The sequence below is a fragment of the Bdellovibrio sp. MYbb2 genome (assembly GCF_056175685.1).
The window spans coordinates 56,837-113,965 of record NZ_JBJKJI010000005.1 but is presented as its reverse complement, the minus strand read 5'-3'; the positions used below and the strand labels follow the sequence as shown (position 1 = coordinate 113,965).

Here is a 57,129-nt window from a genome sequence, read left to right as displayed (position 1 = left end):
TACCCGCCCCATTGCTGCCGACAAAGCCGGAAGTTTGGCCTTCGGGCAAAGAGAAGGTCACGTCACGCAACACATGACGGTCCTTTTCAAAAAGACCGCCTTTAAATGTCTTATTCAGCTTTTCAATTGATAATACAGCCATGAAAAACTATGGCTTCAGCTCGATATTCAAAGCTTTCACCATCTCCCTGACAGGATCATACTGTTTGGAGGTGGCTGGCATCAAGTCGCGAGAACCCAAAATTTCAGAGTATGTGTCTTTATTGCGGTTCTGTTCCAGAGCATCAATCAACGCGAACATCAAAGTGTGGGTTGTCTTGGGATAAGCATCATAGAAATCCTGACGAACGCAGAATGGATCATTCGGGATCGGAGCGCTTTTCCACAAAATACGGTATTTCGCTTTTTTATCGGTGCCGAACTTTTCCCAAGCCCCTTGCGTGCCTTTTTCATCGTCACTGAAGACGGCGGCAGCATCGACTTTCTTGGCTTCCAGGAACTGAATGGATGCCTGGTGATTGCCGGTGAATACAACTTCTTTGAAGTCCGTATCACTCAAACCCTCTTTGCGCAGGGCCACCTGAGGATACAAATACCCAGAAGAGGACTTGTCATCAACGAAGGCCACTTTTTTGCCTTTCAAAGCTTTCAGACTTTTGATCCCGGATCTTTGCGGCGTGATGATCATGGAATAGTAGTACGGCTCGTGCCATACCTTCTTTAGAAGGACCTTGGCTTGAGCCTGCTGTTCAGCAAAAACATATGTTGAAGAACTGAAGAAGGCGAAATCCACCTTCTTGGTCTTCATGGCCTCGATCAAGCCAACATAGTTCTTGGAAACGTAGATATTGACCGGAATGTTGAGTTTGGCCTGAAGCTCTTTTGCCAGAGCCAGGCCCTGTTCACGCAGATTCTCGGGATTGCCTCCAGGGATCACGCCAATCGTGATACTGGGAGGGACTGCTTCAGAGGTGCCCTCCGCCGCAAAAGCTGTGGAGATCGAAAGAAGTGTCAGCAGTCCGAGAATAAGTCGTTTCAAAATTCCTCCATGGCCCCCAGGGCCTCGACTGATGATGACTCATTTCTTTCGTTTTTCAAAGCAAGAATGAAGGCTTCAGCAGCGTCACTTTCGGTGAGGCATGGAATATTATAGTCAGTACAAGCTCGACGAATGTCGAAGCTGGCCTCGATCGCACGGCGGCCCGAGGTGGTGTTGATCACAAAGGCCACATCGCCGGACCGGATCTTGTCCACACAGTGAGGGCGGCCTTCATCGACTTTTCTAAGCGAAAGGCAGTTCACACCTTTTTCGTTGAAGAAATTCGCGGTTCCCGTTGTCGCCGACACCCCGTAACCCATGCGCTGAAGTTCACGCGCCAAAGGAAGCATGACTTCTTTGTCTTTATCACGCAAAGAGAAGAACACCTGACCGATTTTTGGAAGTCTTATGTTACTTGAAAGGAAGGCCTTCGCCAGAGCTTCGGAATAACTCTTTCCGCGGCCCATGCTTTCACCGGTGGATTTCATTTCCGGCCCCAGAATGGAGTCAGATTCCGGGAATTTCTTGAATGGGAATACCACACCCTTTACGGACACGGATTCGGTTTTTCTCCAGTTGAGGTTTTCAAGCTTCAGGTCTTTCTTCTTTTTACCCAGCATCGCCGCCACACCCAAATCGATCAGCGGAATGCCCGTAGCCTTGGCAACGAACGGCACCGAGCGGGAACTGCGCGGATTGGCTTCAAGCATGTACACCACATCATTCTTCACGGCCAATTGCAGATTCAAGTGGCCGATCACACCGATACGGTTGGCCAGTTGTTTACTGAGGTCTTCGATGCGCTCGCAAGTTTCCGGTTTCAAACGGTGCGGAGGCAACACCCCCATGGAATCCCCCGAGTGAACCCCGGCGGCCTCGATATGCTCGACAATTCCGCCGACCACAACCCAGTCCTCCCCGCGCACCAGATCGACGTCGACTTCCAAAGCACCGGCAAGGAACTGATCCATCAGGCACGGCTTTTCAGGAGAGATGTAGTCTTTGTGGCGCTGGAAATAAGACAGAAGCTCCTCAGTGTTTTCGATCACTTCCATGCGGCGGCCGCCCAGAACATAACTTGGACGGCAGATCATCGGGTAACCGACATTTTTTTCAATGCGAAGGGCTTCTTCCAAAGAACCGGCCATGCCGGAGTTTGGAATTGCAAAATTCAGTTCACGACAAATTTTAGAGAACAATCCGCGGTCTTCCGCCAAATCGATGGTTTCAAGCGAAGAACCCAGCAAACGGTAACCGGCTTTCACCAGATCCGGAGCCACCCCAATCGGAGTCTGCCCACCCAGCTGAGCCACAAAACCATAGGGCTTCATAAAGCGCATGATTTCCGAGAGACTTTCCACCGTCAAAGGTTCAAAGAACAACACGTCTGAAGTGTCATAGTCAGTGGAAACGGTTTCGGGATTGGAATTCACCATAATCACCTTGCGACCGTTTTTCTGGAAACCCTTCACCCCGCGCACACAGCTGTAATCAAATTCGATCCCCTGCCCGATGCGATTCGGACCGCTGCCGATCACCACGACAGCATCCGGCGCGTCAACTTTGGCCGAAGCCATTGGCCAGTAAGACGAATAGAAATACGGCGTGGAGGATTCAAATTCACCGGCACAAGTGTCCACCTGCTGATAGCGCGGGAACATCTGATGCTTTTCGCGCAAAGCGCGGATGTCAGCTTCCTTCTTGCCAATCAAAGCTGCCAAACGGGCATCCGTGAAACCCTTGCGTTTGGCCTTCAAAAGAAGATCGACATTGTTTTCAGTGAAATCCGCCTTGAACATTCTTTCGAATTTGATCAGGGCCTCAATGTGCTCCAGGAAATAAGGATTGATGCGCGTCAGTTCCTCGATTTCCGCCACGGTTTTGCCATCACGGAAGGCCTGGAACAGATGATAGATGCGACGGCTGTTTGGATAAGATATCTTGCCTGTCTCTAGTTCCACCTCTGGAATGGCCTGAGGGTCTTTTTCAAGACTGGCCAAAGCCTTCATCAAGGATTCCTGCAGCGTGCGCCCGATTCCCATGACTTCGCCGACGCTTTTCATCTGGGTGGTCAGGGAGTCCTTTGAGCCCGCGAACTTTTCAAACGCGAAACGCGGGATCTTGGTAACGATGTAGTCCAAAGCCGGTTCGTAGCAAGAAGGTGTTACTTTGGTGATGTCATTTTGAAGTTCATCCAGAGAATAACCAATCGCCAGCAAAGCCGCGATCTTGGCAATCGGGAACCCCGTCGCCTTACTTGCCAGCGCCGAAGAGCGGCTGACCCGTGGATTCATCTCAATCACCACACGTTCTTTTGTCGTTGGGTGAACGGCAAACTGAATGTTGGCCCCGCCTGTTTCAATACCCACTTCATTGATGATCTTGCAGGCCTCATCACGCATGGACTGATATTCACGATCACTTAAAGTCTGCTGAGGCGCCACCGTGATGCTGTCACCAGTGTGCACGCCGCAAGGATCCAGGTTTTCGATACTGCACACGACTACGAACGTGCCCTTGTGGTCACGCATGACCTCAAGTTCATATTCTTTCCAGCCCAGGATGCTTTCTTCCACCAGAACTTCGGATGTCGGGCTTTCATGCAGAGCTGTCACCAGCATTTTTTTGTATTCTTCCGGAGAGTAAGCGATACCACCGCCGCCCCCGCCCAGAGTGTAGTTCGGGCGCAGGATCATCGGGTAACCCAGTTCATCGGCGATCTGCAGACCGTGTTCGTAGGTACGGATGAGGTGGCTTTTGGGGTATTTCGCGCCGATCTTATCCAGCAAACCGCGGAAGATTTCGCGGTCTTCACCGGCTTTGATCACCTGAGGTGTCGCGCCCAGCAGCTGAACTTTATATTTTTGCAGGATGCCCTTGGCATGCAGATCCAAAGCCAGGTTCAGAGCCGTCTGGCCGCCCAAAGTGGGAATCACTGCGTCGGGCATTTCTTTGGCGATGATTTTTTCCAGATAGTCGACCTTCAAAGGTTCAACATAAACGCGGGTGGCGATCTCTGGATCAGTCATGATCGTGGCGGGATTTGAATTCACCAGGATGACTTCGAGGCCCTCTTTCATCAGGGCCTTACAGGCTTGAGTGCCGGAGTAATCAAACTCACAGGCTTGTCCAATAACGATGGGTCCAGATCCGATAATAAGAACTCTCTTAATACTGGACTTGCGCGGCACTCTTTCCTCCTCGAACTAGATCCCGAGCTTCCCCTCATTGGAGTAAATGAGCTCAGGCTTCACATGTTTATACTGTTCAAATTTATAACGCATTTTAATCAGGCGAAGCATCAGCAGATCCGGATCCAGATCCGGATCTTTACGATGGCGCTTGGCCTCGCTCAGAATGAACTTCTTCGCACTTTCAGGATGGAAGCAGAAGCCGCGGGTGAAGACATAGGAATCACCCTGAGGGATCAAACGCACTTCAAACAACTCATCCTGGTCAAAGCCGAAAACAAACGGAGACGCCTTCACCACCATCACATTGGAAGAGAAGAAGCCTTTTTTGTTCTGCAGAATATCCTTGATATAGACGTCGCCGTCCTTGATTTTCACAAACTCGAAAATGGAATGGCGGTGCTGCTTCAGCACTTCCAGAGTTTTCAGCTCTTCCTCAGAGAAACGAAGTTCACGCACCAGAAGGCAGGCCTCCAGCGGCGTCTGACCGAAACCCTTCAGTTCACGGGTGAAAAAATACCAGTCGTAGAACTGCGCCATGCGAGACTCATAGTGCTCGGAGTTTTCATCCAGAGTACCGGCGTTTTCAAAGAACTCTTTTTTGGCCATGGCCAATTCGTCCTTGAATGCGTCGCTGACAAAGTGGTTAAGAATTTTTTCGATCAGTTTTTCGTATTCGTTCATATCATCCGCTCTACAAAGTAGCTAAACAGCCCTGAAGCCTCATGCGGCCCAGGACAACTTTCCGGGTGATATTGTATTCCTAAACACTTGCGTTTTTCACTATAAAAACCTGCCACAGTGCCGTCATTGAGGTTCACATGGGTGACCTTCACGTCAGAAGGCAAAGAAGCCTCTTCCACGGCGTATCCGTGGTTCTGGCTAGTCATATAAATCTGATTAAGCAGGGTGTCGCGAATCGGATGATTGGACCCACGATGGCCGAATTTTAACTTGTAGGTCTTTGCACCCAGGGCCAGCCCCAGAATCTGGTGACCCATGCAGATACCAAAGATCGGTTTTACACGCAAAAGTTCGCGAACTGTGCCGATGGCCACTTTTACATCCGCAGGATCCCCGGGGCCGTTGGTCAGCATGATCCCGTCCGGATTGTAAGCCAGAATCTCCTGAACCGAGGAGCGGCTGTTGAAAATCTTGATTTCAGAACAGCGGTTTTGCAGTTCACGCAGGATGTTTTCCTTGCTGCCGAAATCCAGCACTGCCACCTTTGGGCCCACCATATTTTCACCACGGCGGGTTTCTGCTTCCTTGCGAGAAGCGATGTAAACCCAGTCCTTTTCCACGGTTTTTTTGGCAGCGATCAAGCTTTCAGCCTTTTTCAGGGCTTCGGCTTCAGAGTTGGCCTGAACCAATGCTCCCCACGGAGTCCCCCCCTGGCGCAAACGCAAAGCCAAAGCCCGCGTGTCCAATTCCGTAAGCATTGGAATCTTATTGTCAGTCAGACGCTTTTTCCAGGCTTGATCACGTTCGCTGTCCTGAACTTCAAGACAGATGAAACCCTCGATCCAAAGCTTTCGCGATTCCCAGACTTCGTCTTCAATCCCATAATTTCCCTGCATGGGCGCCGTCATCATCACAATCTGAGAGAAATAAGAAGGGTCCGTGGCGATTTCTTCGTAACCGGAGTGCGAGGTATTGAAAACAACTTCGCCGGCGCGATCCTCACCACCTTGCCATTGACCGGTGTAAACTTCCCCACCTTCAAGCACTAGATAGCCGCGCATCATTCCCCCTCTTTCAATGTCATTTGAATCAGACTTTGACGAATCAACACACCATTGGAAACTTGATCCAGAACTTTGCAGCGTGGATCTTTCAGAACCTCAGAATCAAGCTCGGTTCCCTGATTGATCGGGCCCGGATGCAGAATCAGGGCTTTGTCCGACAGGGCCTGCAGGTTTTTGACCGTGAAGCCGTACTGATCACGATAGTCCGCCAAGGAATACTTGTTTTCATGGCGCTCTAACTGCACTCGCAAAGCCATCGCGGCTGTGGACCACTGAAGTCCTTCCATCAAAGAAGCAAACACACGGCAGGGCGGTTGCGCAGGCAGGAACTCTTTCGGACCGCACAGCGCCACTTCGTAACCCAGCTTTTCTGCCAGTTCGAAGTGCGAGGCGGCCACCCGGCTGTGGCGAACATCGCCGACAATCAGAAGCTTTTGGCCCGCACAGGTGCCCAGATGTTTGCGAATGGTGTAAGCATCCAGCAACGCTTGCGTCGGATGCCCTTTCTTTCCCCAGCCGGCATTCAAAATTGGAGTGCTGATTTTTTCGGAAAGATCTTTCAGATCCAGATCATCCCCGCAGCGGATCACCAAAAAAGAAGGCTTCATGGCCTCGACATTCAAAACCGTATCTTCAAGGGTTTCGCCTTTTTCAAGACTGCTGCCCGCGCCTCCATCCAGGCGCAACGGATGGATTCCCAAACGTGCGCAGGCTGTTTCAAAGCTCATGCGGGTGCGGGTGCTGGCTTCAAAAAACAAAAGGGCTCCGGTTTTTCCGAAGCCCTGAATAGGAGCCGATTTTGCCGCCGCAACAGAGTCGGCAATAGAGAATAGGAAATCGATTTTTGTTTTTTCAAGCGAACGAAGATCAAGAATGGAGAAATTTTTCCTAGACGACATCTAGAACCCAAGACTAGGTACTTGGGCAGACCTTGTCAATGAACCGTAGAAAAAACTCGGTCCCAACGCACTGAAGGATAGCGATCGCCACCCCATTTCTGCTGCCAATCCAGCGAAAGCCAAATTAAAGCCACGCGGCCCACCACCTGGGTCATAGGAACCGTGCCCCAATAGCGCGAGTCGTCACTGGCATCACGATTATCCCCCAACAGGAAAACCTCTCCTGGAGGCACAACCAGCGGGCCGAAATCTTTATCGTCCGGAGTTTTCTGGAAAATCACACGCCAGGAGTCAGCACCGGAAGTCTCTTTGAAGATATCAAAGAGTTCCGCATTAGGGTTATCAGAAGCCGCATCCAGTTTTTCATAAGACACGGGCTCGTCATTCAAAACGAGGCGGCCTTTTACGATCTGCACCCGATCCCCAGGCAAACCCACCACGCGTTTGACGTAAGTGACAGAGGGCTGATTGGGATAACTGAAAACCACGATATCCCCGCGAGCTGGCAAAGTCAGATTCCAGCGCTTGGAAGCAAACGGAATCTGCACACCATAAGACACACGTGAGGCAAAGATGAAATCACCGGGCTTCAGCGCCGGCTGCATGGAACCTGTCGGGACTTTATAAGCGGTCACCAGAAAGTGACGCACAAAAAGTGCGCACACCACTGCCAAAACCAAAGTTGTTAGATATTCCCGCCAACGATTCATCCTTAAATCCTAAACGGACTTAAGCAAGACCTTCAAAAGAATTCTTAGGGCTTTTTATTATTTCTCAGTCCAGGACCTTGAACAGGCGGTTGAAACGAATTTGTGAGGGGTCGCACACAAATGTCATCGTCGGTAAAGTGCTGTTACAGGAAAGCCAGATGACCGAGGCTTTTCCGACCAAATAATCGTTTTTCACAAAACCCCAGTAACGAGAGTCGCTGGATTGATCGCGATTGTCCCCCATAAAGAAGAACTGCCCCGGCGGCACCTGGTACACCTGCACATCGGCCGAGCTTTCTTCACTCAAGAAACGCACGACATAGGATTTTTGCGTGTTGTTTTCGGTGAAATAATAAAACTCGTTATTGTTCACCAAAGGGCCTTCATAAGGGGCCATGTCGAAAGCCTTGTCGTTCACGGTGATACGACCGGCGCGAACTTCGATGCGATCCCCTGGCAGGCCAATCAGTCGCTTGATATAATAGACATCCGGATTTTCCGGATATTTGAAGACAACAACATCCCCACGCTGGGGCGTTGACCATTGCACCAGCCACTTGTCACTGAAAGGAATGTGCAGACCGTAAGCGAATTTTTTTACCAGAATATGGTCATGGATCAGCAGATTCGGAATCATGCTCCCGGATGGGATCACGAAGGGCTCAAACAAGGCCCAGCGCACTCCCATCACCAGCAGAATCGGAAACAGAAAAGTCAGGATCGCCTGATTCCATGTTCCTTTCAGATTGGGAGTGGCCTTGGGTTCAGACATCTAGTTCACAGGGTGGAAGAAACGTCCCCAGCGGATGGTCAGCGGGTTGCACAGGAACGGAAGCATCGGCACCGTTTCTTCGCAACTTAGCCATACGAACATCGCACGACCCAGGATGTTTTGTTTTGGCAGGAAACCCCAAACACGGCTGTCGGAAGAATTCATGCGGTTGTCACCCATAACAAACAAATGGTCATCCGGAATGGTCACGGGGCCAAAGGTTTCATAGATATCACCCTTGCGCAGAAGGATGGCATGCTCTTTACCCTCTTTGGCGACCTTGCCCGCAGGCAGGACTTCAGTGAATTCAACATAGTTTTCTTTGCTGTCGTTGATGTTGCCATCACGCTGGAAGTCCGCATCGCGAAGCCATGCAAAGTCATCCATGTTGGCCGGAACCTTTTTTTCAACCGGTTTGTCGTTGATATAAAGAGTCCCATTTTCGTAGTAAACCTTGTCGCCCGGCTCGCCCACGATGCGTTTGATAAAGAAGGTGCTCATGTCTTTAGGGTATTTAAAGACGATCACTTCCCCACGCTCTGGTTCGTTGAATTTTACCAGCCATTTTTCGCTGAAAGGAACGCGCAGACCGTAAGTCAGCTTGTTCACGAAGATATGGTCATGAATCAAAAGCGACGGCAACATGGAGCCCGATGGAATCACGTAAGCTTCGATAAAGCCCCAGCGAATGAACAAAGCGATGAACACCGCCAGGAACAAAGAGCCCCAACCCTCTGTCCAGAAGTGTTTCGTTCTAAAGTCCCAGCTTTTTGGTTGTTTGTCGCTCATGTTGATTCTCCTAGTCTTCGACTTTCAGGATCGCGAGGAAGGCTTCTTGAGGGACTTCGACATGGCCGATGGCCTTCATGCGCTTCTTACCCTCTTTTTGCTTTTCCAGAAGCTTACGCTTACGGGAAATATCACCACCATAACACTTGGCGGTCACGTCTTTTCTGATTGCCCCCAGAGTCTCACGCGCGATGATCTTGGCACCGATAGCTGCCTGGATCGCCACCTGATACATCTGACGAGGAATCAGTTCTTTCATCTTTTCAGCCAGCAAACGGCCGCGGTTTTGCGCCTTGGAACGGTGAACGATCAAAGACAGGGCATCGATAGCCTCACCGTTAATCAGAATATCCAGTTTCACCAGGTCTGATTCCTCAAAACCGACGAATTCATATTCCAAAGAAGCATAACCTTTAGAGATGGATTTCAAACGATCGTAGAAGTCCATCACCATTTCATTCATCGGCAGTTTGTATTCGATGATGACTTTTTTGTCGGTGACGTATTCCATCTTCTGCTGGATACCACGCTTGTCCTCGCACAGCTTCAGGATGCCGCCGATATAATCGGTTGGCGTGTGCAGGGTCACTTTTACGTAAGGCTCTTCAAACTTGGCAATCTGGGTTTCCACCGGCATACCGGATGGATTTTCCAGCATCATCTCGGTGCCGTCGGTTTTAGTGATACGGTAAACAACTGTCGGAGCCGTGGTGATCAGATCCAGATTGAATTCACGCTCAAGACGCTCTTGAACGATTTCCATGTGCAACAGGCCCAGGAAACCACAACGGTAACCGAAACCAAGTGCCGCGGATTTTTCAACTTCGAATGTCAAAGACGAGTCATTCAGACAAAGTTTGTCCAAAGCGTCCTTCAGATTTTCGTATTCAGAAGCCACGACCGGGAAGATACCGGCAAAAACCATCGGCTTGATACGCTGGAAACCTGCCAAAGGCTGGGTCGCCGGGTTTTTAGCCGCCGTAACGGTATCACCCACCTGAACGTCACGGATATCTTTGATACCGCAGACGATGAAGCCCACTTCACCCGCCTCAAGAACATCCTGCATCAGCGGGAACGGCTTGTATTTACCCATGCGCAGAACTTCATAGTCACGATCCGTGGCCATGAACTTGATCTTGTCGCCTTTTTTGATCACGCCGTCGACCATACGAACCAGGACAACAACGCCCTGGTAAGCATCAAACCAAGAATCGAAAATCAAAGCTCTTGGTGTCAGGCTGCGGTCCGCTTTTGGTGGCGGAACTTTTTCAACGATCGCTTCCAGAATGTCGGTGATACCGATTTTTTCTTTCGCCGACGCGTGAATGATACCTGTGCAGTCCAAGCCCACCGTGTCTTCGATCTGCTTTGCCACGCCTTCGGGATCCGCTGAAGGAAGATCGATCTTGTTCAGAACAGGAATGATCTCAAGATTATTTTCCATTGCCAGATAAACGTTGGCCAGAGTCTGGGCTTCAACACCTTGAGCGGCGTCGACAACCAGAATCGCGCCTTCGCACGCTGCCAATGAACGGGACACTTCGTAAGAGAAGTCCACGTGCCCCGGTGTATCGATCAGGTTGATCTGATACATGTTGCCGTCTTTGGATTTGAAATCCAGACAGACTGTTTGAGCTTTGATGGTGATGCCGCGTTCGCGCTCAAGTTCCATGTTGTCGAGGAACTGATCCTTTTTCTCACGATCCGACAATGAGCCGGTTGCAGAAAGAAGACCGTCAGCCAAAGTAGATTTGCCGTGGTCGATGTGAGCGATGATAGAGAAATTGCGTATGTATTTAGGATCCATGGGCGGTAGTATAAATAAGAAGCGCCGAGTTGCTAGTGACAACTCGGCGCAATGATTAAGGTTTTATAAAAATTTAAGCCAAAGTCTTTACAGCGTCTTTCAGCTGGTCGACCTTGTTCAGGCGCTCCCAAGTGAAGGACTCTTCGTTACGACCAAAGTGGCCGTAAGCCGCTGTCGGGCTGTAAATCGGTCTTAGCAGGTCCAAATCCTTCGTAATGCGAGCTGGACGCAAATCGAAGACCTGGCGAACCGCTTTTTCAAGAACTTCAGGGCCTACTTTGCTTGTGCCGTAGTCATTTACAGTGATGCTGACCGGTTCAGCCACACCAATCGCGTAAGCCACCTGAACCAGGCAACGTTCCGCAAGGCCCGCACCCACGATGTTCTTAGCAATATGGCGCGACGCATAAGCAGCCGAGCGGTCCACTTTAGAAGGATCTTTACCAGAGAACGCGCCACCACCGTGAGCACCGTGACCACCGTAAGTGTCCACGATGATTTTACGACCGGTCAAACCAGCGTCACCCATTGGACCACCCGTTACGAAACGGCCCGTTGGATTGATGAAGAATTTGGTTTTCGCATCGATCCAGTTGCCCGGGATGGATTTTTTGATCAGTTCTTCAGTGATGAATTCTTTGATCGTTGCATTGGAAACGCTGTCTGCGTGCTGAGTGGAGATAACCACCGCATCGATACGTTTTGCAATGCCGTTTTCGTACTGAACTGTCACCTGGGATTTAGCATCCGGGCGCAACCAGTCCACACGACCCGCTTTACGAAGAGCCGCCAGGTCTTTCACCAGTTTGTGAGACATCGCGATGCTTAAAGGCATCAGTTCTGGAGTTTCATTCACAGCGTAACCGAACATCAGACCCTGGTCGCCCGCGCCCTGATCGTCGGAAAGAGTTTCTTTAACGCCCACGGCGATATCCGGGGACTGCTGACCTACGGCGATCATCACGCCGCAAGTTTTGTAGTCGAAGCCCTTGTCAGAGTGATCGTAACCAATGCGTTTTACAACTTCACGGGCCACTTCAGAGAAATTCACTTTTGCAGAAGTTGTGATTTCACCACCAACAACAACCAAACCAGTCGTCAGCAGGGTTTCACAGGCAACACGGCCCTTCGGATCCTGAGCCAGGATGGCATCCAGAATACCGTCAGAGATTTGATCGGCCATTTTATCGGGGTGACCTTCGGATACAGATTCACTCGTAAACAGGTAGTTTTTCACTGCGTTCGTTCCTCATTAGGGAATGGGTGTTAATGAGCTCGGCCCCCACTGGAACCATCCTAAAAAACAGTCAAAATTGAGCTGGAATTTAGCGAACGGCCAAGCTACCAAAACGAGTTCTGGGGGTCAAGAGTCCTTGGGTTTGTGATGGTAAAAATAGGCAAGCTCAAGGAAAAACACTGTAAAGCCTCCAACCAGGCCGATCAGCCCCAAGCCAATCATAAACTGAGCAAGGGTGCGCCCCAGCTCGCTGATAGAGGATTCCGGCACCAGCCCCTTGCTTTGAAGCAGGAACATCAGCATATAAGCCCCCACCGACAGGAACGTCCAAAAAACCGCATGCACCCGGCTGGTCAACAGCCCCACGATTAGCGGCAATACCGCAAACCAGATGAGAGTCGGAGAAAAGAAGCCCCCCGTAAAATAAGAGAATGAAAACTGAAAGATCATGCCCGAAGTCACCATGGAATAAGCGGCCAGGGACATGGAACGGCTCCAGCGGTAAATCAACGGGGAAAAGGCATGCACAATCGAACAGCTAAAGCCGATTTGAGCCAAGGTCGGATTATCCACGAAAAATAAAGAGATAAAGCTGTAGGTCCACATCAGCAGACCGGTCAGAAGGGTGATCAGAACCAAAAGGCGCCATTTATAATGACGGACATACTGATCTTCTTTTACATCCAGGGAAAAAAGGGTGGTCCCCCAAAGAATCTGTTCTTCCTGTTCCAAGCAACGTTCCAAAAATACAAGAGGTGGATAATTCCACCTCCTTAGTATAATCGCTGGTCAGGAAATTTGCACCAAAATCACGCCGCCTTTTTCCAACGTGAGAACGTCTCCTGACGTGCTCCCTTGGTAAGTTCAGGCTTCTTGTGATCTTTATATTGTTTGTTTGTCTTAAGGAATTGTTTCTCCATTTTTTCGGCACATGCGTCCACTGCGCCGTAAATATCCGGGCCGTAGGCTGTGGCTTTGAAATATTTCTCGCGAGTGTTCACAGAAATTTCAACGCAGAATTCACTTTTAACCTTACTGAAATACACGTTGCCGTAACCTTCTTTAAGCAGGAAACGCCCCACCTCGGACATTCTTTCTTCGGTGTACTTTTCCAGGGAATCGGAGTGATCCAGATGCTTAAAGGTATAGTTGAGTTTCATGTTTTCTCCTTCTCGGCCCCTTTCAAGGCCTTTGATTTCTTACCTGGACTTCTTATCGGTCCAGCCGGACTAAAGATGAGCCCTATTTTGAGACTCATTTGGTTTTTCTTTGGGTTAATAGACAGGCCTTAAAAATTTCATCGTCCTGCTTGTTTTTTAGATATTTCGCAACCGGGCTCATGGCGGCAAAAGCCTCCTGGCACTGACCACGGCTGAATTCGAGCTTTGCGTCGAAATAAGAATCACGCAACGCCGCTGGCAGGCGGTCCACCGTTCGGGGCTCAGCCTCCCCGCTTTCGATTTTGCGTTTATATTCGCGCAGCGCATTTTCTGATTTGCGGCGCAGTTCCCGGATGTCGGAATACTTCGGCACATGCGACGGGATCTTGCGGGACATATCCAGCGCCCCTTCATAGTTGCCGGCTTCGAAATAGACCTGCGCTTTTTCATGCAGGGCCTCGATTTCAGCAGGATCCATTTTGTGTTTTTTGGAGCCAAAGGGATTGGCAATCAGCCCGAGGGTCAGACCCGTCAGGGCCACGGCGTACATGGCGATGTTAGCTGGCTTGATCATGGGAAACTTATCGGCAATCCCCGACTAAAGATGAGGATTTTCCATGTTCCAAAAAGAGACGGGCCCCTTTCGGAGCCCGCTAAATTCTAACCAGGGATGGTCACCATTTTTTTGTAAAATTCCAGAAGCTTTTTAGCCCCGTGAACCAGATTGGCCTCCCAATCATTGTGGGCATTGTGATCCGCCCCGTCGGTAATGTACTTCAGTGAAATCAACTGCACGTTCATTTTGCGACAAACCTTGGCCAGGGCGTAACCTTCCATGTCCACAAGTTCGCAAGGCACTTTCGGAGTGCCCGTTTCAAAACTGTCCCCGGTGCCACACACCCCGTGAGACAGCTCCGGGAAAAACGGAATCAGATCAATCGCGCCCGGAAGCGGGTCAAACGGAGTTTCCCCAACCTTGAACCCCAATGGCGAGATGTCCATGTCTCTTTGTACGAAGCTTGAAACCTCGACAAGGTCATGGGTTTTAAAACGAGAGCTGCCCGCAGTTCCCAGATTGATCATGACTTTGCACTTGGTTTTATGAATCACATCCATGGCCACCAGCGCGGCATTCACTTTGCCAATGCCAGTGTAAACCACAGGGATATTTTCTTTTTCAAAGAAGCCCTGGGATTCGCCCGGAAGCGCCATCACCAAAGCCACGTCATTAATATTGAACAAGCGAAGCCACCTTTTGATCGTTGTAGGTCATCTTGTTAAGGAACGTCAGATTGACCAGAACCGCCACAGACTCCACGGAGTATCCGGCCACCAGGCACAGGTCAATAGCCGCCTGCAAAGTGCCACCCGTAGCCAAAACGTCATCGACGATCACCACACGGCCCTTGCCCGGAGGCAGTTCGATTTCTGCCGTGCCGTATTCCAAGGCATAGGAAACCTTGCGCGTTGGTGGAGGCAGCTTGCCGGCTTTACGAATCGGCAAAAAACCTTTTTTATGGGTGGCCGCCATGTGGGCCGCCAGGATGAATCCACGGGATTCAATGCCCGCAAAATAGTCCACGTAAGTCAGATCAACATGTTTCAAAAGATTATGGGAAACAAAAGTAAGGGCTTCTGCATTTTGCAGCAGCGGCGACATGTCGCGGAAAATGATCCCCGGCTTTGGAAAATCAGGAACGTCACGAATCAGGCTTTTTAAATCCATGGGGCTCTCCTCCCCTTATTTTTAAGGGAAAGGCCGCTGCGAGTAAAGAAAATCTATTCCGGCAGCAAGTCCGGAAAATAAAGCGGCTCGCGCAAATGAGCCGGGTGATACACCACCGAGGTCACATTCACACTGCGCTGCCCGTCGGGTCCCACCCAGTTTTCCAGAATGCTTTTATACCCTGCGGAAGCTTTCAGCATTGAAAGTCCCATTTCAAATTTCTTCATCAGATTTTTTGTCTCGGGATGTTTTTTTGAAAAGTGCACATAGATGGGCTCTTCGCTCATCTCCACCATGATTTTAAAACGATCCCGGAACTCAGGTTTGTTTTTCAGGTAATAATAAAACACGTATTCATCGATGGCGACAAAATCAACCCGGCGTGAATTCAGCATCATCAGACTGGTCAGATCATTGGCAGTGAACACCTTGTTGATTTTGGAATTTTCATCAAACTCGACACCAAAAGGAAACCCATTCGGCAGGGCCACGGTGCGACCTTCCAGATCCTTCACCTTCTGCACCTTGAGCGGAGTTCCCGTGCGCAAAGAAACAATCAAACCCTTGCTTTTAAAAAGCGGTTCTTTGGGAAAAAGAAAATCCGCATCCATGTCCTTGCTGCGCGCAGAATTAAAACAAGCCGGAAATTTCCCACTCTGTGTCTGCGCCAGACAGCGCGGATAAGGAACCTGAACCAGCTCAATTTCTTCCCCCACATTCTTGAATGCCGCCCGCACAATATCCACGGACATGCCCACAGCACGCCCTTTCTCACGAAAAGCAAACGGCGGCCAGGAATCCTCCACCATCAACTTCACGGGAGCAGACCAAGCATCAAAACAAACAAGAATTACCAGCAAGAAACCAAATCGACCCATGCCTGCTACTTAACAAGCCAAGAACCCTGAATACACCTTACACTTGAGTAATAACTAAACAAACTCACCGATACTTCTGGAACGAAGTGCAGAAAAGCTGAAATAAGGCCCGGGATTCAACATCCCAAGCCGTCTTCGCCTAATAGATTAGAAATACTTCTTGCGCTGAGAAGAAGGCAGAATCTTAAGAACATCACGGTATTTGGCTACCGTACGACGTGCGATCTGAATTCCTTCGACCTTCAGCAAATCCACGATCTTTTGATCGGACAATGGATTCTTCGGATCTTCCTTGGCCACCAGATCCTTGATTTTGATTTTAACTGACTCAGAAGCCAGTGAATCACCATCAGAAGAGCTGATACCCGAGTTGAAAAAGTATTTCAGTTCATAGATACCCTGTGGTGTGTGCACATATTTCGCCGTGGTCACACGACTGACCGTGGATTCGTGCATGCCGATATCGTTGGCGATATCGCGCAGAACCATCGGTTTTAAATGCTCAGAGCCCTTTTCAAAGAACTCGCGCTGATGCTTCACAATGGACTCGGTCACCTTGTAGATCGTGCGCTGTCTTTGATGGATGGACTTGATCAACCAAACGGCAGAACGAAGTTTTTCCTGGATATAATCCTGGGTCTTGTCGCCGGTGGTTTTGCCACCTTTAAGCATGTTTTTATAGAAGTTCGAGATTTTCAAACGCGGCAGACCGTCTTCGTTCAAAGACACCACGTAATCATCACCGACTTTGTACACGTAAACATCCGGAGTCACATAGTGCGTGTCACTGCTGACGAAGGCACGACCCGGTTTCGGATCCATCGCATAGATGATTTTGCAGATTTCCACGATGTCTTCAACGTCGCGGTTCAAAGCTTTTGCGATGGCTTCATAGTTTTTCTTTTCCAGATCCTTCACGTGATTTTTGATCAGCGTGACCAGATCGTGGGTGTCCTCTTCCATGTGTTTGGCCTGGATCAGCAGACATTCCTGCAGATCGCGGGCACCCACACCCGGAGGATCGAATTCATGAATCAGGGTCAGAGTGTCTTCCAGCAGCGCCAGATCCACTTTTTCCTCTTCAGCAATTTGTTCCAAAGGAACTTTGATGTAACCATCATCATCAATGGCGCCGATCAGGGCGTCCGCGGCTCTTTCCTCTTCTTCAGAGAAGCCGTTCATTTTAACTTGCCAGTAAAGGTGATCGTGCAGGGTTTGAGACGCCGTGATGACGTTCTCATAGTTCATGATCTCTTCAGAACCCGCCATACCGGACTGTGGAGGCTTTTGGTTGGCTTCGATGTAGGATTCCCACTCGAACTCATCCTGCTTTTGCGGATCCTGAATGTTCTGCTGATCTGGAGTTTCGGAATGCTCAACTTCGTTGGCAGCCTCTTTGGTTCTTTGAAGGTCGTCCTCTTTCAGAGCCGATTCGGATTCTTCAAGGATCGGGTTTTCCTCCAGCTCGGAGCGCACAGCCGACTCCAACTCCATACGCGACATCTGCAAAAGCTTGATCGCCTGTTGCAGCTGTGGAGTGATTACCAGAGACTGGCTCAGGTTCATCGTCTGTCGAAGAGCCATTAAAATTTCCCTTTCCCAAGAACCGTAACAGCCGGGATGGCTTTACAGCTTAAAGTTTTCGCCGAGATAGAACTTACGTGCCAATTCGGAATTTGCGATTTCATCAGAACTTCCGCTGACCTGAATCTTCCCGTCCTTCAATATATAAGCATAGTCGCAAATGCCCAAAGTCTCACGCACGTTATGATCCGTGATCAGAACTCCTATACCTTTGGCCTTAAGTTCGCGGATGATATTCTGGATGTCAGCGACCGCAATGGGATCGATACCCGCAAACGGCTCATCCAGCAGAATGAACTTCGGTGACCCCGCCAGCGCGCGGGCGATCTCAACCCGGCGACGCTCCCCCCCGGACAGGGCATAGCCATAACTGTCGCGGATGTGACCGACGTGGAAGTCCCCGATCAGCTGCTCCAGCTTTTCAGAACGGGACGCACCGGAATAACCATGAGCTTCCAAAGCCACAGTGATGTTTTCAGCCACCGTCAGTTTGCGGAAGATGCTTGGCTCCTGCGCCAGATAGCTCAGACCCACGCGGGCGCGTTTATACATGGGCTCCTGGGTGATATTGGCTTCATCCAGATTGATCGTGCCTGAATCCGGCTGAACCAGACCCACCACCATATAGAACGAAGTGGTCTTACCGGCGCCGTTGGGACCCAGCAGGCCTACAACCTGACCGGACTCCACAGAAAAAGATGCGCCATCAACGACCTTGCGCTTTTTAAAGGACTTGGAAATGTCTTTGATGGTGAGCATGCTCATTGATCTTTATTCTCCACCTTCGCACGTACTCGTTCAACTTTAACCTTTTTTCCGCCTTCAAGGAAGACGATTTCCTCGCCGGTCAGTTCATCGTTATTCTGAATCACCTTAGGACGCCCCTTGAACGTGTACTGATTTGCCAGCAGGTCCAGATTCACACTTTCGGACGTGGCGAATTTGTCCACGTCGCTGACGCGCACGCCGCCCTTCACCGCCACAGAACTCAGAATATCCGCACCCTTTCCATACAGGAAAGAGGCTTCAGGACCTTCCAGCTTCATGTTGTCGTAATTCATGCGAACGGCCCCCAGGAAGCGGGCCTCGCGATTTTTACCGCTGAATTCGGCGCCGTCGGCGGAAATTTCAAACTTTTTCCCGTCCTTCATTGGTTTTTGCGCCGTCACCTTGTTCTGAATCAGCATCTTGGACTGTTCTACCAGAACTTTCATGCTGGCGCCTTTTAAGAACAGGCCAGCACCGGAAGAATCCCGCGGACCTTCCATCAGCACCTGTTCCGGGCTGACGATTTGACGGGTCTTGGACGAATAGAAGATAGATGGTGTTTTGAAAACGTAGCCATTCTCGGACTTGGTCACAACGTTGCCAATGACGCTCAAATCCTTGGATTTGTCGTCGATAGTGCCTTCATCGCCCGTGACGGTGAATTCGAGCTTTTCCTTGTTGTAAAAAAGCACCCGCACCTGTTGCAGAGCCCACTTGCCACCCGCCTGACTGCCCTCGGCAGACACCGCGAACAGCTCCCAGTCACGATTACCGGACTGGCTTTCCACCAGATGCACGCCGCCCATTTTTTGATCGGCCAGACTGGATGGGCCCGGATCTTCCTTGATGCCCTTTTTCTTGCGTTCTTTGGCTTCTTTGTCGCGCTTTTCAACTCGCTGGCGCAGAGCGACCTCGTCCTCATGCTCCAAATGCGATGGGAAAATAATAAGAATCTCGACGAACAAAGCGACGAGAAGAGCCATAAAAATATAATTCTTATATTTACCCATAGATGACAAGAATCTTAAACCATCAGGGCCTCGCGGTCAAAACTTCCGCGTCGGATGCTGTACCGGGGTGAAAAACAAAAAGCCCGGTTTTCACCGGGCTTTCATGTATTTTTATTCTTAGTTCGAATTTGTTTCCTGCGGCAGCTTGGTGACCGCGAAGTTGATCTCGCCAGCCCCCGCCTCTGTCACAGTGAACAGAACCTTTTTGACAGTCAGGAAGTCCACACCTTTATCGGCCTGAATCGTGACTTTGCTCCAGGCGTTCGGGTCTTCTTCAGTCTCTCCACGGGTGGTTTCAACCACGTCACGGATCTTGTTCTGAAGCTTGCCTTCCTGCTCAGTGCGGGATTTCACCAAAGCCTCAGCCAAAGTGTCCTTCAGCTTTGGAATCAGCCATTCTTCCGTGCCTTTGACGTCGTCAAAGGTTGCCACCACGTCCCGGTCCAGCAGGATCTCGTTGCTGGAAATCGTGATGACGTGCGCCGGTTTCAACTCGCGCACGCTGGTGGCCTTTGGCAAAACGACATCCTTCGGGATGTAAAGAATTTCACCCGTGGCATTGTAGTTCTGCAGCAGGAAGATAACCAGAACCGTGAACATGTCGACCATCGCTGTCAGTGACAGCAACGCCGTAACGTCACGCTTCCCTTTTTTCTTGCTTAAAATATTGTGATAACGATGACGTTCACCAGGTCTGAAGATGGCCATTACTGCGGCCCTCCCGTCGCAACGGATATCGCCGAGAACCCTGCGGTCAGACAGTTATCCATTGCCTTGATGAGTTGTTCATAGGGGATGACATCTGCAACAGAAACAATCGCATCCACTTTTTCAGGATACAGCTGCTTCACACGCTGCAGTTGCGCCACCAAACCCGCTTCATCAAATTGTTCGTTCACCATGGGAAGGCTGATCACTTGTTTCCCAACAGTTAAAACATAACCCATTTCCTTCACATCCACTTTCAGCACCACATCGGCGTTCGGTGGCGGCGTCGGATTGGGTTGCGTGTCCGATTTCTTCCCATAGAGGGAACTACCAATTTGAATCATAGACACTTGAGTCCAAACGGCCGTGATAAGCAGGAACGTAATAAGAACGCTCATCAAGTCGATGAAAGGCACGAGGTTCAGCTCGATATTCTTTTTTCTGCCGCTGGAATCGCCGCTATCTATGTGAGCCATTGAAAACCTCTGTTAGTCTTTGATTTTTTCTCTGTTTGCAACAACCAGGTTCAACAGACTCATGCTGGTTTCAACCACTTCATTTTCTGTTTTCTGGATGCGGTGCTGGAACAGACCGTAAGCCACGATAGAGATGATCGCCACCAAAAGACCAAACGCCGTACAGTTCAGGGCGTGGGAAATACCTTTGGAAAGTTCCAGAGCTTTGGTTGCAGGATCGGCTGCCGCCACCGCACGGAAGGAACCGATCATACCGATGATCGTTCCAAGAAGACCCGCAAGTACGGCCACGTTACCGAAGACCGCCAGGAAAGATGTCCAACCTTCCACTTTTGGCATTTCGCGCATTACTGCTGCGTCCATTGCCACTTGCACTTCTTCATCAGGACGCTTGTTCATCGCCTGAACAAGACCTGCTTTTACTGTATTCGTCAAAGGAGCCGGACGAGCATCACAATAGCTGATTGCCTGGCGCAGATCGCCGGCCACAACCATTCTGAAGATCTGGTCAGTGAACTCTTTTTTGTCCACGGCAAGATTTTTAAGCTTCATCATTCTTTCGATGATCACAAAAAGCGCCAGGATGGCGATAACTGCGATCACGTACATGACGAAACCACCCTCAGCGAAAGCACGCTGGATGAAATTCATGTTGTCTACTGTAACTGTTGGGTTCACGGGAAGTCTCCTTCTTAAAAACTTTACTTAATAAATTAATTAGCCTGATTCAAAACAAACGGATACGCCTGTACTTCAGCTGTCATTCCGGTCGGTGGCTCTGGGAACACCCAGCTTGCCAGACGACGGCGGATACATTCTTCCACTCCTGGATTGCCCAGAGAGGAATCGACAACTTTCACGTTGCGTGCCTGACCTCGCTCGATGATCTCCCAAGCAAGAATCACTTTACCTTCCATCTTCTTGCCCTTCTCAAGAGTGTTCAAAGCACGCTCGTAGCAGCTTTTCACCTCGTTAAGTTTAGAGCGGATCACACGACGGATAGCTTCTTTATCAATGGTCGCGTCGAAGGATTCTTCAGCACCACCGCCTTCGATAGCCACTGTGGTCTTCGAACCGAAGCCCTCAGACGCACCGTAAGCAGCCTGACCTGACCCACGACCCTTGGTACCGATTCCGGCAATACCCTGAGTTGCAGTGCCTTTTCCACCAGCCCCGGCATCCTTGAACTTGGAGCCCAGATCATCACCGGCACGGTCTTCATTGAAGCCCGCAGTTCCGGTCGCCTTGTCGGCCATACCCAGTACCTCACCGGCTCCAGAATACGCTTTGTCGATGTTGGCGCGACTGCCCCCGCCACCGAAGGCGCTGAACAGACCCACTTTGGAAAGGTCCTTGTTGGAAGACTGAGCATTCGCACCAGCCGTGTTACCCGTTTTGATCGCGCCACCCTGACGAGTGGACGTGAACTTCTTGGTACGGTCTTTCGCGTTGGGCTTCGGAGCCACTTCACTGGCTCTTGCCGCCACCTGGGCCCGTTGAGCCTGCTGTCCGGTTGTTCCTTTTTTCTGTGCTTCCTTGTTCGCATCAGCCACAACCACTTTCTTAGGCGGCGGTGGAGTTGGCGTCGCCACCGGTTGCGGCGGCGGAGTCGGAGGCACTGGCGGAGGAGGCGTCGGTGTTGGCGTTGGAGCCGGCGGTGGATTTGTGAACACCACCTGGGCAATACGCTGAACCTCTTCCTGCTTGTTTTCCTGCCAGTCTTTCGGGGTTGTTGCGGAGATATACAGTGCCAGCAAACCCACAATGATCAGGGACATCGCCACACCAGTCATTTCTGAACCGGAAAGCATCATTGGAAGCATCGGAACTGTCGGTGCCTGTGGAACAAAGCGGATGTAAAGGCACAGGTTTCCACCCGGCAGATTCACACACAGCATTTCATTCTGATCAACACGCACGCTGTAACCGTTGCCGCCCTTTTGCGCCTTGCCGGATTTGGCAAGGTCTTCCACGTGCTGGGTGACGCCGCCAGAGATCACCATTTCGGTGTCCATCTCGTTGGTGGTGTTCACACGCAGACCTGCAGACATGTCCAGCAGCGGATAACCGCGCGGCACCAGTCCGTCAGGAAGAGCCACAGACAAGTCCCCGCCCGCATTCACGCGGATGGTTTTGTTGCCCTTGAAATGATAAGTCGTAAGGATACGCTCTTTCCAGGTGACCAGAACTTCGACCGTCGTGCCTTTACCAGGCTTCAGGTGCGATTTCAGATTCTGAATCTCGCTTGGAGGAGCGAATGTTTTGCTTTTCTTGGCCTTTTTGTAAGAAGAGCGTTCTTTGCGGATCTCAGGTTTTACCGGAGCCGTAGTCAGAACAGGCTTTTCCTCGGCCTTCGGAGCTTCCACTGGAATGCTCGGAGTCACCGCCGGGATCACCGGAGTGACTTTGATTTCTTCCGTCTTCACCACGGCCGCAGGCGGCATGGATGGCTCCGGCTTTGGCGGAGGTGGAGCTGGCACTTCAGCCACTGGAGCCGCAGCTTCAGAAGCTGGCGCGCCCGGAACCACTTTAGGTTTCGGCACACCCACAAAGAAGGCAATACGGAAAGGACCCACTTCGATTTCATCGCCAGAAGCGATGGCTTCATCCAGAACGGCCTGCCCGTTTTTGAAAGTCCCCTGAGAGGAACCCAAATCACAGACATACCATCCGTTGTCACGAAGTTCGATCAGACAGTGAATGGGTGAAACGCCGTCGGCATCCAGATCCAGATGCACTTCAGCATTGTGTCCGACCACGATTTGATCCTGATCGAACTGTTTAACACCAACGAGCTGATTGTTTTTGAAAATTCTAAATATTAACGGCGATCTCAATTAGCACCCCGGACCCGCTGGATATCCTCTGTTGTTCGTCTCATCTCGGGTAAAAAGTTTTCTCTCAACTTGATCAATCTCTTATAGTTGAAGTTTTTCTTCTGAAAGAGATAAAACAGTTCCGGCTTCTGCGTCGACCCCTCAACCAACTCGTCCTCGAAGTTCAGCGTCGCTTTCTTCTTCGTGGTCGTTGTCGTTGTTGTGGTCGTGGTCGTCGAGGACCGAGAGGATGACTGCGCATGGCTCACTTCAAAAATGAAAAGTGCGGCCAGCATAATTGTCATGTGTCTTACGTATCGCAACATAGTCCTCACCCGATCCTTCACTCTATTTTATCCCAGCTTTCGCCTTATTTTCCAAAGCAATAATGCGATTACGGCTATCTGCAGGTCCACCTACAAACTTTAGTCTGTTAATGACTTCCAAACCGTCCTGATACTTCTGCATGTGATCGACCAGCAGAATGGCGTAGTTGAACAGCACCTCTTTGTTGTTACCGCTGTCTTTCAAAGCCGCCTTGTACATGTCTTCAGCACGGTCCAGTTTTCCCTGAGCCGTCAGCGCAATACCATAGTTGTTCAGAACGCGAGGATCACGAACGCCCTTGCGATAGGCCGTTTCCAGCACAACACCCGCTTTCGCGAAGTCACGCTCCTGAACATAGATCGCACCCAAATTGGCCGCCGCCACCGCTTCATCATTGTTGATGTCCAAAGCCTTGCGGAAGGACTTCACGGCGTCCCGGCGTTCATTTTGCGCCAACTGGACGATGCCCAGATTGGAGTATAGCTCTGCTGTTTTGGGGCTGGAGCTGATGGCTTTCCCCAACAGGTAACGGCACAGATCAAAACGTCCACGTTTATAGTGATACATCGCCAGGGCATTCAGGGCGCGGGCATCATTCGGGGACTGGGTCAGAATCTGAGTCGAAGCCTGATAGATTCTTTCATCAGACTGGGACTTGATCGCTTCATTCAACGCCGCATATTGAGAGGGCGCTGGCGGAGTCACCGGACGAACCGGCTCGACCTTTTCCAGATCCTTGAACTCATCAACCTCCACCTTAGGGGCTTCTGCCACCGCCGTTTTGGTTTCTTCAGAGGTTTCTTTGGTCGGACTGGAAGAGCAAGCCGCCAGTGCCAGCAAACTGAAACAAGTGATTATTCTTTTCATTATTGACCTATCCAATTCACCAGACGAATGTCAGAGCCCACTTCGCCACCGTTGTAGTAACCCTTCGGATCCTTGCTGTTCATGTACGCATAAGCAGACTTGAACCCGTCGTTGTACACTTCCAGCTCCAGACCGCGGTCCACCGTGGCCTTGTAACTTTCACGAGCCTTCGAGTTGAACGGTTCTGCGAACTTTTCCACGCCCGCCTTGTACTGCTTGGTTTCTTCTGCGTTCAAGCCCGGAGGCAGTGGCGCATTGATGATCGCCTGGGCCATATTCAAGTTGGCATCACCCAGAATCGAAAGCGAGCTTACGATTTCTTCTGCACTGTCATACTTGATCACTTCCGCCAGTTCGCCGGTCAACTTGGTCAGCAACGCGACTTTCTTGTCAGCCGCGGCCTTCTGTTTGGCCGGATCTTTAGGGAAGGTCACGGATTTCAGCTCTTTGAATGTGTCTTCGGCTTCAGCCAGCTTGATGCGGGCGGCATAAGTCGCACCCACACCCTTCTTGTTCGGCGCAAAGCGCTTCTGAATCGCCAAAGTTTTCTGCCGCCATTCCTGAGCTCTTGTTGTCGCTTTCTGACGAGTTGACAGTTCGCTGACCCAGTAAGCACTTTCAACCACACGCTCTTGATCACGACCGCCGGCTTCCACGTATTCCGTGTATCGTGCAATCGCAGCACCAGTCTGGCCGGCTTTGCGATGGATCTGGGCCATGCTGAACACCGCTTCAACGTTGTCGCTGTGTTTTTTGTTCATTTTAGTGAAGTCCGTGTAAGAACGGATGGCTTCATCCGATTTACCCAGGGCTTCATACAATACAGCCGCATTGAACATCAGGTTCGGAGCCAGGGAATCGGTTGGATTTTCCTGAGCCGCCTGACGGTAAAGCTTCGCTGCTTCCTCGAACTGGGCAGAATCCTGGTAAAGCTTCGCCAGCAAACGGCGGGCTTTGGGCTTCAATTTATCCGCTGCCGGATCCTTGGAGGCCAAAACCCCCTGGTAAGCCGCGATCGCCGGTGCATTCATACCTGCACGCTCATAGTTCACGGCCGCATTGAAGTTCGCATTCACTGCCAGATTGGACTTCGGATTTTGTTTGGCGAAGGATTCAAACACCTGCGCACTGTCTGCGTATTTCTTTTCAAGCTCCAGATCCTGACCACGTTTGAAGGACGCTTTTTCCATCACGCCACGGATGTCCGCCCCCGCTTTGGAGGAGGCAATGCCCGGAACAGCCAGAAGCTCGGCCCCGGTTTTCTCCAGACCCGCATAGTCTTTTCTGAGATTGTAAATATCCAGCAACAAGTTGGCCGAGTATTCGGCGTACTTGGTGTTCGGATGCTGTTTTACGATATCCCGGAAATGCGTCGTTGCCGGATCAAAGTGATTGCTTTGATAGTACAGACGGCCCATACGGAATTTGATTTCCACAGCTTTTTCAGACGTTGGGAACTTTTCCACGTACCACTGACCCGCTTTGATAAAACGGTCCACTTTCGGCTCCAGTGGAACCGGATCGGTGGAGCTCCCCACCCGTTTTTGCATTTCCTGATCGGAAGGGATGCTGCGCTCAACAGACAAGATCAAGTTCTGCGCGGATTTCCCATAGAACTTGCTTTGAGGGGCATTATCCACCACCCACTTGTACTGCATGGACGCTTCGTCGTATTTGCCCATATCATACAGCAATTCACCGAAGTAAAAGTGCATGTCGGCTGCGGTCGCTGAATCCGGGAACTCACGCAGGTACAGTTGGTAGCCTTCGTAAGCCTGGGACTGTGAATACTGGGCACGGGAGTTTTGCGCCGTCTGGTGCTGCTGCAAAACATAGTTGCGCAGCGTGGTTTCACGCAGCTTATAAGAATTTTCAATCAGCTCTTTATTGCCTTTGTTCGCGGCATACCATGCCCCTGAGGAATCATAGTCCTTCACCCAGCCATAAAGCTCGGTTTTAAAGCGCTGCGTGTTCTTTGCATAAAAGTAGTTCTGTACGATCTGATACTGGTACTCGAAGGCTTTTGGAGCCGTCGGGTTCTGGGAAATCAGAAGTTTAAACACATCACGGGACGCATCTTTGCTACCGCGGTCAGAATACTGATACGCCAGTCTTTCCAAGTAAGGGCTGTAGTTGTTGCCCACAAGGTTTTTGAAGTAATCCGCCGCTTTATTTGGATCGCCGCCTTCCGCATAGAACACCACGATGTCACGCAGGGCCTCACCCTCAAGACGCGTGCGGTTCACTTTCATGCGGCTTGCCAGCTGGTCCCCGGTTTCATTCTTACCGGCTTTGATGATGTATTCCAGATACGTCATCGCCTGCTGAACTTTGCCCAGACGGAACAGGCACCATGAACCCTTATACAGGGCAAAGGTGTGCAGACGGTGTTTCTTTTCCTTGATCAGGAAAGAATACTCTTTATAGGCATTCGCCCATCTTTCATTTTCAAAATAGTATTCAGCCAGGGCAAAGTGCGCCTCGCCGACAAACTGGGAGTTCGGATAGCCGCGGGTTAGTTTTTCATAATAGTCCGCGCCTTTTTTAACCTCACCCAGTTCGAAATAATTGTACCCCAGGAAGAAGAGCGCCTGGCTCATCTTTTCGTCGCGTGGGAAGTCACGCTGGAACCATTCATAAAGCTGAACGGCCTTTTTGTTGTATTCGCGGGCTTCCGCCGTATCCAGACGAGGTTTGGATTTGGTTTTACCGGCCTGGAACGCACGCAGTTTCGCGTCGTATTCATCCTGCTTGCGCGAATCAATCAGACCGGCTTTTTCGACATACAGCTCGGCCAGACGCAACCACAACTCCCCGCGGTTCGGGCTGGTTTTGAATTTCTGTGTCAGTTTGTACAGTTCACGGATCTGCTGATCCAGAACTCTTTCGTACTCGGCCTGACCGTTGCCGCTGTCTCTTTGCATGATTTCAGAAGAGCGCGGAGGTTTGACGGATTCCAGATTGTAATTCTGAACATCCTGTTTGAACCCCATGTTCGCCGAGGGCAGTGACGTGTCCGTTTTGGACATCTGCACTCTGCCGCCGCGACTGCCATCGTTGGCCTGGGACAACAGTTCACCGACAGTCTTTTTCTTGACGGTTTTGGTGGTCTTAACAGTTTTGCTCTGTGCGCCCGCAGTGGACGCCAGAACAAGACTCATAAATCCGGAAACAAGAAGTTGATGCCTGTTGATTTTCATACTTTACTCGCAGCTCTGCTTTCCAAGGTAGTGGTAGTTTCCAACTTCATCCAGCCAGTACTCACCCTGGAATGGATAGTACTCGTAACCGTTTTCGATGTAGAACTTGCGGTTCACGTTTTCATCGATCTGGTCACCGCTGATGTCTTTGCCGGCGATTTTCTTTTTGATGCTTTCCTTGCGGCCCGTGATCATCTCGTAACGGATGAATCCGGCCTGTTCGTAAAGGTCACGCAGTTCCACGCGCATGTTCAGCAAGTGCGCCTTGACCATGTCGCCGATGGCGAATTTCGTGTTTTTACTGCGGTTTGCAAGGATCTTCAGGGAATACTGACCCAGCGGAGAAGCACGGAACGCGGAGTTGGATTCCACACGCGCTTTTTCCTGGTTCAGCTTTTCCAGATAATGCATGGAACGCTTCACATCCCCCTGATCCAGCACGTTTCTTAGAACGATGTATGGCAAGCGCAGGTTCGCCGACTTGTCCGTGGTTTTCATCAGGTGGGCTTTTTCAACCTCTGCATAGAAGGTTCCGGCTTCGTTGGAGGACTTCAGGAAGTCGCCGATTTTGGAGCGGACCGGGCCATAGGTTTTTTCAAACAGGCTTAGGACCTTTTCCATCTCGTCGTATTTACAGATGTACAGGTAGACGATCGAGCGCAAAAGCAAGCTCTCCGGCATATAGAAGTCTTCGTAATATGCCGAGTGGAGAGTTTGGAAGTTACTCAAGGAAGAACGGAAGCGCGCCGCACGCAGCATCGCCCAGCTCTGCTCAAAGACCGCGTCATGCCACATCAAAGTATCGCGGGGAACCTGGGAATAAGCTTCCACGGAAGCATCCCAATCCTGCTTTTGATAAAGTGCACGGGCAAGACCCATTTGAGCGGCCACTTTGTTCGTGTCCGTCACCGGAGCACGACGGCGGGCATCGAGCATTTTGTTGAAGGTGCCCACAGCCAAGGACGGCTGGTTGGCTTCAAGCTCTGCCAGACCCTTGGCATACAAAGCCTGGAAATAATAGCTGCTGGTTGGAGACACACGGCTGAACAGGTCCGCGGCTTTGGCAAATTCGCGGTTGCGCAAGCGGATTTCACCCAACCGGAAGTTGATCATGTCACGGAGTTTCGCCGGGAAGTCATTCAGGTCCACACGGGAAATCGCATAGTTCAAAATCGTGTCGTCACCCAAAGAATCCGCCACCACTGACAGCTTTTCGATGGCCATTTTGGAATATTTCGGATGCTTCATACGGATCACATCCACGAACTGGAATACGGCGGTCTGATAAAGCTTCAGCTCCACCAGCATCGTACCCAGGATGTATTTGATCTGCGGACGTTCAGCAGCCAGTTCGGACCGACGACTCAAAGAGAACAGCGCATTTGCCGCAGATTCATACTGCCCGCTTTGGGCCATACGAAGGGCGTTGCTGAGTTGGTTTCTGAGGGTCGCTTCACGCGTGTTCCCCGACACGGCCGGAGCCGCACGACGGGTTGTCGGTTGTTTTTTCAGAGTTTTGCGCTGCTGGGCATCGCCCGTAACAGGCACAACAATACTTGCGGCAATCAGGAGAAGTAATAATTTCTTCATCGGTAACTAGCCTCCGGGAAGAACCAACTCATACCCACGGTAAGGAAGAGGTTGTTGAAAGAATTTGTCGAGCCGTCGATGCCTTTGGCATTGAAGAAGTTCCAGCTGAAATCCCAGCGAACCGCATAGGCTTTGCTCAGGGCGAAGATCTGCCCTGCTGCCAAGTGCACAGTTCCTGCGCTTTCACCGGACTGGGTTTCGGTGTTGCCGTAACCAGCAGACAGATACAGGTCAAATGGAACGATCGTTTCATTGAACCAGGTCATTTTACCGTAAACCGGGATGTACATCAGATCCACACCGATAAAGGATTTTGGATAAACCAGGTTCTCGGTGCTGACACCCTGAATTTCCTTCAGTTCATCCGTTGCCTGGCGACTGGAGGTGGTCAGACCGAAATAATTCAGCTCAAGCCCCCAGCTTTCAGACATAAAGTAGCTGGCTTTCGCCACCCCACCGAATGTCAGGAAGAACGGATCATTCGTCACTGTCGTCAAACCACCGAACAACTGGAAGCGGCCGGTTTTTGGCAGGAAGCGTTTTTGAATGATGGAAATTTCCTGGAAAGGAGCCAATGTGCCCAGTCCCGAGAAGTCCGTCAGGGTGTTGTCCTTCGGAGCAGTCTCCTGATAGGACGGCGTGGAATCAGAAATAGACGGCTGCTGTCTTGGAGCTTCTTTTTCAAGCTCCAGTTCGATCACATCCAGTTCGTCACCTTCAGACTGGGCATAACCCAGGCCCGGCGCCGTCAGCGCCAGGAAAACAATTACCAGAGAAGTGAGTTTTCTGCTTAACATCTGTCAGCTCCTCTTAGAACAGATACGACAAACCCACATCCAGGTTTGTAGTGTAGGTTAGACGCTCTTGGAAATCACTGTAGTCAGGCTTTGGATCGCTGGGCTTCAGCGCGCCGTTCAGGAACGGGATCGGAGCCTGGTTGGCATAAAGACGCAGGTCAAAGCGCAATGCCCATTGTTTGGTGAAATAGAATTTCTGACCGATACCCACAGCCACCGCCGGGTAAGTCTTGTGCACATACTTCACCGCACCCACAGAAGCGGATCCGTAAAGAAGCGTGTTGAACACCAGGGATTTGGTCAGACTCATTTTTCCGTAGAAGGCTTTCAGATTGTAATCACCCATGATCGTCATCTCTGGCGACGGGGCACGGCTGAAATCCAGACTGAACTGCTGATCCAGCTGGTCAGCGTAGCTGGAAAGACCCGCAAAGTTCTTGGCAATCAAAAGACCCCAGGCGTGAGCTTCGCTGGTGTTATAATAGATACCCAGGCCCAGCTTGGAAACGTTGGCGATAGGTTCTGTCATCGCGTAGCCATAGAAACCATCGACTTCAAAACGACCGGCAGTCACCACGTTGCGGTTTTTTACGCTGACGGGTTTATCGAAAACAGGAAGCACGGATTCCTGAGCCAGTTCCTCTGTCGGAAGATTCACCACTTCCGCAAAAGCCGCCTTATGCAGCATCAGCGCAAGAACTATGATGAGAGCGGCCTTGAAACCATTTTTTAGCATGTCTTACCTACCCGATGAAAATGCACCGTATTTATAGATGTAATCACAAACTTCACGAACAGCCCCCAAACCACCAGGTCTGCGGGTCACATAATCAGCCACTTCCATAACTTCCTCGACAGCCTCTGGAACTGTTGCTCCAAATGCCACCGCCTCGATCATGGGAATATCAAAAATGTCATCACCGACATAAGCCATCTCTTCAGGCTTCAGGCCGGATTCCTGCTGCAGCTGCAAGAAAGAGGGCTCTTTGTCGAGAGCACCCTCATAGAAATACTGAATACCAAGAGCCTTCACGCGCGCGCGAATGTCCTCTGCCTTACTGCCTGTAATCACTGCTATTTTATAACCGGATTCCATAAGACGTTTGATACCAACGCCATCCCGGATGGAATAAAAGCGTCGCCATTCGGTGCCATCAAACCACACGCGTGTGTCAGTTAATACGCCATCAACGTCGAGAACCAACATCTTGATATTTTTAAGTTTTGATATTTCTAATGCCACTGAATCATTGTGAAAAATAAAAGACAATGGAGCAAGTGCCCCACTCTGATACAGGACTTAGGGTTGTGTGGATATACCGACTAAGGTCGGGCTGACTCGAGATCGTTCACTCTTTGTTGCAAACGGAATAGTTGCTTTTCAAGTTCCTGGACCCGGACTTTAAGCGCCTCGGTGTCCGCAGAGGCCGAAACACCGATTGCTTCGCCATTTAAAAGACCGGCCCCCAGTTCGGCGCGCTTCAAGTTCAGCTCCTGCAGTTTTTCAAGATCGGCATCTTCGACAAAGCCATCTTGAGCCTGCTGCGATTTCAAAACTTTGTTCTGATCATGAATCTGTCGACTGAGCTGCGCCATCTGCTGCAGATTCTGCCAGCTTCCCTGAAGCTTTCCGAAGTTGGGCGGGAATTCACGCGTGATCACAGAAAAAACAATGACAAACATCACGATGGAAATGAACAGGCTGCGCAGAATCGAGCCGACAACCTTGACCAGAACGGATTTCATGAATTACTCCCGAAATGACATTTGACTCAAAACAGAAGCGGTGGTCAAGTGGACGGGTCCAGTAGACACATTCGGGGGATTTTAATGAAACGACTTTCGCTTCTTATCACCAGTTGCCTTCTGCTAATCACTTTGGGTTGCACCAAAAAAGAGCCCGGGACCGCCGATACTGTGGCAAAAACATCCGCAAAAAAAGAACTCACTGTTGGAACGGATGCAGCCTACGCCCCATTTGAAATCGAAAACGCCGACAAAAGCATCAGCGGCTTCGACATCGAAATCATCCAGGCCATCGCTGCCAAACAAAGCCTGACTCTGGATATCGTAAACACTCCGTGGGAAGGGTTGTTCAGCCAGCTTGAATCCGGCGACCGTGACATTCTGATTTCCGCCATCACTATCAATGACGAACGCAGAAAAACCATGGACTTTTCCGATCCCTATTTTGATGCCGTTCAGTTAATCGCGGTTCCGAACAACTCTAAAGTCACGAAATTCGATGACCTGAAAAAGCTAAAGGTCGGAGTTCAGATCGGAACCACTGGTGATGAAGTCGTCACCCGCCTGCTGGGCCGAGCCAGCCCGAACATCAAACGTTTTGAAGGCACACCATTGGCATTGCAAGAGCTGATCAATGGCGGTGTCGATGCCGTGGTCGCCGACAATGGTGTTATCAACAATTTCTTTGCCAACAACCCGAAAGACTTCAAAGTCCTGTCCGACACCAGCTTCTCGAAAGAGCAGTACGGTATCGCGGTTAAAAAGGGCAACACAGACCTGCTGAAGAAGATCAACGACGGACTGGCAGCCATCAAAACCGACGGCACCTATGACGGCATCTTCAAAAAATACTTCGGAGAAAAGAAGAACTGATGTTTTCGTGGTTTCGCACTGACATCATCATCGAATACTGGCCCCTTTTTATGCAGGGGCTTGTCACCACCCTGCAACTGACCCTGATTGGAATCTTCTTTGGCACTGTCCTGGGCCTGTTTTTGGGACTGGGAAAAATCGCCCGTATAGAACGAGGCCCGTGGCGTTGGCCGGTTCAACTGTTCGTCCGCCTGCCTTCGCAAATCTATATCGGCTTCTTCCGCGGGACCCCCTTGTTTGTGCAAATCCTTTTGATTCATTTTGCACTGGTGCCGTTGTTGATTCATCCGGAGGACGGTCTGCTGATCTCGGGTGACATGGCCCTTTACCTGAAACGGGAATACGGCGCGCTTATTTCCGGCGCCCTGGCGCTCAGCCTGAATTCTGCTGCTTATATCGCGGAAATCTTCCGCGCCGGGATTCAATCCATCGACCGAGGTCAGTTTGAAGCGGCGAGGTCTTTGGGACTTGGTTATTTCCACACCATGAAATCCGTCATCATCCCGCAGGCGTTTCGTCGTATGCTGCCTCCGCTGGGCAATGAAGCCATCACCCTGCTGAAAGATTCTTCTTTGGTGTCAGCCATCGGCTTGGCAGAACTGGCTTACGCCGCCCGCACCGCTGCTGGCGCCTATGCCCGCTATTGGGAACCGTATTTATTTATTTCCGTGATCTATCTGATCATCACCCTGGGCATGTCCTTTGTGGTTCACCGTCTTGAAAAAAGGTACCAATCCACATGATTCAGATTCAAGCATTGGACAAATTCTTTGGCAGCCGCCAGGTTCTGAAAAACGTGTCCTGCGAAATCAAGGACAACGAAGTGGTGTGTGTAATCGGCCCTTCTGGATCTGGCAAGAGCACCTTTTTAAGATGCATCAATGCCCTTGAAATCGCCCAAGCCGGCACCATCAGGGTCGACGGCTTTGAAGTCACCAACCCCCAGACGGATCTTAACAAACTGCGTGCTCATGTGGGCATGGTGTTTCAGCGCTTCAATCTGTTCCCGCACAAAACGGCTTTGCAGAATATTATGCTGGCACCCATGAAGGTTAAACATCTTTCAAAGGATGCTGCCGAAACCAAGGCGCGTGAACTGCTGGCCCGTGTGGGCCTGGCTGAAAAGGCCGACAGCTACCCACACGAACTTTCCGGCGGACAGCAACAGCGTGTCGCCATTGCCCGGGCGCTGGCTATGGAACCGCAAGTGATGTTGTTTGATGAGCCGACATCGGCTCTGGATCCGGAAATGGTCGGAGAAGTTTTGGATGTCATCAAATCCCTGGCTCACAGTGGAAAGACCATGGTGATTGTGACCCACGAGATGGGTTTTGCACGACAAGTCAGTGATCGCATCCTATTTATGGATGAAGGCCAGGTTGTCGAGCAAGGGCCGCCGGAGAAGATCTTCAACCGCGCCGAAAGCGAAAGAACCAGGACGTTCCTTGGGAAGGTCCTGCGGTTCCATGAAACACCTTAATACGTCTCAGGACATATCAGGCTTCTTTCCTCTGCGGTGATTGAAAACTTGACGAGGGGCTTGAAGTCTCGAAGTCTTTTTCTTATCGTTTCAAATCCTTGATTGTTGCCATCGGTGTTTTGCATCCAATAGGCATCCACTTTTTCATTGGACCAGCCACAGAACTGCTTCAGCACCATTCCTGAGATCAACCCCGAAGAATGCCAGCCATTCCAGCAATGGGCATAGATAGGCCCGTTTGATTTTCCTTTGATCCGGTCATAGACCATCGCAAGAATCTTTTCATTTTCACCAGCGGCGGCATACTGCTTATATGCCAGCGTCTGATCCTGATGGGACGTATTCTGGCACTTCACGCTTTTAGGTGCCGTTGCGAAATTTTCTGAATACAAATACACCGCCGCCGAAAAGTCCTCTTTGCACAGGTTGTTCAGACCCGTGGTGGGCAGCGGATTGGTGTTGGACCGAGGTGGATCGAAGTATTTATTGTTCGCTCCGCCGCGATATAAAACTCCGTGCAATACCACGCGAAAGTTTCGCGTGCCCCACAGATTCGTGTCACCAAGCCCTTTATTATCAGTCGATTTGTCAGAGGCTGACTCAAGTTCGTAGCGTGCTTTATATTTTTTTACTTCCTGATCCAGTCGAAAAACAGAAGGATCTGTGACTTCTGGCACAGTTTCCACGGCGCTTGTGGAATTCCCGGTGGACAAAGCCTCAGTCACACTGCCCTTTGCACAACCAATCACATTTGCAGTCAGAAAACAGAATAAAATGGATTTTGACAGAGTTATGTATTTCATAAACGTCATCTTCAAATACTTCTGTCTGTGAACACAAGTTTGCTGGACCAATAAAATGTGAATGCGAGCCCACAAAACCGACATTGGTCTTCTGAACTTGTAAGTATTTAAAATTTCCTTTCCTCGATATAAACAAAGAAGGACCTAAGTTCTCACCCAAATGAGGTAGTGTGATGAAGCTCGTCGCAATCTGCACTTCGGCTGTTTTATCTGTCATCATTCCCCTTTCCAATGCGGTTGCCATCAACCTTGGAAATCTTAAAGGCGAAACGCGAACCGAATACTTTTCCCCCTATGGTGTGCGCGAACTTTGTGTCGTTCCAAAAAAGTGGCCCGGCGCTGCCTATCGCAGCGATGACACCAGTAAAGAAAGCACGCTGTGCGGTTATGACTTCTATCGCACCGTCGGCATCTGCCCGAAATACAACTCCACCAATCCTGGCGTCTTGCTGCTGGCTCCGAATGCCAGTTACAGCAAAGAGGCCATTGATGCTTCAGACTGCAACCTAAAAAAAATGTCCGTTAAAACCGAGGCGAAATTCAAACAGACCATCACCTGTTCTTATACGCCATCGATTCTGGCCTACTATCATATGTCGCGCATTCTGGGCGGGGTCGGCCGGGTTCCTGTATCAGTGATCCGCACCATGGATTTGAAAGTTCACAGCCAGCTGACCAACAAGGCGGTGCACGCCCTGCGTGACTCGACAGATACTATTGCCCAGGCTTGGCGAAAACTGGGGGAAATGCATCTAAATCCCCGTGCCTTTCCCCAACTGGTGGACACCACCTTCACGCAGCTTTACGGCGGACTTTCTGACAATGTAAAGAATGAAAATGTCTATAATGACGTCAGTGGACGAGGCACATACAACAGCCGCTATCAGCGCTTCCTGAAACAAAAGCCCTTCTTAAAGGTCGCCAGCACCAAAACGGTCGCCCAACTGGTGGGCTCTGGGGAATTCACCCGCGTGGCCCAGGATGTGATTCAAATGAAAGACGTCGCCGATATGGTTCTGATCGACACCTTGATGAACCAGCAGGACCGCATCGGAAACATTCACTATAAGTTCTATTGGTATTCGATCAATCCTTCCACCAATCGCATTGAGCGCTCTAAATCCAACGCCGAACTTGTGGATGGAAAGATCGTGATACCGGCCGAAGAAAAACGCCAAATGGCCGGACGGACGGCCGTGGTCTTAAAAGAAATGATCCTGAAGGACAACGACTGTGGCGTCATCAAAGACAATATGATGCGAGCTTACAGCGTCCTGGAAAAAGTCCGTCATATGAGCTATCTGACCTATCGTTACTTTATGGCTTTTGAAAAGTCACTGGCAGCCCCTGCCACCAAGGACTACTTCAAAACAGAACTGCTCTTTACCGACAAGGACTATCGGTCTTTACAGGACAATGCCAGCAAGGCCAAAGAAATCCTGACCGGCACCTGTCGCACAGGTCAGCTGAAGTTTGACTTGGATCTGGAAAATTATCTGCCGGGGGCGCGTCCCCCGCTCACCCCTTGCAGCAATTAAAGATACAAAGGGCCCGGGGCTAAAACCTCGGGCACTCCCAACAAGGTTGTCATGGAATTTCCGAATTTCGAGAACGAGCCGCTTTCCAGTTCAAAACGCCGGATCAGGTCCACCATCCAATAAGGGATCTTCTTTTCGCACTTCAATTCCAGAATGACATTGCACCCTGGTTCTTCAAAAGAGTCCGGATGATCATAGTGGCTTAATAAATTACTGTCCGGTCGCACGCGCCATTCGTTCATTTCCTGAAAGCGCAGGTCCCGGTCAAAGGTGACGCGAGCATAGTCGTCCACAACCGACAGATAAGCCTTGCGGCGGTACTGAGTCAAAATCACCGGCCCCACGTTATAGGTCATCTTCATCCGGATAAACTCTTCCAGATTTCCGTGGGAACTTCCTTGAATATGATCCGGGATGACTCCCCAATCCAGAATATCCACCCAGTTTTCGTCATGGACCAGCGCGCGCTTCTTGCGCACAAATTCCCGCAGCTTGTATTTAATCTCAAAGAAATAAGGTGGCTTGGGGTTATCACCATAGGACCGAATGCGCATATTAAAGTTAAAGGCGTTGGCAGATTCTTTAAACCGCAGCAGGTATAAACTGGGCGTATCCAGATAAAGACTGTTGATGGTGTAGTGCTTGTCCGGCGAAACAGTGGAATAGTAATCCATTTCGCAATAGGTTTCCACAAAGCGCGAAATGGGTTCTACCAGACTTGCCGGGATCAGATACTTCAATTCATACCGCTCCAGCGCCAGCGGAGATACCGGTCCACTCACAGCGCCACCACCTTCTGGGTTTTACTAAGATGGTTTTTGGCGGGCTCGGCAGCCAACCTTTCACTTTCCAGCAGGTACTCGACAAATAAAGTCAGAATCTCCTGCTGCTGGCTGAGCAAATCCAACTCGGTCTGTTCCTGCAACAGGCGGCCCTCAAGTACTGACAAAGTGTCTTGAGCTTTCACTTTCTGACTTTCTTTCAGGCCCTGACTGGTCATCTTATAAAGCCCCGCCAGGCTCTGAATTTGATTCTTCAAACTTAGCAGGCGGTCTTTGCTGTCTTCGGCTTCCTTTTGTTTCAGGGCTTTTTTTAGAATCAATTCATTCTGTTTTTGCCGGGACAGATCATCCGACCCAAGATGCGGAAGCTGCAAAGTCAGTTCGACCTTGTAACCGACTTCATCTTCTTTGCGAGTTTGGGAAACATCCAGTCCCTTGACCCACTGATCTTCACGTCCGCGCAGAATTTCCAGTTCCCGGGAAATGTCTTTAAACTCAGTCTCTGATATTCGCGCCGTCAAAGAAGCTTCCGGTGCAGGCTGGCTGCCCAATGAATCAAGCACCTCTTGCACACTGATCAGATCAAAGCCTTCCAGCGGGCTTTCCCCCCATTGCGGAACCCAGGATTTTAGTTTCTTGACCGCCAGTTTGTTTTCCTGCGCAATCACACTTTCCAGGCGTTTCAGCTTATAAATGTCCCCTTGCGCCCCCAGGAAGGACTTAGTCGACGTGCGCCCCGCCCGCAAGGAAAGACTTTGCGCCTTTAAATAACCCTCGGACAATTTCATGGAACTGTTCAACACCGCCATTTTCTGCTGACTGATTTCATACGAGATTAAATTCAAATAGCGTTCATGAAGAGCCCACGCCAAAGAAGCCTCTTTCAAAACTTTCTTGCGCGGTTCTGAATTGGGTCCCAGCTTCCACTCCGGCCACGAGCGGAACTGAAACTTCAGCCCGACTTCGTATTCATTTTTGTCATCTTCTTTTTCAGCACTGACAAAACCCTCGACATTGCGCAAGGGATTGCGGGAATCGGTCGGGCGCATTTCTTCCTGCGAAGTGTAGGCCGTGTCGGACCAGGCTGTTTTTAATACCTGCTCGGGCGTCACCGCAAAAGAAGAAAGTCCCCCCAAAAGGATCCAAGACAAAAGCATCACGGGGTCCTTTTATCGGCGACAAGACTGACGACGGCATACTGACTGGAGCTTTTGCTATCAAAGACGGCAAACATCTGATGCATGTCCGGGTGAAGTGCCAAGCCCTCCAGATGACGCATGCGGAATTCATGCAACAGCTCGGGTGCATTCTGACCTGCCGTCATCTTCCAGATGGCACTGCACGAAGCCCCGCGACAGGATGATGCCAGATAGAAGGCATCGCCCTGCTTGATCAGATCTGTCAGCACCAATTCAACATCCTGATGAGGCAGTTTCATCTCAAATCGCGCCGCCAGGGTCACTTGGGCTGGTTTTAAAACACCGTCAAAGACCGAAGCAAAGTCCGACACCTTAAGAATCAATCCCTCGTTGCGATGAAGCACGGGGCCTTTCAGTGACAGGTACAAATCTTTGTTTTCAATGGCGTGGCCTTCGACCTCAAAGCCCTCTTTGGTCAGTTTCAAATCAGCTTCATAGATGGACTTCAACACCGGATCTTGCGATTCTTTCAGGGCCAGCAACAGGGGTTTACGCAAATCCACATGATGTTCCACGCTGTAGCGCAGGCCATTGCGCTTGATCTGTGCGAAGATCTGTCGTTCTTCCTTCAGCTTTCCTTTTTTGGTCGCCGACATGGAACTGAGCAAATACAAGTGCTCGCCCTGTACCGACATTGACTCAATGTCCGCCATCACTGGCAATCCGGAAAGCTGGATCTGATGGGGTTGAATCTGCCCCTGCTCATTCATCAGGAACAGCACCGGGCGGTCTTCAGGATAATCATCAGAAACCAGAACAAACTGTTTCAGCTCGGGCACAAAGACCACACCCGACATCTCCGGCTTGAAGGTCTCTACAATATTCAAAGGAATATCCATGTCGCGTGGATCCTGTTGCTGAGCTTCCTGGGCTTGGGTTGCTTCGTCGGCATTGGCCAGGCTTAGCAGAGACAAACTCCATTTTTTCTGAACAAAAACTTTTTCCCCCAGCAGGAATTCATTCGCACGAGGAATCTTGATCACGGCTTCACGTCCCCAAGCGGGCAGGGTTTGAATCCTTAACAGACGCTCCGGAATCTGCACGATGCGCGAACCGATGCTGACCACCGAGCCCCGCACGACTTTGCCTCCGGCAGAACTGACTTCCACCACCTGCCCCACGGACAACGTAGATGAAAGGTTTTCATTGATATAGCCATTTACGTAAGTGGGATTCAGGGGGACCAGCGTGATCAGGGGGGCAAAGGCCGGCGCCTTTTCTCCATTTTTGAAATTCACCGCGCCCACGGCGCCGTCAACTTCGGCAAAAACAAAAAGATTCTTCATGCGGCCTTCGATCAAAGCCATTTCCCGGCGGGCGTCTTCCAATTCGACCAGCAAAGGATCCGCCTGCGGAGCCAAATGTCCCAGATCTTTGACGACTCCGGCCAGTTGCTGGCGCAGGTGCATTTCGGCATTCAGTTTATCATAGCGGCTTTTCAAAACACGCAACTGGGATTCCCACTCGGACTGGCCCAATTCCGCCAGCAGATCCCCTTTACGCACAATCTGACTGGGAAGCACATAGATGTGTTTGATTTCTACGGGGCTGTCGAAGTTAACCTGAAATTCACGTGATTCAGCAACGCCCAGAATGCTGACAGGATCAGACCCCAGCACCAGTCCCAACATCAATACCAGAACCACGGCCGCACTCCAGCAGCCCAATAGAAAACGGTTCTCGGTCCCGACGACGTCAGCTAGTTTCACCTTACACCTCGATCACGGATTCTTGATTCATAAAGTTCAGGCCGCGCACGGAAGAAATACGCCCCAGCTCTTCAACAAGCTCTGCGGAAGTCTGACGGGGCTTTAAACGCACCTGATAAGAATAATCCAGACGCTCGCCCTGCCCCATTTCCCGGATCGTGGCCAATGCAAAGTGACGGCAGGATTTTTCCAGCACGCCTTCGACTTCGCGCTGATCCTGCCCTGACCGAGACAAATTCAAACGCAACAGACCATCGAACTGCGGACCCGCAGCGAAGGGGGATTTTTGCAGCACAGTCAGCGCCAGAATAAAACAGAACGTTCCCAAAATGGCGATGCCATAGGCATGAACCCCGGAAGCCAGACCCACAGCCAAGGAAGCAAAAATAAAGAACATATCGCGGGGGTCTTTGACGTTCGTGCGGAATCGGAGCAAGGACAAGGCCCCGATCATTCCGATCCCGCGAGCAACGTTATCCCCAATGGCCTGCATCGCAATTGCAATAACGATCGGCAAAAGAACCAGGCCGTGCAGGAAATTCAACGAATAAGACAGTCCCCGAAAGGTCTTCACATAGGCCACAGCCAAGGCCGTCCCCAGAATGAAACTGAGCAAAAAGGCATAGATGATTGAAATCCACGTCGGATTGGCAAATGATGAGTTAAGAACAGAAAAATCCAACATACTCTTCCCCCGGAAGCGTCTAAAGAGACGATCATTGTCAGTCTTTGCCCCTTGATCACAACCAAAATAAAACAGAATGACGAAGACTTAATTGCCCTTTCCGGGCCGCAATCTCCGGCTATGGCAATTGACAAATTGACTGCCAATTTCCGTCACTTTAGACGTAAAAGGCCCTATAACTGCCCCTCGGATCTGACTCATTGAAATTGACCCCGGCATGAAACATGAACTCTGCCAGTCGGTCGCCGAAAACGCGGCAAAGGAGGACGTATGGCTTCAACATTTAAACTTGGTATCCTGGCAGCCCTGGCTGCACCTGTTTTGATGGCCTCTTCGGCCTCTGCCAAGGTTTATGTCAATTCCGTATGCCATATGAAAGCCGCCGCCGCCGCTGGCAAGGTGGAAGGCGAAGGAGACATGCAAAAGAAGTTTCCGTTGGCCTCAATTTCCAAGGTGATCACGACTTTGTGGGCGATTGAAAAACTGGGTGTCGACTATCGCCATAAAACAGTTTTGCACCTGACCCCGACAGCCAACGGCTCCATGGATCTGCATGTTGAAGGCAGCCGTGATCCTATCTTCGGTCGTAACTTAAGTTATTTCCTGATTTCTGAATTGAACCGCATGAAGGTCACGAAGATTGAAAACCTGACCTTTGACGAAAACTTCCTGCTGGATTGGCTGGCGGAAGAGTCCCCCCGTATTGGCGGCGTGACTCCACGTTATGAAACCATTGAACAGCAGGCCGAAGCCGTGATCAAGAATCTGAAAGAATCTTTTTCCACCGCTATCAACCGTTCGATGTACAGCAAGCTGCGTGAAAAAGCCACCAAAGCCAAAGTCTTTATGCTGGAAAAGCCAGCACTGGAAGTGCGCAATATTTCCTTCCTGCCTAAGGTCAGCTACAAAAAAGACAAATACACGGGCAGCGTGGTTCTGCAATCGGCTCCATTACGCACGATCCTGAAGCGCATGAATAACCAGTCCAACAACTATATCGCTGACAATCTGTACTGGAATCTGGGTGGCACGGCCGCGTTCAACACGTTTGCCGCGGCGACATTGAAAGCGGATCAGAACCAGATCGTCTTCCATAACGGATCCGGCAACAACGAAGGCACCACCGCCAAGCCGATCTATAATGAAGCCACTTGCGAAACCATGATCAAAACACTGTACACGCTGAACAAATCCCTGGAAGCCAAGGGCTACAAGTTAAGCGACGTGCTTTCCGTAGCTAACAAAGACAATGACTCTACCGTGGATAATTTCGGGGGCAACGCCGCAGGAGCCATGATCGCCAAGACCGGAACTGTGAACAAAGCCAAGACATTGGCAGGTTCTATTTCCACCAAAGAGGGGGAATTCTATTTTGCGATTCTTTTGCACACAGATATGGATCAGAGCAGTTCTGACCGTGGTGTGGCCACACAAATGATCAAAAATAAAATCAGTCAGCTGATCAACAAACGTTCCGGCCCGAAAGAAATTCAATACACTGAAATTCTGGCGCTGCCGTTTGATCAAAACTCTTACCTGACAGAAGCCAACGCCCCGGTTGTGACCCTTTCCAAGAAGTAGCCCTTAGAAGGGGATGCCAATCCCCACTTCGTTCAAAAATACATTGCTCATGATTTTCAAGTCCACCTGCATATCGCGGCTTTTATACAAAGCCGCAGTCAGGTGGGCAAACGGCATCGGGATCACATCCACCGAATGCCCGTTCACACTGCCCATGAATTTCCATTTGTAGCTGTCCAGTTCATAGCACTCCCGGTAGGAATAGGGACCGAAGGTCGTTTCTTCACAGGCCATCGGTGTCTGTCGAGCGTAAACTCCCATGGACCACCCTGCACTGACCCTGTCGCTGAGCTCATAATTGCGCCCGATCTGAAAAGTTCCGGCCAGGTTGTCATAACAGTCCTTCACCATAGCCGCCAGAAAGGTGACCCCGCTGGCTGTTTGATATTCCAACCCAACCCCCGGCGTGATCACTGCGGCGCCATTGCCGTCCAGTTTACGGGGCATTTCCACGGACGCTGTCATCGTAGGCTTGATTCCGTGAACCACGAAAGATGGCAGCAGCAAACTGAGTTTTTCCCGGTCCTTCACCTTGGGCATTTTAAAACTGGAACTGCCCGTGCCCCATTCCATGCGATCCGTGCTGGCCAGGGTCGGGTTCACAATCAACAAGGTAACAAGACTGACAAGAAGTTTGGCTCCATCCATGAGGCCTCCCTATTATGATGACACCGGACCCCGGCATATCGGGAAAACCAACCCCAACAAAGGAATGAATATGGAAAATTTGCATTTGATAAGGGCTTAAAAGCCCCCATAATTGAATAAGGACTTCTTCATGGGGATATCATGCGCGTTTTATTCTGGCTGGTTCTGGCTTTTTCCTTGGTTCAGTGTACGTCTTTGCAAAAAACTGCCGACCGCAAAACAGCGGCGGCGCGCATGGTGCTGGATAAAAGCGGCTATCTTTACGACCCGCTAGACACCTCCTGCGACGGCTTTCCGCGCCTGCAAGTGGAAACAATGCCCGGCACTTGCCTGGGTATGGTGATGCCACGGGATCGCGCCGTGGATCGCAGCAACGACAAAAGCTTTATCAAACCCCGCACCATCTTGCAGATTACCGGCACCCAGGATTTTTTGGTGGTCGACATGGGCGGATGGAGTCCTCAAAACGGCCGTCTGTTCCTGCTGACACGTTCGGGCTCGGCGCCCTATGAAATCAAAACTTTGAAATTGAATTTGGAAACCCCGCATGGACTGGCACTGGGACCGGATGGTTTTTACTATATCGGTGAACGCACGCGCATTTCGAAATTTCATTTGAAAAACAATCAGGTCACGGATTGGACGATGGTCGTCGGAAATCTGGCGCGCAAAGAGGGCTACATGCACCCGCTTTCGCAGTTCGTGTTTGATCCACGCAACGGGGACCTTTACATCAACTCCGGATCACCCAGCGACCACTGCGTGGTTCAGGGAACCGGTGCCTACAAATCCTGCCCGGAAGACCAAGCTCAAGGCAACGGTGCCATCTATCGCATCCCAGCCCAGCTTCTGAAGAACCTTCCCGCGGGTGGAGTCAAAAACTATGAAATCACCGCACTGGGTTTGCGCAACTCGATGGCCATGGCAATTTCGGACAAAGGTTACCTGATTCAGGGTGAAAACAGCCGCGACTTTGCCGAACTGGAAGAACCTTACGAAGAAATCAACGTCGTGGACCTGGATAACGGTGTCGGTCGCCACTATGGCTGGCCCTATTGCTACAACTTCCACGCAACTTCGCCGGAATGGCTGTTCCCGGAAAATAAAAACCTTCCTTTGCACAAACAGTTTAAAAAACCCGTGGACTGTGCCCAAGCCAATCCTTCCGGTATCGGTGATTATCAGGCTCCGTGGTTGCTGATGCCACCTCACGTGGCCCCATTGCACATGGCATACTATAAGGGTGAAATGTTCGGTGATCTTTTCGGCGACAAGTTGTTGGTTACGTGGCACGGCTATCAACCCACTGGACATCGTCTGGTCGCCTACAACGTGGACAGCAATGGTCTGCCCCTGGCGAAAGAATCCGGCTCTACTTTCGGATTCAATCAAAAAGGTGCGTGCAGCACGCGCAAGGCCTTTACTCCGCATGGCGGAATGGCCCGTCATGGATCCTACACCGAAATCATTTCCAAGTGGGACGCTGTCCAAGGCATTCGCCCTAAGGGGGCTCCGGTGGCCTTCACCGAAGCTTCCGATGGATCCCTGTGGATTGTCGAGGACCGTGAAACCCGCAGCATCGTGCGACTGGCAAGATCTGCTGGCGCCAATCACCAGGAGCCTTGTGACAAGAACGCCGCTGCCGCCAACGATCCGCAAGTGCAGCTTCTGGCCTGGAGATCGGCAGTCAAAGAAAGCCCTGGGCTGGAAGAAGGCTATCGCAAGGTTCAAACCGAGCTGATTCAAAAGCACTGTCTGGGCTGTCATGGCAATATGCAGGCACAGGATTTTGGCAAAGACCGTTTCAGCAATCTGGATTTCCTGGTGAAAAACGAATGGATCCTTCCGGGGAACCTTGAGCGCAGCAAACTGTATGGCAGTGTCGCCCGGGTGGAAGGCTACACGCCGATGCCTCCGGCCGACAAAGAACAGATCTTTGGCACCGCTGAAGGTGAGCGAGTGAACAAGATCATTGCCGCTTGGGTGAATTCCCTTCCGACGGATATCGACAACCGCTACGGTCAGTTTAAGATGGTGGATAAACGCAACGTCCGAGCGAAACCATCCACCAGCGCGACCGTCTGCGGGCAAGTCGCCCAGGGTGACATCGTGTACTTGGACCCTCGCCCGGCGACAGTAATATCTGCTGACGGCTATAAATGGAGCCGCATCTATATGGTTCCTTCCCACAGCCGTCTGTACAAACAAGCCTGCCCGGCACCGGAAGACGGTGTGTACTACATTTCCCGCTAACTCGTTTTGTAAGAACTGCCCTGCTGTCAAAAAGTAGGACAGTTCTTGCATTACAGGCTTTCAAGACAAAGCCGTATAAATCTCGGTATTAGATTCCAAGCTCTAGTTTTGATGGCATCCTTTATGCTCTTCCCCTCCGAATACTGACCGTTCTGGAGGAACTATGCTTCGCGATTCACATTTGAAAACCCTGCTGATGCTTGCCTGTATTGGCAGCCTGACTTCTGCCTGCGAAATGAAAAAAAATCTGGATGATATGCACAAGTCCACGGTGGAAATGAACGAAACCACCAAGCGCATGGAAGAAAAAACCGGCGAGCTGGATAAAAAATCAGAATCTTTGGATAACAAAACCGCCGAGCTTTACGATGCCCTAAGGCAGGGTAACGCCGCTCTTTTACGCAAAGAATTCCTTCAACAGCTGAATGAATCCAAGGAAATGGCGAAAAAGCTAAGCCTGGGTGTAAAGTACTTCTGGGCTTATGAGTTCCAACTGTGGTCCATGCAGGGTCTGGACAACGATCACCGCCGTGAAGAACTGGCGTCTTCGGCCGCTCGTGAATTCATTCGTGAAATTCATGAATATGCACCGACAGAAGATTTTATTTCTCCAACCTCTGACGACAACCGTGACATGAACTTCCTGGCGTTGGTGACAACCATGCACGAAGTGAACGACAAACAAAAAAACCGTGTCGACCCGAAAGGGATCGAACACATGTCCATGCTGTCTTTGATCGAGCGTGCTTTGAAACAAAAAGCCGATCTGGATGCAGGTCGTATTTCCCTGAACGACCTGAAGGCGTCTTCTTATGACCTGCTGGCATTTGAAAGCAAACTTATTCAGATCCTGCAGGCTCGACAGAACTTTATCCTGACCATGCTGGTCGCCAAAGCCAGCAACATCGACAAGGGCCTGAAGAACAAAGTGAAGCTGGGTCTGTTGGGCATGAAGTGGACTTTGGATCTGAGCAAGTACAACGACGTTGAGGTCAACGAAATGACCCGCTATCTGAAAGCCGTGCTGGATACACGTAAAATCCTGAAAGACGCCGGTCACGCCATCGAAGTGGACGATACGATTCAGAAAGTGCTGATGAACGGTCAAATCGCCAAAGCCAAAAAACAAGCTGACGTTCGCGCTGCTGCTGAAGGGCAAATCATCACGTACATCCAGCAAGTGCGCAGCGCCGAAGTTGTAACCAAGTAGCACCACCGCACATGTTTTTCATCACTCTGGACCTCGCGATGATTAAACCCCGTCAGCAGGAGTGGCTCAATAGGGCTGCGGAGGTCTCAGATGAAAATTAATTTAATCTATTCCATTGCAATGATGCTTCTGATCGCATTTTCAGTGGCAAAGGCCACGGACAGCAGTTCAGAAAATAAAAAAGGGGCACCGCAGGCACCCCTTTTTTATTTTCATTAATTAACGGTCTTTTACTGATTCAATGCCATGGATTCAGACTGGATCTGCACAAAATCCCCGGGCTTCCACGTGTTATCAAAAGCGGCTTTTTCAGGCCCATAGATACGGAAGTAAGCAAACCAGGTTTTTCCCGGATTGGTTTTTACCCAATGCGCGTCTTTCCCCGCCGGGGCCCGAGGACCAAAGAAAAGATCCACCGACTTTGCACCTTTCAAATCCGCCAGCTCGACCAATGATCTCAATGAAGATTTCTTGGATCCGTTGCTAATCAAACTGCGGGTGTCAGAATCATATAAAGTCACTGACCAGAACAGACGGGCGGGCACCGGCAGCGGCACTGTCAACTTATAAGATTTTCCACCATCAAGGGCGTTATTATTCGAGTCTTTGAAGGCCCCCCAGTACAAGGACCCCGCGGTTGCATCCCGTCGCAACATGGCCGGTGACATCACAATCGCCTGCGCAAAATAGCGGTCCCTGGCCACTGTATCGATGTCATGATCTGCCGCCCACTCGGGCTTGCTGTTTAAAAGCAGCCATTCCCATTTACGATCAGACCACTTCACTTTGTCCGGTCGGCCAGTGGTGGCATAGGAATTTGCCAACAGCTCTTTTTGACTGTCCTGGGCCGCACGCTCCAATGTGGATCTCAGGCTGGCGTTAGGCTTAAAGGCTTTGCCTTTTTCAATACCCAACGCTTTCAACTGATCATAAGCCGCCTGTTTTTTCCTGTTGACCGGCTCTTCATTGATTATTTTTGCCAGCTTTTCCCAGAACTGAATATTGCTTTCCCACTTCAAAGAAGTCATATCCCCATTTCGCCCCGAGATATCCACCATAGTCAGAGGTTTCTGATTCTTGGCCGCCGTCAAAGGATAGATTTTAATCCCCGATAGCAGCACTTGAGCTTTGTTCAAGTCATTTCCCTGTGGGATAATACGGGCAACAACAAACACCTTGTTGGTTGCCGACTTACCGACATAGTAACCTTGTGGGATTTCACTTTTGTACCCGTCAGGCACGATAAGATATTTTCCTCCCTTTCCGGCATCCGGTCCCGGAATCCCCATGTCGACAACCCAGGACTGATCATGCGTATTTACCAGCCCCATAAAAGGACCTGCCGGAATTTCAATAACAAAGGGCCCTTTGGAAATATCCAAGACCGCAGCTCCATAGGGAGTGTCCTGATTCGCCGTAAACCCAAGTGATTTGGAGTCGGCCTGAGCACTGAACATATTAATATTGTCACGCACCCCTAACTGCCGCATCCCATTCATGATGCCTTCCATCGAAACAGCCGGATACCACTGCCGATAAGCTTCACGAGCAGCAGTGTATTCCCTAGCCTCTGTATCCACCGCCAGTGCCGCCCCAGAAAACAAAAGAACCAAAGCCATAGCTAATGACTTCATAAAAATATTCTCCTTGTAATTGTGTCGCAGCATCCAGTTTAAAGAAGACCAAACAAAATCATGACAAGTCTTTTAGCAGGAAAAAACCACGCCAAAGACTGCTGAACAACACATTTTAAGGATAAAGAGAAATTGGTGGAGCCGATCGGGATCGAACCGACGACCTCAACACTGCCAGCGTTGCGCTCTCCCAGCTGAGCTACGGCCCCACTTGTAATGACAAGACAAAATAATAGCCCTAAAATAATTCAAATGAAAAGCCAAAAATTACTCTTTGTCTGCCTAGGAAACATCTGTCGCTCCCCCACTGCTGAAGCCGTGGCAGCACAGCTTATCAAACAACGAGACCTGCCATGGGTGGTTGATTCCGCTGGAACTTCCGGAGCCCACGACGGAGAAAAAGCCGACCCACGCAGTATTCTGCACGGCGAGCGCCGCGGATATGATCTGACAAGTATTTCACGCGCAGTTCGCGAGTCTGACTATTATGACTTCGACTGGATACTGGCGATGGATGCCAGCAATCTTGAAAATCTGCGCCAGCGCTGCCCGGACAAAACCCTGCTGGACAAGATTTCATTGGTCACTGACTACTGTTCGGAATTCAAAGTCAAAGGCGTACCAGACCCTTACTATGGGGGCGTCGACGGATTTGATCACGTTCTGGATATTCTGGAAGACGCCATCGAAGGCCTGATCGACAAAGTTCAGGACCGCAGCGACAAAATTTAACGAACCGACAAAAACACATCGACCTGGCAGTTTTGAGGATCTGCACTGCGCTGATCGTAAATCTCAAAGTCTGCCTTGTAGGCGCGCTCAGCCCCCAGGTCCGCTGGGCTCAAGCCCCAAATGTGCTGCCAAAGCTCGATCACAACATTGGGCATCTGCCCCTGTTGGGAAGTGAAAGCAGCATATCTGGAAGCTGGCAATACTTTCGCAATCAATCCCTCAGGCAGATTATCAAAAGAAGAAACCTCTTTACCCAGAACAAACGAATACTCGCCGTTCACATCGCTTTCATAATCGGTGTAAATTGCATAAATCGGTCCATCAGCGATTTGATTCGGGATCTTTTGCATCACCCCTTCGCTGAAGAACTTCTGCCACTGGGACCCGATCTTACCACTTCCTTGCATTTCAGCGCCGTTGCTGGTGCGAACTGAAATTCCGATAATCTTGATATCTGTTTTTTGTGTGAAGGAATGGGTCACGGGATCTCCTGAAATTATTTGCGCGTGCGGAATTTTTCGAAGTTCTTTTTGTTCTGGAAATAAACCACAGAACCATCGGCACGAGCCGCAATCACCGCCGTCGCCTTGTCGACAGACTTGCCGGATACCGGGTCGATCGCCACACGGGCCGTGGCATCTTCAGCCAGGGTCTTTTTGCAGTTTTCACAGCAGCCATAATAAGTTTTGCCGCCCTGTTTTACCGGAATCTGATCACGCGGGAAAACCATATTGGTCACCATGCAGACTTTTTGATTCGGTACGATTTCCAAGGTTTCAGCAGCTTTGGCCGGACTGATCATTCCTGCAAGAATGACAAACACACCCATTACAAATACCAACAATGATTTCTTTAGAGACATATCAGACTCCTGCGTTTTGCCTGTTTGCAGGTATTAGGAATCAAAGCCGCCTTTTGTGACAAACAAAGGCGGCCTCATAAATTAACGTACTTTGGCGCGCAATAGATCCTGGATGTGCAGGATGCCCACTGGTTTGCGCGGATTTGCGGATTCCTTATCCAGCACAAAGACCATCTGAATCTGGAACTGCTCCATGACGAATAAGGCTTTTTCAGCCAATTCGTTCGCATCAATGGTTCTTGGATTGGTGGTCATCAAATCTTTCGCAAGACCCGTCAACGGGTCATTGGACTTTTCCAGACGACGACGGATATCACCATCCGTGATCACCCCGACCAAATCGCCTTTTTCATCGACGATACCGGCAGCGCCACGAACATCCTTATGGGTCATGATCGAGAACACCTGACGAATCGGCGTATCCAAAGTCACCGTCGGCAGGGCATCCCCACCATGCATAACATCGCGCACGCGGGTCAACAGGCGATAGCCCAGACTGCCGCCGGGATGAAATTCAGCAAAATCTTCAGAACTGAAGCCTTTTTCTGCCATCACGGCCATCGCGACAGCGTCACCCATGGCCAGGGTCGCGGTGCTGCTGGCGGTGGGTGCAAGACCCAAGGGACAAGCTTCTTCAGAAACATGAACATTCAAAGTGACCTGAGCAGCTTTGGCCAAAGAGGACTCTGGCTTGCCGGTGATCGCGATCAAAGGAATGCCCTTGCGGGAAACAAACCTTAAGATACCTGCGAACTCAGGGGACTCGCCGCCATAAGACAGCGCAATCACCACGTCGTTGTTTTCAACAAGGCCCAAATCCCCGTGCGAACTTTCCGCCGGATGCAGAAACACCGCGGGAGTTCCCGTGGAAGAAAAAGTACTGGCAAGCTTTCTGGCGATCTGGCCGGATTTACCCATGCCCGTCAGAACAATTTTACCGTCACAGGCTGTGATCATCTTTACCACCTGTTCGAAAGAGTCGCCAAGGCGCTCTTTCAATGCCAGAATGGCCTGGGCCTCGACCTCTAGAACTTTCAGACCCTGTTGAATAACTTTGGACATATTCTAACGAACCTTTCTTACTTCTTCTTCAGGCTTGCTTTAACAAAATGCACGAAGAGCGGATGCGGAGCCAAGGGTTTTGACTTGAATTCCGGGTGGAACTGCACGCCGACAAACCATGGGTGATCAGGAAGTTCCACGATCTCTACCAGGTCACGTTCTTTGCAGATACCGGAAGCTTTCATCCCGTTCTTTTCAAACAGGTCTTTATATTTATTGTTGAACTCAAAACGGTGACGGTGACGTTCCATAATGGAGGACGCCTTGTACACCTGATGAGCCCGAGTACCGGAAGCAATCGCGCACGGGAATCCACCCAGGCGCATGGTGCCGCCCTTGTTGATGACTCCACGCTGTTCAACCATGGAATCAATCACGAAATTGCCCGTGCGTTTGTTTTCAGCATGGAATTCACGGCTGGTGGCATCTTTGATACCGCACACGTTGCGTGCGAACTCGATCGCCGACAACTGCATGCCAAAGCAGATACCGAAGAATGGAACACGCTTTTCACGGGCAAACTTGATGGCCGTGATTTTACCTTCCACCCCACGAGTACCGAAGCCCCCTGGAACCAGAATACCGTCCACTTTACCCAACAGCGAATTCACTGTCTTGTCGGTGACTTTTTCAGAATCCACGTAAATGATTTCCACGCGGGCACTATTGGCAACCCCACCGTGAACCAGGGCTTCATGCAGGGACTTGTAGGATTCTTTCAAATCCACATACTTGCCGACCACACCGATTTTCACGGTGTGACTTGGGTTCCCCAGAATCTTCACCAGATTCTGCCAGCCTTTCATGTTCAACTTGCCAGCAGAAAGACCCAGACGTGCCACGATCAGCTCGTCCAGTTTTTCTTTGTGCAATGCTGAAGGCACTTCGTAAATGAAGCGGCTGTCTTGAGCGGCGATAACATTTTCCGGTTTCACGGAACAAAACAGGCCGATTTTAGCCTTTAAGTTGTCGTCGATGACTTTTTCACTGCGGCAGACCAGGAAGTCCGGCTGCAAACCGATTTCACGCAGCTCTTTCACCGAGTGCTGAGTCGGCTTGGATTTCAGTTCACCCGCCGCCGCGATGTACGGCACATAAGTCACGTGCACCAAAACAGAGTTTTCATGACCCACATCGATGCGCATCTGACGGATGGCTTCCAGGAACGGCTGGGATTCGATATCCCCGACCGTTCCGCCGATTTCAACCAGAATGATTTCACTGCCCTGAGCCGCTTCATAGATACGGGCTTTGATTTCTTCCGTAATGTGCGGGATCACCTGCACAGTTCCCCCCAGATAGTCCCCGCGACGCTCGCGGTTCAAAACCGTGTCATAGATCTGACCGGTGGAAACAGAGTTCGAACGGTTCATCAAAGCGGATGTAAAACGCTCATAGTGGCCCAGATCCAGATCCGTTTCTGCGCCGTCTTCGGTCACATAAACTTCACCGTGTTGCAAAGGGGACATCGTGCCCGGATCCACGTTCAGATAAGGATCAAATTTCATGATGGTCACTTTGTGACCGCGGCCTTCCAGCAAAGCACCAAGGCTGGCTGCTGTCAGTCCTTTGCCAATCGAGGAAACAACGCCCCCGGTGACAAAAATAAACTTTTGCTTCAACGTCTTCTTGGTCGACTTCGCTGTCGACACTTTCTTCGTGGTCTTTCTCTTTGCCATTACATCCCCTGTGAGCTTAAGAGTTTTTCGAGTCGCGCCAGATCTTCGGGAGTATCCACCCCGACACTGGCTTCCTTGACTCTGATTACTTTGATTTTTGCACCCAAATACAGAGCGCGCAGCTGCTCCAGACTCTCGGCTTTTTCAATGAGAGCCGGAGGAGCTTCGCAGAACTGCTTTAAAAAACTTCTGGAATAGGCATACATGCCAATATGTTTCAGGCAGCCATCCATGGTGCCGGCCTCTTGGGCCGACAAACGAGAATAAGGCATTGGATAACGGCTGAAATAAAGAGCCTCGTCGCGGCAGTTTGTGACCACTTTGACGGAATTCATGGATTGCAGCTCTTCAGCACTGATCGGATGAGCCAGCGTGGCCATGTCCATTTTCGGATCATCGACAAACACCTGCGCCAGACGATCAATAAGCTCGCCGGTCACCAGTGGCTCATCACCCTGGATGTTAACGACAACATCACAGGCAATATCTTTAATGGCAGCATTGATTCGGTCACTTCCAGTGGGAAGATCGCTGTCCGTCATGACGACTTTAACACCGACAGCTTCGGCGGCGGCTTTGATGCCTTCGTGGTCGGTGGCGACAATCACCTCGCTCAGAAGTTTCGACTTCCTGGCTCCTTCAACCGTCCACTGAATCAGGGGGCGGCCTTTCAAGTTCACCAGAGGTTTTCCGGGGAAGCGTGTAGAGCCAAAGCGAGCGGGGATCACACCGACAATTTTCATTCTTTTACCCAGTTTTCATAGATGTAGTCTTCAACCGCGTCCTGGCCTTCTTTTTTAAGCGAGGACACACCGAACACGGCACTCAGGCCCGAGGCCTTCTTCACTTTCGCCACTGCCTGCAGCATCTGACTGCGCGACATTTTGTCGGCCTTGGTCAGCACCACCGCCAGGGGGAAGCCACGACGTTCAGAGAACTCTTTCAAAAGCTCTTCGTCTTCTGTCCACGAGCGACGGATGTCCATCACCAGAAGCAGTCCACGAAGTTGTTCACGGTTCATAAGATAAGTTTCAATCATGCGGTGCCATTCACGCATTTCATCCCCGGAACGCGCGGCAAAGCCGTAACCCGGCATATCCACCATCACATAGGACTGATCCAGCTCAAAGAAGTTCAACAAACGGGTTTTACCCGGCGTGGAACTGACTTTCGCGATCTTGTTTTTGGTCAGGGCATTGATAAAAGACGACTTTCCGGCATTGGAGCGGCCGGCGATGGCTACTTCAACTTTCTTGTGTACGGGGAAGTCCTTTTCCAGAACGGCGCTTTTGATAAATTGAATCGTCTTTGGCATAGCCAAGACTATCAGAGCTCCACCCATTTCTCAATTCCGAGAACCTAGTCCGTCGCAGGATAATTTGGCGAGTCGAAAAGCCCGAGCCCCACTTATATTTGAATCCAGCCCGGTCAAAGTCTTGAAGTGGTGGGTCATCGCATTCCCCACCACAAAGGTGGGTACTTTTTAAGCAGGAGACCCCATGTCACAAGCATTCTTGAAAACAATGGACGAAAACCCAAAAACCCTGACTTTGCATGAGTTCGTTACTCTTGGCAAAGATTCGCAATGCCAGATTCAGGTCCAAGGTGAACAAGTGGCCGAACGCCACGCCCGTATCGAAAAGAAAGATCAATCATATTTGATCCGCGACCTGCGCACCCCGCAGGGCACCTATGTGAATGATGCCCGCGTGATGGAAGCCTTCCTGCAAGAAGGCGACGTCATCCGTTTGGGAGAACAAGAATTCCTGTTCCTGACCCAGCAGGAAGAAAACACTCCCTTCCCGATCAAAAGCCGCAATGACGTCTGGAACGAAGAACTGCAGACCCTTTCCAATGTCGCCAAAACCGAGTTCCCGGTGCTGATCCTGGGCCCTTCCGGAACCGGTAAGGATGTCATTGCCCAAGCCCTGCATGAAAACAGCCTTCGCGACAAGGGACCGTTCGTCAGCGTGAACTGCAGCGCCCTCAGCGAAACCCTGATTGAAAGTGAACTTTTCGGTCACGTAAAAGGCAGCTTTACCGGCGCCATCAACGACCGCAAAGGAGCCTTCGAAGCGGCCCGCGGCGGCACGCTGTTCCTGGATGAAATCGGTGATCTTTCCTACAGCCTGCAGGCTAAACTGCTGCGCGCCCTGGAAAACAACGAAATCCGCCCAGTGGGTGCGGATCGTAACGTGCGCACCGATGTTCGTATTATCGCAGCGACTCACCAAAACCTGTCTGAAAAAATCCGCGAAGGCCTGTTCCGTTCGGATCTTTACTTCCGTCTGAATGTGGTGTCGGTGGCGCCACCTGCTTTGGCGTTGCGCATGGAGGACTTTGAAGAGCTGCTTTACACCTTTGCCCGCAAAATGCGTGTGCGTTTTTCATTCGGCGCGATTGCCCGTATGAAAAAGCACCCATGGCCCGGGAATATTCGTGAATTGAAAAATCTGGTCAGCCGCGCTGCCGCGCTTTACCCGCGCACTCACATCACCGAAAACCACATCGAAAAGCTGCTGGATAAGACACTTTTGGAAAAATCCGAAGAGCGCGTCAGTAACGACATGCCGGTGATTAAAGAGATTGAAAAACAGATGATCATCAAGCGCCTGCAGGCGAACAAAGGAAATCAGCGCCGAACGGCTCAGGATCTGGGCATGCCTAAAAGCACCCTGCATGACCGTTTAAAATACTATGACATCGATATCACGAGCTTTAAGGTTTAACGATCGCGGTTTTGATAAAGATCCGGCGCACGTAACCCTTGGTCAGGATCTTGTTCACCTCTTTGCGCAGACGTTCGCAAAGCTCTTGTTTGCCCGCCCCTGAGGCTGCCTGATCGAAAGTCATCTCCTCGATCGTTCTCAGGAACAAGTCTTCCACTTCCGCTTCGCGGTCTTTGATTTCGACAACGACATCAGAGGCCGCGCCTTCCACATAGAACTCAAAAGCCCCCATGGGATTGGTGCCGGATTCGGCTGAACGGCGCAGATTCACAACCATTCTTTGCATCAGGAACACATTTTGCGCGGCACGAGTGGAATCATAGAAGGACTCCACTTCGGTTTTGGGATCGTATTGATATTTTTGCGATGCCCAGTCCGCCATCGAGTGAATGAACAAATCTTCGTGTTGAGGGATCAAACCCTTCGTGGCCATACGATAAATCACCACACTCGCACCTGCCGTCACCACCAGCAAACCCACCAACGCGAGCTTTTTCACCAGCGAGAATGACTTGAAGGTCGCCATGCCCCTGCCAAGGCCGGCTTTGAACCCCAGAGCGGTTCTTTTCGCCCAAGCCAGCAAAAGCGGCCCGGCATTCACAATGCGATGGCGAAGCTGCTCTTTGAATTTTCTCCAGCTTAAGCGCATCACGGTGCGCTTCATTTTAACTTTGTAGGAAATGCGCGGAAGGAACGGGAGAATCTTTAAAATCCTCTTGCGGAATCCGGTCGCGGATTGCCACAACTTTTCTTCTTCTGCGAGGGTGTACTCAAGCTCGATGCCTTCTTCATAAATCAAGGCACCACCGGCCACATCGGGACCGATTTCATTCAGGGACTGAGCAAACTCGGGGTCTGCTTCCGCCAGTGCAGAGTCCAAGGACTCAAGGGACATCAAATCTTCAGCTTCCCCTTCCGGAGCGCCGTCCTTGATATCTTCCTCTACCTTGGTCGTGTTTTCCTGTTCAGCCAATCGGATTCCCCCAAGACGATTGTAAGGAAGGAATCAAATACGTCGCAAGAACAATTTATAAACAGAAGTCCATCGGCTAGCATTAAGACTGCAGGAGAGATCTTTAATGAAAGTCCTTGTATCCGTCATTGTGGCCCTGGGGGCCTTAAGTGGTTGTTCCCACCTTCATCGTTCCGCGGACAGCGGATATGCACCGGCGCCGGAAGATGTCCGCTATAGCGACAACTCCAACCGCGGTATTTATGACCGCCAAACCCGTCAGACGGCTTACGAACTGGGTTTGGACCCAGGTTCATTGAGCGGCCGTGACCTGCAGGCCGTCCGCGAACGTCAGCAACTGCGCCAGTTGGAACGCAGCTTGTCCTCGCGCAAAGAGCGCGAACAGTACTCCAAGATCCTGCCCTGGCTTAAAAATGATGCAGAAAAAATCGAAGTTCTGTCCATCCCGTCCATCGAAGGCCGTCAGGCCTGGGTGAACCGCAACAGTGTGTGGAACAGATCACAGGCTCCGCAGGAAGAAATGAAGGGCTTGATTGAATCCCAGGACATTGCCGTGGGCATGCCGCAGGATTATGTCAAAAGATCCTGGGGGGACCCGATGAGCGTCGAAGTCTCGGGCAATCCGCTTTACAAGAATGAGCGCTGGAAATATCAGAAGTTTGTATCCGCCCCGGAAGGCTACCGCAAAGAAACACGTTTTGTGTACTTCGAAGGCGGACGTGTGGTCGGCTGGGAAACTGAATAAGACGAAGCCCCTAGTGCGCTTCGTCCCAGTTGTTCCCGATTGCATAGTTGACCTTCAACGGCACTTTCAGTTTCATCACGTTTTCCATGATTGAAACCAACTGA

The 57,129-nt window shown here is 50.7% G+C and carries 57 protein-coding genes and 1 tRNA gene (2 of these 58 only partly in view); 10 read left to right on the top strand and 48 right to left on the bottom strand.

Annotated elements, in window-relative coordinates; all coding sequences use genetic code 11:
* The 32 genes from AC04MQ_RS18310 to AC04MQ_RS18155 all read right to left on the bottom strand — a co-directional run.
* Positions 1–142, bottom strand: partial view of an ABC transporter ATP-binding protein gene (locus tag AC04MQ_RS18310; protein ID WP_374027993.1) — the beginning only. Its footprint begins 602 nt before the window's first position; the window shows 142 of its 744 coding nt (coding positions 1–142); it begins with the start codon at positions 140–142; the stop codon falls past the left edge of the window.
* A gap of 6 nt (positions 143–148) precedes the next feature.
* On the bottom strand, positions 149–1,039 hold the full coding sequence (locus AC04MQ_RS18305; RefSeq protein WP_011163406.1) for a substrate-binding domain-containing protein: 891 nt from the start codon (positions 1,037–1,039) through the stop codon (positions 149–151).
* Positions 1,036–4,230 carry a carbamoyl-phosphate synthase large subunit gene (gene carB / locus AC04MQ_RS18300; RefSeq protein WP_427721107.1) on the bottom strand — a complete coding sequence of 1,065 codons (3,195 nt, stop codon included), beginning with the start codon at positions 4,228–4,230 and terminating at the stop codon, positions 1,036–1,038. The genes AC04MQ_RS18305 and carB overlap by 4 nt, the downstream gene beginning before the upstream one ends.
* A gap of 15 nt (positions 4,231–4,245) precedes the next feature.
* Positions 4,246–4,914, bottom strand: coding sequence for a DUF7986 domain-containing protein (locus tag AC04MQ_RS18295; protein ID WP_011163404.1), 669 nt, complete (start codon positions 4,912–4,914; stop codon positions 4,246–4,248).
* The gene (gene carA, locus AC04MQ_RS18290; protein ID WP_475392772.1) at positions 4,911–5,978 is read right to left on the bottom strand and encodes a glutamine-hydrolyzing carbamoyl-phosphate synthase small subunit; all 1,068 of its coding nucleotides are present in this window, start codon (positions 5,976–5,978) and stop codon (positions 4,911–4,913) included. The genes AC04MQ_RS18295 and carA overlap by 4 nt, the downstream gene beginning before the upstream one ends.
* Positions 5,975–6,877, bottom strand: a complete 903-nt coding sequence (locus AC04MQ_RS18285; RefSeq protein WP_475392771.1) for an aspartate carbamoyltransferase catalytic subunit — start codon at positions 6,875–6,877, stop codon at positions 5,975–5,977. Before AC04MQ_RS18285 ends, carA begins: the two co-directional genes overlap by 4 nt.
* A 35-nt stretch (positions 6,878–6,912) precedes the next feature.
* A complete protein-coding gene (lepB, locus tag AC04MQ_RS18280; protein WP_011163401.1) occupies positions 6,913–7,587 on the bottom strand; it encodes a signal peptidase I in 675 nt (224 codons plus the stop codon).
* Positions 7,588–7,651: 64 nt separating this feature from the next.
* Positions 7,652–8,359 carry a signal peptidase I gene (gene lepB, locus AC04MQ_RS18275; protein WP_015089993.1) on the bottom strand — a complete coding sequence of 236 codons (708 nt, stop codon included), beginning with the start codon at positions 8,357–8,359 and terminating at the stop codon, positions 7,652–7,654.
* Complete coding sequence (gene lepB / locus AC04MQ_RS18270) at positions 8,360–9,148, bottom strand: signal peptidase I (RefSeq protein ID WP_015089992.1); 789 nt, start codon at positions 9,146–9,148, stop codon at positions 8,360–8,362. It lies immediately after the preceding gene.
* A 10-nt stretch (positions 9,149–9,158) separates the two neighbouring features.
* Positions 9,159–10,958: a translation elongation factor 4 gene (lepA, locus tag AC04MQ_RS18265; protein ID WP_015089991.1), complete on the bottom strand. Its 1,800-nt coding sequence runs from the start codon at positions 10,956–10,958 to the stop codon at positions 9,159–9,161.
* A gap of 73 nt (positions 10,959–11,031) precedes the next feature.
* Entirely contained in the window at positions 11,032–12,195 is a 1,164-nt protein-coding gene (metK, locus tag AC04MQ_RS18260; RefSeq protein ID WP_015089990.1) for a methionine adenosyltransferase, read from the bottom strand.
* 126 nt (positions 12,196–12,321) lie between these two features.
* Entirely contained in the window at positions 12,322–12,927 is a 606-nt protein-coding gene (locus AC04MQ_RS18255) for a hypothetical protein (protein WP_475392770.1), read from the bottom strand.
* Positions 12,928–13,004: 77 nt separating this feature from the next.
* Complete coding sequence (gene hpf, locus AC04MQ_RS18250; protein WP_015089988.1) at positions 13,005–13,355, bottom strand: ribosome hibernation-promoting factor, HPF/YfiA family; 351 nt, start codon at positions 13,353–13,355, stop codon at positions 13,005–13,007.
* Positions 13,356–13,449: 94 nt separating this feature from the next.
* A complete protein-coding gene (locus AC04MQ_RS18245; protein ID WP_015089987.1) occupies positions 13,450–13,929 on the bottom strand; it encodes a hypothetical protein in 480 nt (159 codons plus the stop codon).
* 86 nt (positions 13,930–14,015) lie between these two features.
* A complete protein-coding gene (locus tag AC04MQ_RS18240) occupies positions 14,016–14,567 on the bottom strand; it encodes a 5'-methylthioadenosine/S-adenosylhomocysteine nucleosidase family protein (RefSeq protein WP_419144694.1) in 552 nt (183 codons plus the stop codon).
* Between the two features lie 16 nt (positions 14,568–14,583).
* Positions 14,584–15,081 carry an adenine phosphoribosyltransferase gene (locus tag AC04MQ_RS18235; protein WP_475392769.1) on the bottom strand — a complete coding sequence of 166 codons (498 nt, stop codon included), beginning with the start codon at positions 15,079–15,081 and terminating at the stop codon, positions 14,584–14,586.
* A 53-nt stretch (positions 15,082–15,134) separates the two neighbouring features.
* The gene (locus tag AC04MQ_RS18230) at positions 15,135–15,959 is read right to left on the bottom strand and encodes a substrate-binding periplasmic protein (RefSeq protein ID WP_475392768.1); all 825 of its coding nucleotides are present in this window, start codon (positions 15,957–15,959) and stop codon (positions 15,135–15,137) included.
* A gap of 147 nt (positions 15,960–16,106) precedes the next feature.
* Positions 16,107–17,543, bottom strand: coding sequence for an RNA polymerase factor sigma-54 (gene rpoN / locus AC04MQ_RS18225; protein ID WP_148278699.1), 1,437 nt, complete (start codon positions 17,541–17,543; stop codon positions 16,107–16,109).
* Between the two features lie 42 nt (positions 17,544–17,585).
* Positions 17,586–18,308, bottom strand: coding sequence for an LPS export ABC transporter ATP-binding protein (gene lptB, locus AC04MQ_RS18220; RefSeq protein ID WP_015089982.1), 723 nt, complete (start codon positions 18,306–18,308; stop codon positions 17,586–17,588).
* Complete coding sequence (gene lptC / locus AC04MQ_RS18215; protein WP_475392767.1) at positions 18,305–19,294, bottom strand: LPS export ABC transporter periplasmic protein LptC; 990 nt, start codon at positions 19,292–19,294, stop codon at positions 18,305–18,307. Before lptC ends, lptB begins: the two co-directional genes overlap by 4 nt.
* A 144-nt stretch (positions 19,295–19,438) precedes the next feature.
* Complete coding sequence (locus AC04MQ_RS18210; protein ID WP_015089980.1) at positions 19,439–20,029, bottom strand: ExbD/TolR family protein; 591 nt, start codon at positions 20,027–20,029, stop codon at positions 19,439–19,441.
* The gene (locus tag AC04MQ_RS18205) at positions 20,029–20,505 is read right to left on the bottom strand and encodes an ExbD/TolR family protein (RefSeq protein ID WP_011163386.1); all 477 of its coding nucleotides are present in this window, start codon (positions 20,503–20,505) and stop codon (positions 20,029–20,031) included. Before AC04MQ_RS18205 ends, AC04MQ_RS18210 begins: the two co-directional genes overlap by 1 nt.
* Before the next feature lie 12 nt (positions 20,506–20,517).
* A complete protein-coding gene (locus AC04MQ_RS18200) occupies positions 20,518–21,183 on the bottom strand; it encodes a MotA/TolQ/ExbB proton channel family protein (RefSeq protein WP_011163385.1) in 666 nt (221 codons plus the stop codon).
* Between the two features lie 35 nt (positions 21,184–21,218).
* Positions 21,219–23,342 carry an AgmX/PglI C-terminal domain-containing protein gene (locus tag AC04MQ_RS18195; protein ID WP_475392766.1) on the bottom strand — a complete coding sequence of 708 codons (2,124 nt, stop codon included), beginning with the start codon at positions 23,340–23,342 and terminating at the stop codon, positions 21,219–21,221.
* Positions 23,339–23,626, bottom strand: a complete 288-nt coding sequence (locus AC04MQ_RS18190) for a hypothetical protein (RefSeq protein WP_050792897.1) — start codon at positions 23,624–23,626, stop codon at positions 23,339–23,341. The genes AC04MQ_RS18195 and AC04MQ_RS18190 overlap by 4 nt, the downstream gene beginning before the upstream one ends.
* A 43-nt stretch (positions 23,627–23,669) precedes the next feature.
* Positions 23,670–24,515, bottom strand: coding sequence for a tetratricopeptide repeat protein (locus AC04MQ_RS18185; protein ID WP_475392765.1), 846 nt, complete (start codon positions 24,513–24,515; stop codon positions 23,670–23,672).
* A complete protein-coding gene (locus AC04MQ_RS18180; RefSeq protein WP_475392764.1) occupies positions 24,515–27,715 on the bottom strand; it encodes a tetratricopeptide repeat protein in 3,201 nt (1,066 codons plus the stop codon). The genes AC04MQ_RS18185 and AC04MQ_RS18180 overlap by 1 nt, the downstream gene beginning before the upstream one ends.
* 3 nt (positions 27,716–27,718) lie before the next feature.
* Positions 27,719–29,305 carry a tetratricopeptide repeat protein gene (locus AC04MQ_RS18175; RefSeq protein ID WP_475392763.1) on the bottom strand — a complete coding sequence of 529 codons (1,587 nt, stop codon included), beginning with the start codon at positions 29,303–29,305 and terminating at the stop codon, positions 27,719–27,721.
* Positions 29,302–30,102 (bottom strand): outer membrane beta-barrel domain-containing protein, encoded by an 801-nt coding sequence (locus AC04MQ_RS18170; protein WP_475392762.1) that lies wholly within the window; start codon positions 30,100–30,102, stop codon positions 29,302–29,304. The genes AC04MQ_RS18175 and AC04MQ_RS18170 overlap by 4 nt, the downstream gene beginning before the upstream one ends.
* Before the next feature lie 13 nt (positions 30,103–30,115).
* Positions 30,116–30,838, bottom strand: a complete 723-nt coding sequence (locus AC04MQ_RS18165; protein ID WP_015089971.1) for an outer membrane beta-barrel domain-containing protein — start codon at positions 30,836–30,838, stop codon at positions 30,116–30,118.
* A 3-nt stretch (positions 30,839–30,841) separates the two neighbouring features.
* Complete coding sequence (locus AC04MQ_RS18160) at positions 30,842–31,309, bottom strand: KdsC family phosphatase (protein WP_235046254.1); 468 nt, start codon at positions 31,307–31,309, stop codon at positions 30,842–30,844.
* Positions 31,310–31,425: 116 nt separating this feature from the next.
* Complete coding sequence (locus AC04MQ_RS18155; RefSeq protein ID WP_015089969.1) at positions 31,426–31,848, bottom strand: hypothetical protein; 423 nt, start codon at positions 31,846–31,848, stop codon at positions 31,426–31,428.
* Positions 31,849–31,932: 84 nt separating this feature from the next.
* Here AC04MQ_RS18155 and AC04MQ_RS18150 point away from each other — a divergent pair, with 84 nt between their 5' ends.
* From AC04MQ_RS18150 to AC04MQ_RS18140, 3 genes are read left to right on the top strand one after another with little or no spacing between them, the layout of a single operon-like run.
* On the top strand, positions 31,933–32,721 hold the full coding sequence (locus AC04MQ_RS18150) for a basic amino acid ABC transporter substrate-binding protein (RefSeq protein WP_475392761.1): 789 nt from the start codon (positions 31,933–31,935) through the stop codon (positions 32,719–32,721).
* A complete protein-coding gene (locus AC04MQ_RS18145) occupies positions 32,721–33,464 on the top strand; it encodes an amino acid ABC transporter permease (protein ID WP_475392760.1) in 744 nt (247 codons plus the stop codon). The genes AC04MQ_RS18150 and AC04MQ_RS18145 overlap by 1 nt, the downstream gene beginning before the upstream one ends.
* Positions 33,461–34,201, top strand: coding sequence for an amino acid ABC transporter ATP-binding protein (locus AC04MQ_RS18140; RefSeq protein ID WP_475392759.1), 741 nt, complete (start codon positions 33,461–33,463; stop codon positions 34,199–34,201). Before AC04MQ_RS18145 ends, AC04MQ_RS18140 begins: the two co-directional genes overlap by 4 nt.
* Here the strand turns inward: AC04MQ_RS18140 and AC04MQ_RS18135 are convergent.
* Positions 34,198–35,004, bottom strand: a complete 807-nt coding sequence (locus AC04MQ_RS18135; RefSeq protein WP_015089965.1) for a hypothetical protein — start codon at positions 35,002–35,004, stop codon at positions 34,198–34,200. The two genes, AC04MQ_RS18140 and AC04MQ_RS18135, sit on opposite strands and share 4 nt — an antisense overlap.
* Positions 35,005–35,177: 173 nt before the next feature.
* On the opposite strand from AC04MQ_RS18135, the gene AC04MQ_RS18130 reads away from it, so the two are divergent.
* Positions 35,178–36,542: a hypothetical protein gene (locus AC04MQ_RS18130; RefSeq protein ID WP_475392779.1), complete on the top strand. Its 1,365-nt coding sequence runs from the start codon at positions 35,178–35,180 to the stop codon at positions 36,540–36,542.
* On the opposite strand, the gene AC04MQ_RS18125 is transcribed toward AC04MQ_RS18130, so the two are convergent.
* The 4 genes from AC04MQ_RS18125 to AC04MQ_RS18110 are packed head-to-tail and all read right to left on the bottom strand — an operon-like array spanning position 36,539 to position 40,917.
* Entirely contained in the window at positions 36,539–37,324 is a 786-nt protein-coding gene (locus tag AC04MQ_RS18125; protein WP_015089963.1) for a polyphosphate polymerase domain-containing protein, read from the bottom strand. The two genes, AC04MQ_RS18130 and AC04MQ_RS18125, sit on opposite strands and share 4 nt — an antisense overlap.
* Positions 37,321–38,481 (bottom strand): hypothetical protein, encoded by a 1,161-nt coding sequence (locus AC04MQ_RS18120; protein WP_015089962.1) that lies wholly within the window; start codon positions 38,479–38,481, stop codon positions 37,321–37,323. The genes AC04MQ_RS18125 and AC04MQ_RS18120 overlap by 4 nt, the downstream gene beginning before the upstream one ends.
* Positions 38,481–40,232, bottom strand: a complete 1,752-nt coding sequence (locus AC04MQ_RS18115; RefSeq protein WP_148278696.1) for a DUF3616 domain-containing protein — start codon at positions 40,230–40,232, stop codon at positions 38,481–38,483. Before AC04MQ_RS18115 ends, AC04MQ_RS18120 begins: the two co-directional genes overlap by 1 nt.
* A gap of 1 nt (position 40,233) precedes the next feature.
* Positions 40,234–40,917 (bottom strand): DUF4956 domain-containing protein, encoded by a 684-nt coding sequence (locus AC04MQ_RS18110; RefSeq protein ID WP_015089960.1) that lies wholly within the window; start codon positions 40,915–40,917, stop codon positions 40,234–40,236.
* A gap of 270 nt (positions 40,918–41,187) precedes the next feature.
* Here AC04MQ_RS18110 and AC04MQ_RS18105 point away from each other — a divergent pair, with 270 nt between their 5' ends.
* A complete protein-coding gene (locus AC04MQ_RS18105; RefSeq protein ID WP_015089959.1) occupies positions 41,188–42,498 on the top strand; it encodes a D-alanyl-D-alanine carboxypeptidase in 1,311 nt (436 codons plus the stop codon).
* Positions 42,499–42,501: 3 nt separating this feature from the next.
* Here the strand turns inward: AC04MQ_RS18105 and AC04MQ_RS18100 are convergent, their stop codons facing one another.
* Positions 42,502–43,146 (bottom strand): hypothetical protein, encoded by a 645-nt coding sequence (locus tag AC04MQ_RS18100; RefSeq protein ID WP_015089958.1) that lies wholly within the window; start codon positions 43,144–43,146, stop codon positions 42,502–42,504.
* A 141-nt stretch (positions 43,147–43,287) separates the two neighbouring features.
* Between AC04MQ_RS18100 and AC04MQ_RS18095 the strand changes: the two genes are divergently transcribed.
* Positions 43,288–45,399, top strand: a complete 2,112-nt coding sequence (locus AC04MQ_RS18095) for a PQQ-dependent sugar dehydrogenase (RefSeq protein WP_015089957.1) — start codon at positions 43,288–43,290, stop codon at positions 45,397–45,399.
* 163 nt (positions 45,400–45,562) lie between these two features.
* On the top strand, positions 45,563–46,609 hold the full coding sequence (locus tag AC04MQ_RS18090) for a hypothetical protein (protein ID WP_015089956.1): 1,047 nt from the start codon (positions 45,563–45,565) through the stop codon (positions 46,607–46,609).
* Between the two features lie 230 nt (positions 46,610–46,839).
* Here the strand turns inward: AC04MQ_RS18090 and AC04MQ_RS18085 are convergent, their stop codons facing one another.
* Together AC04MQ_RS18085 and AC04MQ_RS18080 are read right to left on the bottom strand one after the other, a co-directional pair.
* Positions 46,840–48,243, bottom strand: coding sequence for a DUF1254 domain-containing protein (locus AC04MQ_RS18085; RefSeq protein WP_475392758.1), 1,404 nt, complete (start codon positions 48,241–48,243; stop codon positions 46,840–46,842).
* Between the two features lie 133 nt (positions 48,244–48,376).
* A tRNA-Ala gene (locus tag AC04MQ_RS18080) sits at positions 48,377–48,452 on the bottom strand.
* A gap of 43 nt (positions 48,453–48,495) precedes the next feature.
* Between AC04MQ_RS18080 and AC04MQ_RS18075 the strand changes: the two genes are divergently transcribed.
* Complete coding sequence (locus tag AC04MQ_RS18075; RefSeq protein WP_015089953.1) at positions 48,496–48,975, top strand: low molecular weight protein-tyrosine-phosphatase; 480 nt, start codon at positions 48,496–48,498, stop codon at positions 48,973–48,975.
* On the opposite strand, the gene AC04MQ_RS18070 is transcribed toward AC04MQ_RS18075, so the two are convergent.
* The 6 genes from AC04MQ_RS18070 to yihA all read right to left on the bottom strand — a co-directional run bounded on the left by AC04MQ_RS18070 (position 48,972) and on the right by yihA (position 53,893).
* Positions 48,972–49,457, bottom strand: a complete 486-nt coding sequence (locus AC04MQ_RS18070; protein ID WP_015089952.1) for a GyrI-like domain-containing protein — start codon at positions 49,455–49,457, stop codon at positions 48,972–48,974. The genes AC04MQ_RS18075 and AC04MQ_RS18070 overlap by 4 nt on opposite strands.
* Before the next feature lie 14 nt (positions 49,458–49,471).
* The gene (locus AC04MQ_RS18065) at positions 49,472–49,837 is read right to left on the bottom strand and encodes a TRASH domain-containing protein (protein WP_051026262.1); all 366 of its coding nucleotides are present in this window, start codon (positions 49,835–49,837) and stop codon (positions 49,472–49,474) included.
* Between the two features lie 81 nt (positions 49,838–49,918).
* Positions 49,919–50,899 carry a KpsF/GutQ family sugar-phosphate isomerase gene (locus AC04MQ_RS18060; protein WP_015089950.1) on the bottom strand — a complete coding sequence of 327 codons (981 nt, stop codon included), beginning with the start codon at positions 50,897–50,899 and terminating at the stop codon, positions 49,919–49,921.
* 17 nt (positions 50,900–50,916) lie between these two features.
* Positions 50,917–52,578 carry a CTP synthase gene (locus AC04MQ_RS18055; protein WP_015089949.1) on the bottom strand — a complete coding sequence of 554 codons (1,662 nt, stop codon included), beginning with the start codon at positions 52,576–52,578 and terminating at the stop codon, positions 50,917–50,919.
* A complete protein-coding gene (gene kdsB, locus AC04MQ_RS18050) occupies positions 52,578–53,321 on the bottom strand; it encodes a 3-deoxy-manno-octulosonate cytidylyltransferase (protein ID WP_475392757.1) in 744 nt (247 codons plus the stop codon). The genes AC04MQ_RS18055 and kdsB overlap by 1 nt, the downstream gene beginning before the upstream one ends.
* Complete coding sequence (yihA, locus tag AC04MQ_RS18045) at positions 53,318–53,893, bottom strand: ribosome biogenesis GTP-binding protein YihA/YsxC (protein ID WP_015089947.1); 576 nt, start codon at positions 53,891–53,893, stop codon at positions 53,318–53,320. Before yihA ends, kdsB begins: the two co-directional genes overlap by 4 nt.
* 184 nt (positions 53,894–54,077) lie before the next feature.
* On the opposite strand from yihA, the gene AC04MQ_RS18040 reads away from it, so the two are divergent.
* On the top strand, positions 54,078–55,307 hold the full coding sequence (locus AC04MQ_RS18040; RefSeq protein ID WP_041576998.1) for a sigma 54-interacting transcriptional regulator: 1,230 nt from the start codon (positions 54,078–54,080) through the stop codon (positions 55,305–55,307).
* Here AC04MQ_RS18040 and AC04MQ_RS18035 read toward each other — a convergent pair.
* The gene (locus AC04MQ_RS18035) at positions 55,297–56,280 is read right to left on the bottom strand and encodes a flagellar basal body-associated FliL family protein (RefSeq protein ID WP_015089945.1); all 984 of its coding nucleotides are present in this window, start codon (positions 56,278–56,280) and stop codon (positions 55,297–55,299) included. The two genes, AC04MQ_RS18040 and AC04MQ_RS18035, sit on opposite strands and share 11 nt — an antisense overlap.
* A gap of 106 nt (positions 56,281–56,386) precedes the next feature.
* On the opposite strand from AC04MQ_RS18035, the gene AC04MQ_RS18030 reads away from it, so the two are divergent.
* Entirely contained in the window at positions 56,387–57,025 is a 639-nt protein-coding gene (locus AC04MQ_RS18030) for a hypothetical protein (protein WP_015089944.1), read from the top strand.
* 10 nt (positions 57,026–57,035) lie between these two features.
* On the opposite strand, the gene polA is transcribed toward AC04MQ_RS18030, so the two are convergent.
* A protein-coding gene (gene polA, locus AC04MQ_RS18025) for a DNA polymerase I (RefSeq protein ID WP_015089943.1) crosses the window boundary here: on the bottom strand, positions 57,036–57,129 show its final stretch. Its footprint extends 2,507 nt past the window's final position; the window shows 94 of its 2,601 coding nt (coding positions 2,508–2,601); the start codon falls outside the window, past its right edge; its stop codon occupies positions 57,036–57,038.

What these genes read in the sequence shown, in the direction of transcription:
- AC04MQ_RS18285 (WP_475392771.1), bottom strand. Translation starts at nt 6,877, where the DNA reads ATGTCGTCTAGGAAAAATTTCTCCATTCTTGATCTTCGTTCGCTTGAA.
- AC04MQ_RS18170 (WP_475392762.1), bottom strand. Translation starts at nt 30,102, where the DNA reads ATGTTAAGCAGAAAACTCACTTCTCTGGTAATTGTTTTCCTGGCGCTG.
- AC04MQ_RS18060 (WP_015089950.1), bottom strand. Translation starts at nt 50,899, where the DNA reads ATGTCCAAAGTTATTCAACAGGGTCTGAAAGTTCTAGAGGTCGAGGCC.
- AC04MQ_RS18030 (WP_015089944.1), top strand. Translation starts at nt 56,387, where the DNA reads ATGAAAGTCCTTGTATCCGTCATTGTGGCCCTGGGGGCCTTAAGTGGT.
- AC04MQ_RS18140 (WP_475392759.1), top strand. Translation starts at nt 33,461, where the DNA reads ATGATTCAGATTCAAGCATTGGACAAATTCTTTGGCAGCCGCCAGGTT.
- AC04MQ_RS18100 (WP_015089958.1), bottom strand. Translation starts at nt 43,146, where the DNA reads ATGGATGGAGCCAAACTTCTTGTCAGTCTTGTTACCTTGTTGATTGTG.
- AC04MQ_RS18160 (WP_235046254.1), bottom strand. Translation starts at nt 31,309, where the DNA reads ATGTTGGTTCTCGACGTTGATGGCGTATTAACTGACACACGCGTGTGG.
- AC04MQ_RS18185 (WP_475392765.1), bottom strand. Translation starts at nt 24,515, where the DNA reads ATGAAAAGAATAATCACTTGTTTCAGTTTGCTGGCACTGGCGGCTTGC.
- AC04MQ_RS18240 (WP_419144694.1), bottom strand. Translation starts at nt 14,567, where the DNA reads ATGGCGCTTCCGGGCGAATCCCAGGGCTTCTTTGAAAAAGAAAATATC.
- AC04MQ_RS18295 (WP_011163404.1), bottom strand. Translation starts at nt 4,914, where the DNA reads ATGAACGAATACGAAAAACTGATCGAAAAAATTCTTAACCACTTTGTC.
- rpoN (WP_148278699.1), bottom strand. Translation starts at nt 17,543, where the DNA reads ATGGCTCTTCGACAGACGATGAACCTGAGCCAGTCTCTGGTAATCACT.
- AC04MQ_RS18040 (WP_041576998.1), top strand. Translation starts at nt 54,078, where the DNA reads ATGTCACAAGCATTCTTGAAAACAATGGACGAAAACCCAAAAACCCTG.
- lepB (WP_015089992.1), bottom strand. Translation starts at nt 9,148, where the DNA reads ATGAGCGACAAACAACCAAAAAGCTGGGACTTTAGAACGAAACACTTC.
- AC04MQ_RS18150 (WP_475392761.1), top strand. Translation starts at nt 31,933, where the DNA reads ATGAAACGACTTTCGCTTCTTATCACCAGTTGCCTTCTGCTAATCACT.
- lepB (WP_011163401.1), bottom strand. Translation starts at nt 7,587, where the DNA reads ATGAATCGTTGGCGGGAATATCTAACAACTTTGGTTTTGGCAGTGGTG.
- AC04MQ_RS18210 (WP_015089980.1), bottom strand. Translation starts at nt 20,029, where the DNA reads ATGGCCATCTTCAGACCTGGTGAACGTCATCGTTATCACAATATTTTA.
- AC04MQ_RS18205 (WP_011163386.1), bottom strand. Translation starts at nt 20,505, where the DNA reads ATGGCTCACATAGATAGCGGCGATTCCAGCGGCAGAAAAAAGAATATC.
- AC04MQ_RS18090 (WP_015089956.1), top strand. Translation starts at nt 45,563, where the DNA reads ATGCTTCGCGATTCACATTTGAAAACCCTGCTGATGCTTGCCTGTATT.
- AC04MQ_RS18120 (WP_015089962.1), bottom strand. Translation starts at nt 38,481, where the DNA reads ATGCTTTTGTCTTGGATCCTTTTGGGGGGACTTTCTTCTTTTGCGGTG.
- lepA (WP_015089991.1), bottom strand. Translation starts at nt 10,958, where the DNA reads ATGGATCCTAAATACATACGCAATTTCTCTATCATCGCTCACATCGAC.
- AC04MQ_RS18065 (WP_051026262.1), bottom strand. Translation starts at nt 49,837, where the DNA reads ATGTCTCTAAAGAAATCATTGTTGGTATTTGTAATGGGTGTGTTTGTC.
- lptB (WP_015089982.1), bottom strand. Translation starts at nt 18,308, where the DNA reads ATGAGCATGCTCACCATCAAAGACATTTCCAAGTCCTTTAAAAAGCGC.
- AC04MQ_RS18110 (WP_015089960.1), bottom strand. Translation starts at nt 40,917, where the DNA reads ATGTTGGATTTTTCTGTTCTTAACTCATCATTTGCCAATCCGACGTGG.
- AC04MQ_RS18230 (WP_475392768.1), bottom strand. Translation starts at nt 15,959, where the DNA reads ATGGGTCGATTTGGTTTCTTGCTGGTAATTCTTGTTTGTTTTGATGCT.
- AC04MQ_RS18055 (WP_015089949.1), bottom strand. Translation starts at nt 52,578, where the DNA reads ATGGCAAAGAGAAAGACCACGAAGAAAGTGTCGACAGCGAAGTCGACC.
- AC04MQ_RS18075 (WP_015089953.1), top strand. Translation starts at nt 48,496, where the DNA reads ATGAAAAGCCAAAAATTACTCTTTGTCTGCCTAGGAAACATCTGTCGC.
- AC04MQ_RS18245 (WP_015089987.1), bottom strand. Translation starts at nt 13,929, where the DNA reads ATGATCAAGCCAGCTAACATCGCCATGTACGCCGTGGCCCTGACGGGT.
- AC04MQ_RS18175 (WP_475392763.1), bottom strand. Translation starts at nt 29,305, where the DNA reads ATGAAGAAATTATTACTTCTCCTGATTGCCGCAAGTATTGTTGTGCCT.
- lptC (WP_475392767.1), bottom strand. Translation starts at nt 19,294, where the DNA reads ATGGCTCTTCTCGTCGCTTTGTTCGTCGAGATTCTTATTATTTTCCCA.
- AC04MQ_RS18130 (WP_475392779.1), top strand. Translation starts at nt 35,178, where the DNA reads ATGAAGCTCGTCGCAATCTGCACTTCGGCTGTTTTATCTGTCATCATT.
- AC04MQ_RS18145 (WP_475392760.1), top strand. Translation starts at nt 32,721, where the DNA reads ATGTTTTCGTGGTTTCGCACTGACATCATCATCGAATACTGGCCCCTT.
- AC04MQ_RS18155 (WP_015089969.1), bottom strand. Translation starts at nt 31,848, where the DNA reads ATGAAATCCGTTCTGGTCAAGGTTGTCGGCTCGATTCTGCGCAGCCTG.
- AC04MQ_RS18190 (WP_050792897.1), bottom strand. Translation starts at nt 23,626, where the DNA reads ATGACAATTATGCTGGCCGCACTTTTCATTTTTGAAGTGAGCCATGCG.
- AC04MQ_RS18180 (WP_475392764.1), bottom strand. Translation starts at nt 27,715, where the DNA reads ATGAAAATCAACAGGCATCAACTTCTTGTTTCCGGATTTATGAGTCTT.
- AC04MQ_RS18235 (WP_475392769.1), bottom strand. Translation starts at nt 15,081, where the DNA reads ATGGATTTAAAAAGCCTGATTCGTGACGTTCCTGATTTTCCAAAGCCG.
- AC04MQ_RS18095 (WP_015089957.1), top strand. Translation starts at nt 43,288, where the DNA reads ATGCGCGTTTTATTCTGGCTGGTTCTGGCTTTTTCCTTGGTTCAGTGT.
- lepB (WP_015089993.1), bottom strand. Translation starts at nt 8,359, where the DNA reads ATGTCTGAACCCAAGGCCACTCCCAATCTGAAAGGAACATGGAATCAG.
- AC04MQ_RS18135 (WP_015089965.1), bottom strand. Translation starts at nt 35,004, where the DNA reads ATGAAATACATAACTCTGTCAAAATCCATTTTATTCTGTTTTCTGACT.
- carA (WP_475392772.1), bottom strand. Translation starts at nt 5,978, where the DNA reads ATGATGCGCGGCTATCTAGTGCTTGAAGGTGGGGAAGTTTACACCGGT.
- AC04MQ_RS18165 (WP_015089971.1), bottom strand. Translation starts at nt 30,838, where the DNA reads ATGCTAAAAAATGGTTTCAAGGCCGCTCTCATCATAGTTCTTGCGCTG.
- AC04MQ_RS18105 (WP_015089959.1), top strand. Translation starts at nt 41,188, where the DNA reads ATGGCTTCAACATTTAAACTTGGTATCCTGGCAGCCCTGGCTGCACCT.
- AC04MQ_RS18085 (WP_475392758.1), bottom strand. Translation starts at nt 48,243, where the DNA reads ATGAAGTCATTAGCTATGGCTTTGGTTCTTTTGTTTTCTGGGGCGGCA.
- yihA (WP_015089947.1), bottom strand. Translation starts at nt 53,893, where the DNA reads ATGCCAAAGACGATTCAATTTATCAAAAGCGCCGTTCTGGAAAAGGAC.
- hpf (WP_015089988.1), bottom strand. Translation starts at nt 13,355, where the DNA reads ATGAAACTCAACTATACCTTTAAGCATCTGGATCACTCCGATTCCCTG.
- kdsB (WP_475392757.1), bottom strand. Translation starts at nt 53,321, where the DNA reads ATGAAAATTGTCGGTGTGATCCCCGCTCGCTTTGGCTCTACACGCTTC.